Source organism: Jezberella sp. (assembly GCF_964834465.1).
The window spans coordinates 115,344-156,198 of sequence record NZ_CBAZRM010000010.1; the positions used below are offsets into that span (position 1 = coordinate 115,344).

The following is a 40,855-nucleotide window of genomic DNA, read 5'->3' on the forward strand; positions in this document are numbered from 1 at the left end:
TTCAGCTCGGCGTGACAATGCTGTCGTACGCTCCCTTTGCAGCACCGGATGATTAACTAGCGAGCCATCACAAGAGAAGAATATCCATGACTAGTACGCCAAATGCCGTTCAAGCTAAGTTGGTAGCGGGCAAAGCAACGCCAAGAGGCAAATTTCCGCATATTCGGCGTGCGGGTGATTTTCTGTATATATCAGGTACGAGCTCACGCCGCGCAGACAACACGATTGCCGGCGCCGAGCAAGTCGATGCCTTTGGTGCTACTCGTTCGGATATTGCAGAACAAACGCGGGCTGTGATCGAAAACATTCGTGGCATCTTAAAGAGTGTCGATGCCGAACTATCCGATCTGGTCGAGATATGTGCCTACCTCGTCGACATGAACGACTTTGCGGCCTACAACGCCGTCTATGCCGAGTATTTTGATTACGATGGGCCAACTCGCACCACGGTCGCCGTCCATCAATTGCCTCATCCGTTGCTGCGAATTGAAATCAAAGCAATTGCCTACAAGCCGCTAGCGGCAAATCAGCGCGATTAGGGCAAGCCAAGCAATGAACTACGCTTGGGGGCATAGCCAAAGTACCGCTTGAATTCACGACTGAATTGCGAGGGGCTTTCGTACCCCACGCGATAGGCAGCCTGTTGCACCGACGCACCCGCTTGAATCAGGTGCAGTCGCGCCAAGTTCAAGCGAATCTTTTTTAAATATTGAATCGGCGAATCCGATGCATAACGTTTAAAAACCCGGTTCAAGGATGCCGCACTGAGCCCTACCTGTGCCGCTAGTGTTTCGATATCAAGGGGCTTATTGTAATGCGCTTGAATGTATGCGACGGCCTTTTGAAATTGCGAAAACTGACCATCGATCAGATTCCAGTGTTGTAACAGTCTTCCCCCCTCGCCTTGCAACAAGGCATATATCAGGGCACGCACCCGCTCCACTCCAAATAGTCGTGCTTCTAGCGGATCGAATAAGGTCAATAAAAGTTCGCCCACATAGCGCCTAATCAGCGCATCCATGGGGCAACATTCAATGCCAGAAATTTTGGAGTTAACCGGTGTTGCATCGCCTGCGTTAGCACCAAACTCGCCAATGTCATGCAGTAATTGACTGACCATCGATCGATCTAACTCAATCTGGATACCGAGCAGGGGTTCAGTCAGCGTCGCGTCGATCTTGCATTGCAAAGGATAGGTTGAGGTAAGCAATAAATAATGATCAACGTCATAGGTAAAACGCCAGTGACCCAGCTCACCATGTTTCGCCCCTGAAAAAATAAAGACCAAACACGGCGAATACACGCCACATTCTTTGAGCGGCGCTTGTATCTGATGAAAAATGCGCACATTGGGCAGTACTGTGTCGTATTTTCCCTCGCGCAACGGTGTCTGCGATGCCTCGCTGATCATCGGCTCAGGTTGGGCACATCGCCAGAATAGTTGTCGAGCAACTTCATACATGTCTAATTTATTCATTGCAGCATTAGGCAATAAATTGAAGAAAATGTCTAATTTTTTAAAAAAATTTGATTGTTTTAGGCACAAATTTGCTGCTAATTGCCTTGTGACTGACCCACGAGTCACCTAAGATGAATGTCCCTCGATCAAATAAATTGGTATCTCAACATGAAAAATGTTCTGTTCGTTATTACTAGCCACGAAGACCTCGGCGACACCGGTTTAAAAACCGGTTTTTGGACAGAAGAATTAGCGGCGCCTTATTACGCACTGACTGACAAAGGCGTACAAGTCACCCTTTGCTCAGTCAAAGGCGGCCAACCGCCGGTCGACCCCAAAAGCAATCTCCCCGAATTTCAAACCGAGACCACAAAAAGAATGTCCACGGACGAAAGCTTGCTTAAACAGCTCGCCAATACGACAACGCTGAGCGCGGTGAAGGTGGCTGACTACGATGCGGTGTTCTATCCTGGCGGTCATGGTCCGCTTTGGGACCTGGCCAACGACACTGATTCAATTCGATTAATAACCGACTTCTACAACGCGACAAAGCCAGTTGCCTTTGTTTGTCATGCACCAGGTGTTTTGAAAAATGTACGTCTTGCGAATGGTGATTTTTTGGTTAAAGGCAAAACGGTCACTGGCTTCACTAACTCAGAAGAGGAAGCGGTGCAGTTGACCAACATCGTCCCATTTTTGGTAGAAGACATGCTCAAAGCCAACGGTGCCTTTTATCAAAAGGGTGCCGATTGGGCACCTTTCGCGGTCGCCGACGGTTTACTGATCACGGGTCAAAATCCAGCGTCATCCGAAAAAGTCGCGCACTTGTTGTATGACATGCTCACGAAATCAACAGCCTGATCGTTTTACACCGATGTCGGAGCGCTTGATCACCGACTCGCGTTTGCAAAACAACCGTTAAGCAACGATGGCGATCACCACATTGGCCACCGCTAAGGACGTTACCACGGCTAACGCAACGCCAAGTAACGTCCACTGAATCCAGCGTCTGTGCTGTGCGGCATCACTGGGTGCCAATTGAATCGCCATTTCGATTTTGCCCGGGGATGCCATCATCAAAAATGCCGCGGCAACGTTATGAGTCGCCATGAACCAAAGCACACTGATCCCTAGCGAGCGCGCAATGGCCGCCTGCGTGGTCGCAAACATTGAATTAGCCCCAACGTTGGAGCCCGTGATCAGCCCCCCCGTTGCACCAACAAAAGGGGCGACAGCCAAATACGCTTTGCCCATGGTGGAAATGGCCTGCGCAAGATAAGCCGCCATGCCAGATACTGCCATCAACATCCCCATGACAATAAACAGACCCGTCACTGGTGCCACTTGTAACCAAGAGGACCACGCACGTTTCACGGGTGTTAAATCAGGCACACGGCGAGTGAAAAAAAAGCTCGCGACAAAGAGCCATAGGCCAGGCGAAGCAAAGAATCCCAAGGTTGACATCAAGTCGATCGACCTGATCAGCCAGCCACTTGTTAACACACCGAGCAGCAGCACCGCATAGCTCATCAAGCCTTTGCGTGCTTCACGTTTCAATGGGTCGTGACCCGCCTTGCGTCCCTTCAACAGATGCACAACAATGATGGTCAGGCTACCAAGCGCCCCTGCCGGGCTGGTACCAAACACCGTGTTGAAGCCCGTAATAGCGAGGGTTAACGCGATGCCAGACAACAGGCCTTGCGAGACAGCGATCAGGCGTGAGCCTGGCAGTGACACAAGCCATGCGGCGACCATACCCGTGATAGTCAGTGGGATCAGGCTGACAACCCCCGAGGCAACACCAAGATCATGAAAAGAAAGCGCTGAGAGCGAAGCGGCGACCATCGTGCCCGGCCCCATCGAACCCCAAGGGATCGTACAAAGCCCTAACAGGCCAATCACTGTCACCTTTTTCGATGGCAAGCCAAAATGGGCCAAGAGCGGAATGCCGATGGTGATACCAATCGCAAAACCTGTTAATGATTCTGCAAAGGGGGTGATGCCGTGAACCACCAAAAGAACTGCACTGACCCCACCGCCTGCTCGGTTCTTGATCCACGCAGCCAGCTCAGCCTGCGCACCCGCGTGGCGTAGCACTTCAGACAGCAAGAGTCCGCCGCCCACAATGGCCAGCACTTCGATCAGAATGGGCATCCACCGCATGAGCAATGGCCCGCCTTGTTCAAGGGGGACCGGAAAAGCAAACAGCATCACAATCACGGCAGCGCCAACGCCCAGTAGCGCGGCATACAACGACCTCAGTCCAATACCAAGCGCGAGAAGCGTCACCAGAACGGGGGCAGCACTAATGATGAGTTGCATGGCGATGAGACGAATTTGTCAGCAATGACGACGGCTTTTTAACGACAACCTGCGCACGGATCAACCATCTTGCTAAGACGACCAAGATCAGAGATGAGGTCACGATTAACATCCCATATGCAGCGACATGCCCGACCGCACCAGCCTTCCACTCTTGAAACAACACCGTACTCATCACTTCGGCATCAGGCGTTGCAAGCATCAACGGCAGATTTGACTGACGCATAAAAAGTAAAAACAACAATAACCATGCGCTCAAAAGGCTCGGTGAAACCATAGGCAACACAATCCGCCCTACTGTGGGCAGAAATCCGCTGCCCGAGGCCCTTGCCGCCAATTCCCCGTCGTCATGAACCTTCAATACGCTCTCTTGAATATGGTGAATACTGATCGGCACCGCTTTTAAACAAAAGCCCAACAATAGCAACCAGACTGTTCCATAGACAGCGCTTTGGTCAAATGCCACGAATACCCCAAGCGACAACAGCGAGGTGGGCAATACAAACGGGGTAAACGTGAGGTAAGCAATCGCTTGACGAAACGTCTGGTTCGCTTTGATAAAAAAGACTGCACAAGGAAAACCAAGGCAGATCGCCACTAGCGCGCCGCCTAAACCAACCCAAACCGAGTTCATGACGGCCTGCCATGAGGTCACATCTTCAACCACCCACCGATAGTGATACAACCGAGGTGACAAAGACCAAATAGATGAATCGAGCGAGAGATCGAGTGAACTTGCCAGCATAACCAGCAAGGGCATCAGACCGCCCAGCACAATCAACAAATAAAAGCTGGCACTGGCGATCCACCGATATCGTCCAATATCGAAGGGGTGATGTTTGTATTGCTTGCCCCGCTGCACCGTCAAGTGCAGCGCTTGCGCTAAGAACTTTCTGTAAAACCGAACCAACAGCAATGTCAACACGATTAAGCACACGCCGAAGATGGCAGCGCCACCAAGATCTGCGGGTTCAGCCAACCTAGATCGAACAAACATTTCAACGCTGAGCAAATTCAGCTTTGCCGGGTATCCCAGGAACCAGCCGACATCAAAGCTCTCTATGCCCAAGAGAAACAGTATCACCAGTACAGATAGGAAATGCGGCGCCATGCGCGGCATCGTCACTCGCTTGAAGGTCTCCCAAACGCTTGCGCCTGATGCCGCTGCGGCCTCTTCGAGTATGGGATCCGTTGCCGATAAGTTTGCGTAAAACAACATGAACGCAAGGGGTAATCCACTCAAGAACTCGACAAACACCATGCCGGAAAACGAATAAATATTGAACAACCCTTGCGGAAAAATCCGGCCCAACCAAAGGTTCACTAAGCCGCTCGACGGATTCAACAAAAGCACCCAGCTAATGGCACCAAGCGACGGGGGAATAAGTAGCGGGATCATCATGGCGAGGTGCATCCACTGACCACCTGGTACATTCGTTCGGATGGCTAGCCAGGCAAAAACAAATCCGATGGTTGCCGCAAGCAAGGTGGTGGTAGCACTCAACAACAGCGTTCGACCGACGACGAGGTAGTGCTCAGCGGTGGAGAAGAAGTCAGCATAATGTGCCAACGAGACTTGCCTGTGCCCGTCAACATCGATGAAGACAGTCTCAATAACGACCAGTAGCAAAGGCAAAAGTACGATCAAGCATAGCAACGCAAAACCCAACACCAAAGCAGCACGAGCCCACCGGTTCACGTTGTCAGCTGCGCTCATGGCCGCTCTATCACGTTGATTGCTCCGCAATCGCCCAGCACCGATCGTTGCGCAACGCCAACGTGAGGTCTCGTCCTTCTCTTGCATTGAAGGGCGTATGACGGAATCGAAATTGTTGCACCCCGACAAGCACTTCAGTCTCTTGGCGTTCTCCGAAATACATACTCGACAAGATCCGGCCGCGCATTCTTAGTGCGTCACTCGCCAGTGGGATATTGGGATTAGTGCCATCCACGCGGATCAAATTTTCGGGACGCATCATCAAGGTGATTTTTTTATTCAGTGTCGGTAAGGATTCCATTTCGACCGTGACCGAGCCCCATTGCGTCTCTGCTATCCCATGTTGTGAATCGATTTTTTGTCTCAAGGTAGCAGAAACAAAATTACAAAATCCTAATGATTGTGCAACCAGTGCTGTATTGGGCCTGCCGTACACGTCTTGGGGGCTGCCTGTCATTTCAATTCGACCCGCGTTCATGACAGCCACATAGTCTGACATCGATAGCGCTTCTGACTTTTCTTGCGCAACATAGACAGTCGTCGTTTGCGTCTTACGTTGTACAGTCTTGAGCTCATATCGCGCTTGCTCTCGCAAAAAAGGGTCAAGTTGCCCTAACGGTTCGTCAAGCAACAGCAGCTGAGGCTTAGTGATCAACGCCCGTGCCAACGCGACTTTGTAACGCTGCTCGATACTTAACAGCCGCGAAGGTGCTTTCAAGTGCGCGGTCAATCCGACTAAATCGGCCATACGCATGACTTCTTGCGGGATATCAACGCCAGTGTCCTTGCCGCGACTCGTGGTCAAGGGGAAAGCAATATTGTCGTAAATGCTCAGATGAGGCCACAAGGCATACGACTGAAAGACCATCCCGAGGTCCCTTTGGTGGGTGGGGATATGAACACCGCGCTTGGGGGACGACACCAACTGATCACCGAACGACACGTCGCCTGAGTCATAAGACTCAAATCCAGCCAAGATCCTCAACAGCGTAGTTTTGCCCGATCCACTCGGGCCGAGTAACGTAAAAAACGACCCCGTCGGGATCGTCTGGTAAATGTCGCTCAAAATCGGCCAGTCACGATCTGGCGTTTTGAGCGTTTTGCGTAAGGCGCTGATGCGAATCATCAAGTCTCTCGGGTGGTGAGCTCAGCGACAACCATCAATGATTGTCTCTTGGCACTTTACTGCCACTACATCCCACCAGAAAATCAAAATCCACGCCATCATTGGCTTGATTCACGTGATCTACGTAGAGCTTGTAGTAACCACGGTCAAGGGGAGGTTTGGGGGCCTTCCATTTGGCACGGCGTTTCGCCAGGATTTCTTCGCTCACATCGAGATGCAAGCGCCGTTTGGCTACATCCAATTCAATCATGTCGCCATTTTCAACGAGCGCCAATGGCCCACCTGCCGCTGCCTCTGGCGCCACATGCAAGACCACGGTGCCGTAGGCAGTGCCGCTCATCCTCGCATCTGAAATCCGTATCATGTCAGTGATACCTTTCTTCAGAATCTTGGGCGGCAGTGGCATATTGCCCACTTCTGCCATACCCGGATACCCCTTGGGACCGCAATTTTTTAACACCATGATGCAGTGCTCGTCGATGTCGAGTTTGGGACTATCGATGCGCCGATGAAAGTCTTCGATATCTTCAAACACAACGGCACGGCCTTTATGCTTGAGCAATTTCGGCGTCGCTGCCGAAGGTTTGATAATCGCACCATCCGGGCAAAGGTTGCCACGCAGCACCGCAATACCGGTGTTCTCTTTAAAAGGCTTTTGCCATTCCGTGATGACGTCGCGGTTAAAGCACTCGGCTTTCTTATTGTTATCCCAGATCGATTTACCCGTCACCGTCAAGGCCTTCTTGTTTAACTTACCCTCCTCACCCAGGGTTCGCAAAACGACCGGTAAACCGCCGGCATAACAAAAGTCTTCCATCAAATACTTGCCGCTTGGCATCAAATTCAGCAGCGTATGAACGTCGCGACCAAACTTGTCCCAATCGTCGATCGAGAGCTCTACACCGATGCGACGAGCAATCGCGATCAGATGGATCACGGCGTTGGTTGAGCCACCGATCGCCGCATTCGTGCGAATGGCATTCTCGAAAGCCTCTCGGGTCAATACTTTGGATAGCGTAAGATCTTCTTTCACCATTTGCACGATACGCCGACCGGATTCGCGTGCAAGCACATTACGGCGAGCATCCACGGCCGGATAAGCCGCATTACCAGGCAACGCAACCCCCAAGGCTTCGACCATACTGGCCATCGTCGAGGCGGTACCCATGACCATGCAATGTCCGTGAGAGCGATGCATGCAAGACTCGGCCTCATGAAACTCATCGAGCGTCATCTTGCCAGCACGCACATCTTCAGACATCGACCAAGTATTAGTCCCAGAACCAATGTCTGTCCCGCGATACTTGCCGTTGAGCATTGGGCCACCAGAGACCCCAATGGTCGGAATATTGACGCTTGATGCACCCATCAGTAGCGAGGGCGTCGTCTTATCACAACCGAACAACAACACCACCCCATCAAGCGGGTTCGCCCGGATCGTTTCCTCTACGTCCATGCTCGCGAGGTTACGAAGCAACATCGCAGTCGGTCTCACCAACGTTTCACCTAAAGAGGTGACCGGAAACTCAAGCGGAAACCCGCCTGCCTCGAGCACGCCCTGGCGAACTTGCTCAGCCAGCACGCGAAAGTGACTATTACAAGGGGTCAGCTCGGACCAAGTGTTACAGATACCAATCACTGGGCGACCATCGAACTGATCGTGAGGAATGCCACGATTTTTCATCCAACTACGGTAAATAAACCCGTAGATATCATTGCGACTGAACCATTGGCTAGAACGCAAGTTCAATTTCGCTTCAGCTTTGTTGGCCCCAGATTTGCTGGCTTTTTTATCTGCTTTCTTCTTTGACTCGGTCACGAGCAACACCCCTTTTTCACGATCTGATCGAAGTACTTATTTACCCGCTTTTTTGTAGGCAACGACCTGTTGTCTCTGCTCACCAAGACCAGCAATGCCAAGGGTCATGACATCGCCAGCTTTCAGGAAACGAGGTTTGGGTTTGACCCCCATTCCAACACCAGGAGGTGTACCCGTCGTGATAATGTCGCCAGGCATTAAGGTCATGAACTGGCTTGCGTAGCTGATGATCGTTGCACAGTCAAAAATCATCGTTTTGGTGTTGCCAGTCTGAAAACGCTTGCCATTCACATCCAGCCACATATCCAAAACTTGCGGATCTTTGATTTCATCGGTCGTCACTAACCACGGACCAACAGGGCCGAACGTATCGCAGCCCTTGCCTTTATCCCAAGTGCCCCCGCGCTCGATCTGATACTCACGCTCTGAGACATCGTTAACCACGCAGTAACCTGCCACGTGTTTGAGCGCGTCTTCTTTAGAGACATATTGGGCTTTCTTGCCGATGACAATGCCCAGCTCGACTTCCCAGTCTGATTTTTTTGAGTCCTTGGGCAGCATCACTTCATCATTGGGCCCATTCAAACTAGTATCCGCTTTGAAGAACATAATTGGCTCTTTCGGAACCGGCAAGCCAGACTCAGCCGCATGGTCGGAGTAATTCAAACCAATCGCCAGAAACTTGCCCACCCCTTGGAAAGGCACGCCAAATCGCGGCTTACCCTTTACTTTGGGCAACGTCGCTGGATCGATCTTAGCCAATGCCTTCAAGGACTTTGCTGATAATTGCTCTGGGCCAATGTGTTCAACAACACCCGAGAGGTCGCGCAATTGACCATCGTGATCGATGAGGCCTGGCTTCTCTTTGCCTTTCGGACCGTAGCTAACGAGTTTCATGAGATTGCTCCTGTTTGTCTTGGTATTTGAATAGATTCAATGACTCGGCTTCTAGAAGAAACCGCCGCTCACTGCAATATTAAGATGAAAACGTCTTACAACGTCCAACCCCCATCAATGACATTAATGGTTCCGGTCGTGAAGCTAGATTCGTCGGATGCCAGATACACCGCAAGGTAAGCAATCTCTTGATCCGTGCCTAACCGGCCCATCGGTTGTCGAGCGACGAACATACCGCGTGCCTCATCAATGCTTTTACCGGTATCCGTCGACACAGCTTTGATGCGATCACCTAACGAGGGGGACTCGATCGTCCCGGGACAAATCGCATTAAAGCGCACCCCTTTCGCCACATAATCTGCCGCCAGTGCCTTGGTCAATCCAATCACAGCCGCTTTTGATGCCCCATAGATGACACGGTTTGGTGCGCCTTTGATACTGGAAGCGCCAGAGGCCATGTTGATCACGCTGCCGTGGCCTTTGCTTAACATGTCAGGCAAAAACGCGCGGATCGTGCGATACATCGACTTAACGTTTAAGTCCATGCTGAAATCCCAATCCTCGTTGCTCACGTGAAAAATATCACCTTGATGTACAAAGCCAGCACAATTAAAGAGCACATCAATCGCACCGATTTTCTTGGCCAACGCATCAACATCGGCCGTTTTCAACACATCTAGCACCTCGGTACGTATATTAGTGATGCCGGCAAGCTTATCTAACAAGCCTTGATTAATATCCGTTGCCCAAACGGTGGCCCCTTGTTTAGCCATCTCCAGCGCACATGCGCGACCGATGCCCTGCCCTGCGGCGGTGATCAGTATTGTTTTACCTTGCAGTCTCATCCTACTTGCTCCTTAAAATTGGCTTTACCAATTTACCAGTTATCGTGACAAAGTCCAATGAAAAGTCGTACCATGAGTGTTTGAAACGAACCAGATCAACGTCGCCTCATCATGCCGATCAAGTCCATCGAAACCCGACGCGTCTACCAGCAGATTGCCGATCAACTGAGCAAAATGATCAAGAGTGGCGAGTTTGCGGTCGATAGCCGCTTACCCTCAGAACGCGATCTTGCAGAAAAATTCGGCGCCTCTCGCCCCTCGGTACGCGAAGCGCTGATAGCGCTTGAGGTGATTGGCATGGTTCAGATCCGCATGGGATCCGGGGTATATGTCTGCAAACCCGCCCAAAGCAAACAGAAAGGTAGAATGCCTCGCCAGGATTTTGCCCCTTTCGAGGTCATTCAGGCGCGCCTTCTCATCGAATCCGAGATCGCGGCTCAAGCCGCGCTCTCACGTACCGCCGAGCATCTCGAACAACTCGACGCAGCGCTAAGCGACATGATTGAACGCGCTGAAAGCAACCACAATCCGCTTGAGGCAGATCAGGCTTTTCACAAAGCATTGGCTGCCGCGACAGGCAATCATGTGCTGACAAACATGGTCGACCAGCTGTTTAACGCGAGACTTGGCGTGCTGTTCTCGCGACTAGCCAACTACTTCGATAATAAGAAAAGCTGGGATCAAGCCATTAAAGAGCATCGCAGTATTTTGCGGGCCGTCAAAGCGCAGGATGCCGTTGCCGCCCGTCGAGCGATGCAACATCACATGGAAAAAGCATACGCTCGCTTTTCCGCAAGCTGGGGCAAATCTTCTGTTGAAGGAAAACCACCCACCGCGTCCGCACTCAGCAAGCCGTCGGTGGCGGCATCCTGAATTTTTCTGCGTAAATCGCTAGGTTCGGCAAAATAGATGGATGCAATCTGACCCCTTCGGCCAGTTGTGTCTCTCGCAGTGCGAGACCCCCTTGACCGGGCAAGCGCAGCTTTGCGCCGAGCTCACGCGGGGTATTGTTCAAACAGGCGTCAGCAATAAAATCCATCTGTTGCAAAAATGCGGCTTGACCGCCAAAAGCGTCAGGGTCATAGAGGGTGATATGGACAGTTGCACCCCACCCTTCTTTGGGGTTTGCTCGACCAAAACCTGCTAACCCCCCAGTCAAGGCTTCGACCATCAACGTCAGGCCGTATCCCTTATGCCCGTAACTCAAGCCCCCGATCGGCAAAATCGTCCCCGGGGGTTGTTGTTGAAACACGCGTGGATCTCGGCTTGGTTGTCCCTGCCCATCCAACAACCAATTTTCTGCGAACTGCTCGCCCGCGGCCGCCTTACGATTGCACATCCCATTGGTGGTGATCGATGCAGAGATATCGATTAACACATCGCCTCTTGAACAAGGAAAACCCATGGCAATCGGATTTGGCGTAAAGACTGCTTTTGTACCGCCATAAGGCGCCACGCTCGCTGACGAGGGATCAGAGCAAGTCAACACCATCAGCATCCCCTCACGAGCAGCACGCATGAGAAACACGGCCAAGCAAGCGATGTGATGACTGCGTCGAATGACCAGAGACGCAAGACCCATTTCGCGCGCGCGCGGAATCAAGTCATCCATTGCTTGTTCGATCAACCACGGGCCCGGCAAACGCATTCCATCCCAGAGCTGCGCGGCCGGCTTTTGGTTAAGGACTCGATGAGAACCAGCACGAGCCATGCTGCCTTGTTCAATCTCCTTAAGATAGCCCGGCAAAAGCGCTAAACCATGCGTATCGTGACCCAGCAAGTCTCCTTCCACCAGCGCTTTTGCAACCACGCGTGCGAGGCTGCTATCCAATCCTGCCGCAGCTAACAGGAGCCCCGCCCAAGTCTCTAAATCATGAGCGTTATAAGCAATTCGACTGGTTAATGCAGCATTCATGACATCGTGTCCTTGCGTTGCGCTCTTAATAAGTCCCACGGCCACCAGAAATATCGAATACCGCACCTGTCGAGAAGCTGCATTCCTCTGATGATAACCACGCCACCATGTTTGCAATCTCTTGGATTTGACCGAAGCGGTTCATGGGTATTTTCGACAACATGAAATCAATGTGTGCCTGCGTCATCTGAGCAAACATACCCGTCTTGACCGCCGCCGGTGTGATGCAGTTCACCTTGATATCGGTCAAGGCAAGTTCTTTACCCAGTGATTTTGTCAGACCGATGACGGCCGCCTTGGAGGCACTATAAGCAGAGGCGTTGGGGTTACCCTCTTTGCCTGCAATCGAAGCAATATTGACGATACGCCCCTGGCCTTTACCACCATTGGCCTTTTTCATCACCGGTGCAATCGCGCGGCAGGTTAAAAACGTGGCGCGCAAATTGATCGCAAATACCCGATCCCACTCGTCAATGGGGTAATCAATCAAGGGCACGTTGGGCCCGGTGATGCCAGCACTGTTCACCAAAATATCAATATGATCGGCAAAACTCAGTGATGACCCAAGCGCAGCCTCGACTGAATTTGCATCCGACACATCTACCTTGACACCGTGCACATGGCTACCAAACTTCGCCACCGCAGCAAGCAGAGCAGCGTCGTCTCGATCCCAGATACTGACCTTGGCACCGCCCTCCAGCAAACGCGCGGTGCATGCCTCACCAATACCAGCCGCACCGCCCGTGATCACTGCGTGTTTACCCGAAAAATCGTACTTTGCTGCGTTTGTCATTGCGTTTGCCTCGAATGGGTTAAGGGTTTTCCCGCTATTTTAATAATAATTGGTCTGACCAATTGCCGGATTGCCACAACCATAATATTCTTGTGTTCTCAAGTCAATCAGAGCACGGCATGAATGTATTAATTACCGATTTCGATTTTCCAAATGTCCAACTTGAGCTAGACCTCTTTAACAACGCTGGCCTCAACGTCACGTTAGCTCAATGCAAAACAGAAGATGAACTCATTGCAGCGGGTCAAGGTATGGATGCGTTCTTGTTGCAATACGCACCTGCCAACCGCAAAGTTTTCGAAGCGTTGCCACAATTGAAAATTGTGAGTCGCTTTGGTGCGGGCTTTGACACCATCAATACAGCCGACGCACAAGCATGTGGGGTTTGGGTGGGCAATTCTCCAGATTACGGCATGCACGAGGTCGCCACTCACGCGCTTGCGATGGCCTTAAACCTAAGCAGACATCTGTCTTTTTACGATCGAGATATTCGTGCCGGCCAATGGCACTACTTGACCCCTGGTGTTCTCAAACGCCCTTCCAGCATGACCGTTGGCATTTTGGGACTAGGTCGGATTGGCAAACGTTTCGCTCACATCGCCCGCGAAACATTTGGTCGTGTGATCGCTTGCGACCCACACATCATGGCCTACGACTTCCCTCCTTATGTTGAACGCGTGGATATGGAAACCCTTTTTTCAACGGCAGATATCATCTCAGTACATACCCCGTTGAACGACGAAACGCGCTCGATCGTCAACGCCCGTGTGTTGAATCTGATGAAGCCGGGTAGTTACTTGGTTAACACGGCGCGAGGTGGCATCATCAATGTGGATGATGCGCTGGTAGCGCTGAATACAGGCAGGCTCGGCGGATTGGCACTGGATGTGTTGCCGCAAGAGCCTCCAGGTGATCACCCCCTCGTGAGACATCCGAGGACAATTTTGACGCCGCACGCCGCTTTTTTTTCGCAAGAAGCTGAAATAGAACTAAGAAGCAAAGCTGCACAGAACATCGTGACGTTTGCACAGACCGGTAAGCCGGATTACGTTGTTGTCAAAGGGTTCAGATCATGGCAAGTGTGACGCTACGTGGTGTCAAGAAATCATTTCAAGACACCCCCATCCTGCATGGCGTGGATATAGACATCCCAGAAGGCTCATTCACCGTTTTGGTGGGCCCCTCAGGTTGTGGCAAATCGACGCTACTGAGAATGCTGGCGGGGCTTGAAGAGGTCACAGGTGGTGATATTTATATCGGTGACAGAATCGTTAACTCGATGCAGCCAAAAGAACGCGACATTGCGATGGTATTTCAGAACTACGCACTTTATCCGCACATGACCGTACGAGACAATATGTCTTTCTCGCTCAAACTTGCCAAAGCAGACAAAGCGGACAGCGACGCCAAGGTAAAAAGAGCGGCAGAGATTCTGGGCTTGACTGATTTGCTTGAACGCTATCCTCGTCAATTATCGGGCGGTCAGCGCCAGCGTGTCGCGATGGGGCGAGCAATTGTTCGCGATCCGCAGGTGTTCTTATTCGATGAGCCGTTATCTAATCTTGACGCCAAGCTGCGTGTTCAGATGCGCACCGAGATCAAGGCACTGCACCAGCGTTTGAAAACAACGTCGATCTACGTCACCCATGACCAGATCGAAGCGATGACGATGGGCGATCAGATTGTGGTGATGCGCGATGGTCGTATCGAACAAGTTGGTGGTCCGATTGAGCTTTACGAAAACCCGGTCAACACGTTTGTCGCTGGCTTTATCGGCTCGCCTGCCATGAATATGCTACCTGGCAAAATCCGCCATGAAAATGGCACCACTAAGGTAGAGCTTCACGACGGCTCGCATGTCACTGCAAAACTAACCACGGTCGGGCAGGAAGGTCAGCCAGTGCTGTTTGGTACGCGACCTGAGCATCTTTCGCTCGACTCGAGTGGTGAGCTGGCCGTCATTGCTAACGTCATCGAACCAACGGGCGCGGACACTTTTGTGACGTTCGCCTTTGGGGAGACCCAATTGTCTACCGTCTTCCACCATCGCATTGATTTGGTGCCTAATCAAGCCGTCAAACTGAAGCCAGATCCGGCCCATACCCATCTGTTTGACGCCACTACCGGTTTTGTCATGAAGTAGGTTAGTCGTTTTACATCTTAACTTTGCAACAGAACGATAAGCAGTTATCTGCATACTCAGGAGATATCCATGAAACAGTTTTCACGTCGTGATTTTATTGGTACGGGTGCCGCTGTCGCCTCGACGGCCGCTGTGGGCGGGTTCACCCCCATTGCAACGGCGCAAACACCAACGCTTGCTTACAAGCCAGAGGCAGGTGCCAAACTGAGAGTTCTGCGCTGGAAGCGCTTCGTGCAAGGCGATGAAGATCAGTTCATGGTCAACATTGAGAAATTTAGCAAAACCTACGGTATCGAAGTCAAAGTCGATAACGAGGGTTGGGAAGACATCCGCCCTAAAGCTGCGGTATCTGCAAACGTTGGTAGCGGTCCAGATATGATCATGGGCTGGTTTGATGATCCGTTTCAGTACCCCACCAAGATGTTGGATATGACTGAACTATGTACCTATCTAGGCCAGAAATACGGTGGTTGGTACAACGCGGCGAAGCAATACGGCACCCTCAACGATAAATGGCTCTCAGTGCCTTGGGCATTCATTGCTAATGCGATGGTCTATCGAAAAAGCCATGTGCAAGCGGCTGGATTTGAAACCATGCCTAAAGATACTGCCGGGTTTCTGAAGCTTTGCCAGGCGTTGAAAGAAAAAGGCACGCCCGCAGGTTTCGCTCTGGGCAAAGCCGTGGGTGACGGTAACAACTGGACGCACTGGTTGCTCTGGTCGCACGGCGGCAGATTGGTCAACGAAAAAGGCCAAGTCGTCGTTGACTCGCCCGAGACCATTGCAGCACTCGAGTATGCACGTGAGCTCTATAAGACCTTTGTCCCCGGCACGTTGTCTTGGCAAGACCCAAATAACAACAAGGCATTTCTGGACGGCCAAATCAGCCTCACGGCTAACGGTATTTCGGTCTACTACGCAGCAAAAATGTCTGAAGATCCGAAGATGAAAGCGATGGCCAGCGATATCGAACACTCACACTTTCCCGTGGGGCCAGTCGGTCGGCCGATGGAGTTGATGCAAATCACACAGATGATGTGCTTCGCTTACACAAAATATCCAAATGCAACGCGTGAACTGGCTCGCTTCTTGATGGAGGCTGAGCAATACAACCCCTGGATGGAGAAATCAATCGGCTATGGTGCGCAAACGCTGAAGGCCTATGAGGCAAATCCACTGTGGCATGGTGACCCTAAGGTTGCCGTCTATGGCGAATGCCCTGCGATGGCGACCGTACACGGTTACTCAGGCCCACTAGGCCCTGCTTCTGCTGCGTGCTTGGGTGACTACATCGTGCTGGACATGGTGGCTGAAGCATCGAGCGGCACTCGCACGCCGAAAGAGGCAGCACAACGTGCCGCTGAACGCGCAAAACGTTACTACAAGGCCTAACCAGTATGAAAGCCCTATCCCTCTTGGAGCGTTTCCAATCTAACCGGCATTCGCTGGGTTATGCCTTCATGCTGCCAGCTGTGCTCTTGCTGGCAGGATTGTTAGCGTATCCACTGGGGCTAGGGACTTGGCTCGGTTTTACCGATGCCAAGATTGGCCGAGTCGGCGAGTGGGTAGGGCTTGAAAACTTTATCTATCTCGTGACCGACAGCGTCTTTCAGCTCGTCGTTTTTAACACGCTCTTCTATACCATCGTAGCCAGTATTGCCAAGTTCATCCTTGGTCTTTGGTTAGCTTTGCTGTTGAATAAGAACCTGCCTTTTCAATCGTTTTTCAGAGCCGTCGTTTTATTACCTTGGATTGCACCAACTGCGCTGAGTGCTCTCGCATTTTGGTGGATGTACGACGCGCAATTTTCGGTCATCAGTTGGCTATTTACCAAGATGGGGCTCCTCGATCATTACATCGATTTTCTGGGTGACCCCTGGATGGCACGGATGTCGGTGATTATTGCCAACGTCTGGCGCGGCATTCCCTTTGTTGCAATCTCTCTGCTGGCTGGCCTGCAAACCATTTCCCCTTCGTTTTACGAAGCCTCGTCGATTGACGGGGCCACTCCTTGGCAACAGTTTCGCTACATCACCATGCCATTACTCACACCGATTATTGCGGTGGTGATGACCTTCTCGGTGTTGTTCACCTTCACTGATTTTCAATTAATTTATGTCTTGACCCGCGGTGGGCCACTTAATTCAACGCATCTGATGGCGACACTGGCCTTTCAACGAGCCATCCCGAGTGGGGCGCTTGGTGAGGGTGCCGCTATTGCAACCATGATGGTGCCGCTATTGCTTGCTGCCATCATGTTTAGTTACTTCGGTCTGCAACGACGCGCCTGGCAACAGGGCGCCGACAAATAAATCTTCAGGGAATCATCATGTCTAAACAAAATAGTCAGGGAATGGATTTTCTGACCTCCCTGCCGCGCCGATGGGTCACGATTTATATCCCGCTGGGTTTCATGCTTTTCATTTTGCTGTTCCCGTTTTACTGGATGGCAATCACCGCATTCAAACCAGACAATGAATTGTTGTCGCAGACAGGCAACCCCTTCTGGCTCGTGCACCCGACGCTGGCCCACTTCAACAAGTTGCTGTTTCATACGGCTTACCCGCAGTGGCTCTGGAATACGCTCGTGGTATCCATTAGTGCGACGTTCATCTCGCTATTTACCGCCGTTTTAGCGGCGTATGCGATCGAACGGCTGCGCTTCAAAGGCTCGAAAGTGATGGGGATGATGATCTTCTTTGCGTACTTGGTGCCTCCCTCGATTATTTTCATCCCGTTGGCGAGCATCGTGTTCCAGTACGGCTTGTTTGACACCAAGATGGCACTGATACTGACTTATCCGACTTTTTTGGTGCCTTTCTGCACGTGGTTGCTAATGGGCTATTTCAGATCGATCCCCTATGAACTTGAAGAGTGTGCGTTGATTGACGGTGCAACAAGATTACAAATCCTCACCCGGATCATCCTGCCACTGGCTGTCCCGGGTTTGATCTCGGCAGGGATTTTCGCTTTCACCTTATCCTGGAACGAATTCATTTACGCACTCACCTTTGTTTCATCATCAGAGATCAAGACAGTTCCGGTCGGGGTGATTACCGAGCTGGTCGAAGGGGATGTCTACCACTGGGGGGCGCTGATGGCAGGTGCGCTACTGGGATCGCTACCCGTGGCCTTCATTTACTCGTTTTTTGTCGAGTATTACGTCTCTGGCATGACAGGCTCTGTGAAAGAATAGCGTGGTAACGAACCGCCAGAACATCTGCATGCGAAATTAGCCTCAAGGATCAGTCATGGAACCCATTATTCGCCTGCACGCGCAGGATGATGTCGTCATTGCTCGTCAGCAGCTCGTGTCAGGGGCGACCTTTCCCTCTGAGAAATTAACTGTTCGCGGGCTGATACCGCCTGGGCACAAAATAGCGACAAGAAAGATCCTCAAAGGCGATCCTGTGCGTCGCTACAACCAGATCATCGGTTTTGCGACGGCAGATATCGAAGCTGGCTCGCATGTGCACGTGCACAACCTCGGTATGGGGGTCGAAGGCGGCGCGTTCGAGCGCGATTATGCGATTGGTGTGGATGCCAAGCCCACGCAATACGAGACGACACCTCGCACGTTCAAAGGAATCGTTCGCACAGACGGTCGGGTTGCCACGCGAAACTATCTTGGTATTCTGACCAGCGTCAATTGCTCTGCCACTGCTGCCAGAGCGATTGCCGCTCATTTTGATCGCCAGACCAATCCAGCGGCGCTTGCTGATTTTCCCAATGTGGATGGCGTCATTGCGCTGGCGATGGGCACGGGTTGCGGGATGGGCAGCACCGGTGAAGGTATCGATGTACTGCGTCGCACGTTGGCTGGCTATGCGCGGCATGCGAACTTTTGCGGCGTCTTGATGGTCGGTCTGGGTTGCGAAAGTAATCAGATCGTCGATCTGTTGGCAGTTGAAAACCTCTCAGAGAACCCCTTGTTTCAAACCTTCAATATTCAGGACACGGGTGGCACGAGCAAAACAGTCGCCAAGGGGATCTCTCTCATTAAAGGCATGCTGCCGCACGCCAACAACGTTAAACGCGTGGACGTGCCTCTCAGTCATCTCACCATTGGCCTTCAGTGCGGCGGCTCAGACGGATACTCAGGCATCTCTGCCAACCCTGCGCTGGGTGCAGCCGTCGACATGCTCGTCAAACATGGGGGCAGTGCAATTCTGTCAGAGACCCCTGAAATTTATGGTGCCGAGCATCTCCTGACTCGCCGTGCGGCGAATCAGGCAGTCGCCGAGAAGCTCATCTCGCGCATTCATTGGTGGGAAGACTACTGTGCCCGTAACCAGGGCGAAATGAACAACAATCCTTCAGCGGGGAACAAAGCGGGTGGGTTAACCACTATCCTTGAAAAATCCCTGGGTGCCGTGGCTAAAGGCGGCACCATGCGCCTTGAAGCTGTCTATGAATACGCACAACCCGTCACGGCCAAAGGTTTCGTTTATATGGATACGCCTGGCTACGATCCGGTCTCGGCGACGGGTCAAGTGGCGGGCGGTGCCAACATGATTTGCTTTACGACCGGACGAGGGTCAGCCTATGGTTGCGCCCCTTCGCCGTCAATCAAACTTGCCACTAACAATGCGCTCTGGACGCGACAAAGTGAAGATATTGATATCAATTGCGGCGAAATCATCGACGAAGGGGTCTCAATCGCGATGAAGGGTGCAGAAATTTTTGAAATGATCATTCGGGTCGCCTCTGGCGAAAAAACCAAGAGCGAGCATCACGGTTATGGACAGAATGAGTTCGTGCCGTGGCAGATTGGTGCTGTTATGTAATGCTCTCGTGTAACTTATTTGTTCTAATGTAAGAATTAACCTAATTCTGCTTGGAGCAGTCCTTGACCGAAACGCCTGTCCCGATCAAACCCGCCGCGACGATTATTCTTGCTCGTGATGTAGATCAAGGCTTTGAGGTCTTGATGCTCAAACGTACTACTCAAGTTACGTTTGCCAAGGGTATGCACGTATTTCCTGGGGGCGGATTAGACCGACAGGATCAGGAGGCAGAAATTGCTGCCCTGTGCGCAGGGCTTGACGATGCACGCGCGAGTCATTTACTGGGCATTGAGCGCGGCGGTCTTGCCTACTGGATAGCAGCGGTACGTGAATGTTTTGAAGAGGCGGGTTTGGTGCTGGGTTATCAGCCTGATCAGAACCTTTTCAGCTTCGATCAGACAGAAGCCGACCGATTAGCCGCACTCAGAGCAGATTTCACACACAACAAACTCTCTTTTGTTGAAATTCTGAAACAACTGCAACTACGTGTTGCAACGGATCAAATCCACTATTTCAGTCACTGGGTGACAAAGGCTGGCCAACCACGACGTTACGATACTCGTTTCTTTGTCGCCCGCGCACCGGCTCAGCAGATTCCCATGCAGGATAACGCTGAGACCGTCGCTCACTTATGGGTGAGCCCACAAGCTGCGCTTGAGATGGGTAAAGTCGGTGAGCTGAACCTCATGTTTCCCACCATCAAGACGCTTGAAGCCTTGGCTCGATTTCACCGCGTCGAGGAACTGCTCGCACACGCAAAAACACCTCGCCAAATTTTGGCGATGAACCCCAAGGGTGCGCTTGATCGCGACGGGCAAAGCCACTTGCTGATCCCCGGCGATCCTGCCTATGCCGAGGTTGCAAAGATCGATCGCGACAATAGCGGCCATTGCCGCACCTATATCGAGCCGGGTGTGCCAGTAACGCTCGGTGAAAACATCGTCAGATTGACCGCGGCGAATCGTGGCATGATGACTGGCCCAGGTACCAATACCTATTTGTTGGGTAATGCCTCGACCGGTGTTGCGGTGATCGACCCGGGTCCGGCAGATGACGCGCATATTGAGAATATTCTCAAGTATGCTGCTGGCGCTATTCGTTGGATTTTATGTACCCATACGCACAAAGATCACTCACCTGCCGCCAACCTGCTTAAGCAGAAAACCGGTGCGACGCTGATGGGCATGCCGCCCCCTGCGCATGACAATCAAGACCAGACTTTTAAACCTGATGTTGTGCTTGAGGATGGTTCTTACTGCGACGTGGCGGGCATGAGGGTTCAAGCGATCCACACCCCTGGTCACGCGTCGAATCATCTATGTTACTTACTCGAGTCAGAGCGATTGATGTTTACGGGTGATCACATCATGCAAGGATCAACGGTGGTGATTAACCCACCCGACGGCCACTTGGCGACTTACCTCAGTTCGTTGCGCAAAATCCTCACCATAAAAATCGACTACTTGGCGCCTGGGCATGGGTTTTTGATGCACCAACCCGTCGAGGTCGTCGAGAGATTGCTCATTCACCGACAAGATCGGGAAAACAAAGTCGTCAAAGCTTTGCGTGAGTCGCACACGCCCATCCGACTGGATATTTTGGTCAGCAAAGTGTACGACGACGTCCCCAGTACTCGCCATGCCGTTGCGTCTCGTTCTTTACTTGCCCATTTGCATAAGCTGCTCGAACAAGAGCGTGTCACTGCACTTGCAGACTCGCACTGGCAGCTCAGAAGCCCCAGCCCCTAATCGTGGCTTAGATCTTATAGCCACCTTCGCGCATAATTTGTGTGACTTGAGGGATCAGCCCACTGAGCGCGGCTTCAGCGGTCTTTTTACCCGTCAGTGCCTCCCAAATACCAACCCCAAGCGCCTGAACGTTAATCCTATCCCACTCGGGAATAATAGGTCGCCAATCGGGGTTCGCGAACTTCAGCGCCTCTTGGAACACTGAAAATTCAGGATACTGGCGCAACATATCTGCATCCGCCAAGGTCGAACTGCGCAGCGGCGAACCCCCTAACCGAGTGACGGCTTTATCCTGCGCCTTAGATGTCAACCATTGCAACAACAAAAAAGCCGCGTCGGGATTTTTCGAGTTCTGCGCGATTGCCAAGCCGGCCCCGCCCGCTTCAGAAGCTCGACGCGCCCCCATGGGATGTAAGGCGTAGCCCACCTTACCAAACACTTTGGATTTTCTCGTGTCGTTGACCTGGCTTGCGATCGAGATAGAGTCAAGATACAGGGCAGACTGACCTTGCAAAAATGCCGCTGTGCTTTGATTTTGATCAAAATTCGTAATGCCTGCTGGGCCAGTGGCGACCACATCTTGCAGAAATTTCAACGCGTCAATACCATATTGGTCATTGAAAGTAGGTTTCCACTGATCGTCAAAGAGTCGCCCGCCAAGGGGATTGAGGTGCAAGAGCCAGGCATGCACCGCCTGATGCCCCACCTGACCTCGCGACGTCAACGCACCAATGCCTGCTTTGTCTTTAATGGTGCGTAAGAGTTTTGAAAATTCGACGTAATTGTTGGGGACTTGTAATTTGTGCTCTTCGAAGATGTCGCGCCGGTAAGCGAGAATCGAGGTTTCAGCCCCATAGGGCAAACCATATAGCGATGCCCCCGGGCCCTTCAAATACCCCTTCGGGCCACCTACCATGCCGATGTTTTCGAGATAAATCGGGATGATGTCATCTAGATCGTACGTCGGATCTGCCAACGCTGGGTTGGCAAAGAAAGGAGCTAATGGCTGGATCAAACGCTTGGCGACGTATTCACTTTTCCACATCACAACGTAGGCGCTCAGGTCATAATCCCCTTGTGATTTGGCCATTTCTAGCAACTGCTTATCTTTTAACCGACTGACGGCGACCTTTTCTGTCTCGACCTTAATGCCCGTGCTTTTGGTGAACTGAGGCAACAAACTCACCATCGCATCGTACTGAGCATGCGCTGGGATACTCATGGTGACCGTCTGCCCCGCGTACTTCGCGTAGCGATTTTGAGCCATCACCCCGCTGACAGGGAAACCTGCCCCAAAAACGGTGATTGCTGCTGATTTGAGAAAGTTGCGTCGCTGCATGGTTGCCGTCTTTTTTAATTTTGTCTGGATCAAATTGTAAACTAAAATAGGCTAATTAGCCTATAAGCCAGTCTACGCTTCGATTAAATTGTAAACTGATATACGCCATTTGGCTAATATTTCAGTATTTACTTTCTTACCAATACAAACTTACAAACCTACGAACAACACTTCAGTCAATCGCTTGGCGCTAAATGCGTCGCCACCTGGGGCTTCCCACCTGGACAATCATCAGTGCAGCAGCGATATTCATCAACACAGCAATCGCTAAAGGCAGCCGATAACTGCCGCTCAAATCAAAGAGCAAACCAAAAAATCCTGGCCCCAGCGCGGATACTAGCTGCATAAACATGGCGCAAATACCGAACACGACACCAAACGAGAGGGCCCCGAACTCTCGTCGCACAATGATAGGGGGTAATGTCGTGACATTACCAGCCGTCATCCCATACAGCACCACCCCCGTCATCAAAGCCCATGGGGTGGTCGGCAAACAACAAACCAGCAATATGGACAGCGCAGCCTGCACTAATACGCCCGCGGCAATGACTCGGACATTCATATGATCCGAGAAGCGCGCCAATAACATACGGGCCACAAACGCAGAAAACGCCGCGGCCATCACGCACAAACCCGTCACCTGCTGGCCAACGACGGGTAGCAACATAGACACTTGATGGGTCAAAAAGCCGATTTGAACCATCAAGGCCAAACCAAAAGCGAGGATCACCGTTCTGAGTTCTTTTGTTTGCAACGCCGTTTTGCGCGTCCAGGTCGCGGTATCGTTGCCAGAGGCGAATTTTGCTGAGGGTAAGCCGTCGGGGTAAAGGCCCAAATCTTGCGGTCTACGTTTCAGCACAAACAGACTGATAGGCCAGACCACGCCCACCACCAGACCAGCGGCCCCCAACATGGCGGCTTCAAAACCCACCGCATCGATGAGCGTTAGCAGAAAAGGCACACCAACCATGCCGCCCACACTCGCCCCTAGCATGGCCGTAGAGACTGCACGCCCTTGATACTTGTTAAACCAGGGCGCTAACGTGGTCGTGAGGGCTGTTGTTGACAAGCAAGACCACCCGAGGCCCATCAGTGCAAACGCGGGATAAATTTGCCAAACGGCCGTCACCTGCCCCATGCTAGCCAGCCCCATGGCCATGGACAATGCACCGGCCATCATCATTGGTTTAGCGCCGTAACGGGCTATGGCAGGCCCCACAAACAACAGGACGGAGGCATTAACCAAAAAGGAAAGTGTTAGCGCTGACGACACCAAGCCGATCGACCAACCCTGCCTCTGACTGATGCTATGTAGATAGACACTGGGCCCGTAAAGTGCAAAAGACCACGCCACGATAGCGATCGCCATACAGCCGCCCACCATCCACCATCCCCAAAAAAGCTTGCGTGTCACTGTGAAGGGGGTGGCAGGTACTTGCATCAGTTGCTCACAGGTCTCGTGACGTCTGCTCGTATGTCTGCTAAGTTTTGCGCTGCGCTTGGGCTACACATAACTGCGTGTAAGCAGCTTTCAGCAGATCACACGCTATATTTTTATCTAACGCTCGCGAGACCATCCCGCCCAGAATGTGCTCATGCTCAGTCATGTTGCCAGCTCGTAAATCTCGCAGCATTGAGGCGGTAAAGTTTGAGCCCGCCTTGGTCAAATTCTCAAGTGCTTTGGCGTGCGCAACCCCGCTCATCGCAAAACCATGCGCGCTTGCCACGGCGCAGGTTTCTGCAAAACACTTCGTCATTAGCTCTGTGCCCCAAGGGGTGGCGACAATTTCTCCGACAGAACCTCGAAAAAGCGTCGTCATGCCGGCCAAAGAGGCCAGATAGACCCATTTATCCCACAACGACTGTTCGATGTTCTCACTATAAATACTGGCAAACTGAGCCTGCTGGCATCGTGCGAAAAAAGCCTTTGCCATGTCAACATGGGCCTCAGAACGCGGCCCAATGGTCAGTGTTGCCAGGTCATTGAGTTGTTTGACAGACCCACTGGGCGTGATCGTGCCGGCAATTTGCGCAACGCCTCCCATGACCCGATCGCGCCCAAAGCGCTCATCCAGCAAGGGCAAATGATTTAGCCCATTCAAGAAGGGGATCAACACGCCTTTGCTACTCGCCCCGGCAATCGAAGCCAATGCATCTTGAAGATCGTAAGCCTTGGGGGCAAGCATGATGAGATCGTACTCAGGGGTCAATTGGTCTTTGGTGACAGACTTGACTTGCACCGTAAACGTTTCTTTGGGTGTCTCTACCGTTAAGCCCTGACTTTGTATTTTTTGATGACGCGCCTCTCTCAGCAAAAACGTGACATCTGCCCCCGCGTTGGTGAGCCGAGCGCCGAAATAACCACCTACCCCCCCTGCGCCTACGATCAAAATTTTCATGTGTCTTATGTGTCTTATTGTTGTCAGTTGGTTTGAATGGCTATCATCCGAAATTTTTATGCGAATTTCAGTGGTTCTGGGCTTGGATGTTAACCAATTATCGAACCGAATCATATGGGCGAGTTACCATATTAGTCATTTTTGATTTTTTCATTGCGAGTTTCATATGTCACCCCTTCCAGCTCACCAGCTCACCATGACGGTGCTGATGACGCCCGACACGGCCAATTTTGCCGGCAACGTGCATGGCGGCAGCATTCTCAGATTATTGGATCAGGTTGCCTACGCCTGCGCCAGTCGGTATGCAAGCCGCTACGTGGTGACGCTTAGCGTTGATCAGGTCACCTTCAGACAACCGATCCACGTGGGCGAACTGGTGACATTCTTAGCTTCTATTAATCACACCGGCACCTCCTCCATGGAGGTCGGCATCAAGGTGATTGCAGAGAACATCCAGACGCAAGAAGTCAGGCATGTGAATAGCTGTTTCTTCACCATGGTAGCTGTCGATGATCAGCGAAAACCGGCCGCGGTACCGCCTTTAAGACCCTTTAGCGAGCAAGAAAAGCGCCGATTTGCCGCAGCTGAACTGCGCAAACAGATGCGCTTAGAAATGAGCGCACGCGTGCATCAAAAAAATCAGGACCTGAAGTCCTGATTTCTCTGCGACATCCAACGGCTTGAGACCTCAAACGGGCTTGGATAACTGATCCAAAATCGCGGGGTTCTCTAGGGTAGACACGTCCTGGGTGACCGCCTCTCCCTTGGCAACCACACGCAACAGACGTCGCATGATTTTGCCAGATCGTGTTTTGGGCAAGTTATCACCAAAACGAATTTCTTTGGGTTTTGCGATCGGCCCAATCTCTTTGGCGACCCAATCACGCAGTTGTTTGCCAATGGCAACTGCCTCGTCACCCTCGGGACGGGTCCTTTTGAGCACCACGAAAGCCACGACCGCTTCGCCCGTCGTTGCATCTGGCCGGCCAACAACAGCAGCCTCGGCGACCAACTCATGAGAAACCAAGGCGGATTCGACCTCCATCGTGCCAAGGCGGTGACCGGATACATTCAACACGTCATCGATGCGCCCCATGATCCAGAAACAACCGTCAACATCACACTGCGCGCCATCGCCAGCGAGGTAGTAACCGTTGAGCTCTGGCGGAAAATAACTTTTCTCGAAACGATCTGGATCACCCCAGATCGTTCTGATCATCGAGGGCCAAGGCCGTTTGATCACCAGAAAGCCGCCGTGACCTGCATCGACGTCGTGCCCAGTCTCATCGACGATCGCCGCAGTAATGCCGGGCAATCGTGTGGTGCACGATCCGGGCTTTAATGGCGTAGCACCGGGCAAGGGCGTAATCATATGCCCCCCCGTTTCGGTTTGCCACCAGGTATCCACGATCGGGCAACGACCACCGCCCACATTGGTGTGATACCACATCCAAGCCTCTGGATTAATCGGCTCGCCAACCGAGCCAAGTAGCCTCAGACTTGTTAGATCGTATGATTTTGGGTGATGCGCTTGGACTGCCTCTGATGCTTTGATGAGCGAACGTATTGCGGTCGGTGCGGTATAGAAGATAGAGACCTGGTGATCTTGAATCATCTTCCAGAACCGACCAGCATCGGGATAAGTCGGCACGCCTTCAAACACAATCTGCGTCATACCTGCTGCCAAAGGCCCGTACGCAATGTAGGTATGGCCCGTCACCCAGCCCACATCGGCGGTACACCAGAACACATCATTTGCCTTGGCATCGAAGACCCATTGCATCGTCAATTTAGCCCACAGCAAATAACCCGCTGAGCTGTGTTGCACCCCTTTGGGCTTGCCGGTCGACCCCGAGGTATAGAGAATGAACAGGGGATGCTCGGCATTGACAGGTACAGGATCGCAGGTGGCTGCTTGTTTGTCTGCCAGCTCATGCATCCAGATGTCGCGCTTGGCATCCCAGACCACTTTGCCACCGGTCCGCTTGTAAACGATGCAATGACGTACTGCATCGCATCCGCCCATGCTAAACGCTTCATCAACCGCAGGCTTCAACGCAATCGCCTTGCCACCGCGCATCTGCTCGTCCGCGGTGATGACCAGCGTCGCCCCGACGTCCGTGATGCGCTCATGGAGGCTCTTTGCCGAGAACCCACCAAAAACGACCGAGTGCGTCACGCCTAAACGGGCACACGCCTGCATCGCAACAACGGCTTCGATCGACATCGGTAAATAAATGATGGCTCGCTCGCCCGTTTTATATCCAAGCGATTTCAGGCCATTGGCAAATTGGCAGACTCGCTCATAGAGTTGCTGATAGGTCACGCGCGTCACTTCGCCGCCATCCGCTTCAAAAATAATGGCTACTTTGTTCGCGTTGCCATTGGTCAGATTGATATCTAGACAATTAGCAGAGATATTCAAATCACCATCACCAAACCAACGATAGAAAGGGGCACGCGACTCGTCCAACACTTGCGTGAAGGGTTTTGCCCAGTGCAGATTTTCACGAGCCAGACGCCCCCAAAAGGCATCTGGATCACGATCCGCTTCTTCGAGGAGCGCCTGGTAGCCAGCTGCGCCAGACACATTCGCTTGTTTAGCGAATTCAGCTGGCGGCGGGAACACACGGGTTTCAACGAGCGTTGATTCGATAGACGTTGACATGGGAATAATCTCCTTTGAGTCTAGTCGTACTGACTCTATTTTTGATAAAAAATATTACAACGCAGCAATGCCGGCAGCGGCGATCTGAGCGTCCTCGGATGACTTAACGCCAGATACGCCAATGGCACCGATAACTTCACCATCAACCATAATGGGTAAGCCGCCTTCGAGCAGACCTTCAACAAATGGAGCCGTTAAAAAGGCCGTACGACCATTATTGATGATGTCTTCGTAAAGCTTGGTTTCACGTCGACCCATCGCAGAGGTATGCGCCTTTGCCGGAGCAATATGTGCAGACAACGGAGCAGCCCCATCTAAACGTTGCAGACTCAAGAGATGCCCGCCATCATCAACGATGGCAATGGTCACAGCCCAGTTGTTTTGATTGGCGCATGCCTTGGCAGCCGCCATCATTCGTGCAACGTCCGCGTCACCGAGAATTGATTTAGTTTTCAAAGCGAATCCTTTATTTGTTCAAGTGCAGTCGGGTCTTCGATTGTCGTGAGATCACCCGGCTCTCTGCCTTCGCAAACTGCGACAATCGCCCGCCTCAACACTTTACCAGAGCGGGTCTTTGGCAGGGAGGTGACAAATCTGACGCGAGCAGGTCGGGCAACTGCGCCTAATTGTTCGTCGACCAGTTTCATGACCTGGCCTTCAAGCTTGAGATCTGCCCCTTCTCCATCAATTAACTTGGCATCTTTCAAGACAGCAAAAGCGATGGCGACTTGTCCTTTGAGCTGGTCGGCAATCCCGACCACTGCACATTCTGCGACCGCGGGATGGTTATTGATTGACTCTTCGATTTCTCTGGTTCCGAGTCGGTGTCCCGCGACATTAATCACATCATCGGTGCGCCCCAGAATGAAGAAATAACCCTCTTCGTCAAATAAACCCCAGTCAAACGTCGAATAGACCTGACGGTTGGGAATTGCCGTGAAATAGGTTTCGACAAACCGAGTATCGTCGCCCCATATCGTGCTCATGGCGCCCGGTGGTAGCGGAGGAACGATGGCGACTACCCCCTTCTGGTTAGCCCCGAGATCCTCACCACTCTGCTCGTCAATCACTCGAACATCAAAGCCGTACACCGGAAAGGAAGGGCTGCCGAATTTGGTCGCGACCTGCGCGATACCTGGTTGCGCCGCGAGGATGGGCCAGCCTGTTTCCGTTTGCCAGTAATTATCGATAATCGGTTTGGCCAAACCCTCTGATATCCATTGTGCGGTGGGCTCATCCAACGGTTCACCCGCCAGATAGAGTGATCTCAAAGACGAAAGATCGTATTTTTTAAGTAAAGCTGGATCCTGCTTTTTAAGCACACGGATAGCTGTCGGTGCAGAAAACATCGTGTTGACAGAGAAACGTTCAACCAGGCTCCAGAGAATGCCCCCGTCAGGCCGAATCGGGGTACCTTCGTAGAGAATGGTGGTTTGCCCAGCAATGAGTGGCCCGTAGACAATGTAAGAATGCCCAACAACCCAGCCGATGTCGCTGGTGCACAGAAAAGTTTCGCCGGGTTTGCCGTTGAACACCCCGCCCATCGAGGAAGCGAGGGCAACCGCATAGCCCCCTGTATCTCGCTGAACACCCTTGGGTTTGCCTGTGGTACCCGAGGTGTAAAGGATATAGCTTGGCGAAGAGGATTCGAGCCAGACAGGTGCAACCTCTGATTCAAGGTACTGACGGTGCATTGCTGCATAGTCCAAGTCCCGCCCGACAACGGGATCAAAGGAAAAGAGACCTCGGTCAACAATAATGACGTTCGCCGGGGGATGTTTAGCCAGTGAGATTGCCTTATCCAGCAATGGTTTGTAGGGCGTCACTTTGCCTGCACGTGAGCCAGCGTCTGCTGTCACAATCACTTTAGGCTGCGCATCGTCGATACGCTGAGCCAAATTAACCGACGCGAATCCGCCAAAAACGACAGAGTGAATAGCGCCCAACCGGGCACACGCCAACATCGTGAATACCGCCTCGGGAATCATTGGCATGTAAATGAGCACGCGATCGCCCTGTTGCACCCCCTGACTGACCAGCATCGCGGCGACCGTGTTCACTTCGCGGTAGAGGTCACGATAGGTGTAGATGATCTCTTGCTCAACCTCGGTCGATACCCAAATCAATGCCCGTTCGTCGCCACGGGTTTCCACCCAGCGATCAACCGCGTTAAAGCATAAATTCGTCTCACCACCGACAAACCACTTCGCAAACGGCGGTGTCGAGTAGTCCAGCACTTGATCAAACGGCTTGTGCCAGTGGACGGCTTGAGCTTCGCGAGCCCAAAAAACGTCTCTTTCCTCCAGGGATTGACGGTGAAAGTGATGAACGGCATTCATGGTCAGGCTTCCTGTTTTATGATAATTTCTGTTGTTGTCGGTCAGAGTTTGTTACTATTTTGCCCTATCTTGCTTAGCTTAGCTGGATCTGGCCATTGCGCAACCGCTGCGTAAGTCTTAGCTTCATCAGATATTCATTGCGTTTGACGCAAGTTGCCTTTAGTCTTACGCCCAAGCTTTTTAGTCTTTCCAATAGATCGAGAATGTCTATACCTTTCTTCGCGATAAACCCCGCTAATGCCCTGCTCTCGGTCAGCAGGTTCAATCGTCGCTGGGTGGTGGGGATTTGTTTGGTTTTGGCAGGTTGCGCGACTGACCCCAATGGGGTTCACACGGCTTTTAACGGTTCGAACGCATCGGATGAGATTGGCTACACGTGGCAGACGCGACCTGATCCGATCGGCGAATTTATCGCTCGCAAGCGAACTGAAAACATAAAAATCAATCCCGAAGACGTGAACAACGTGCTGGCTCGTCAAGCATTAACCCAGCTCGGCATTCGCTATCGGTTTGGCGGCAAGTCACCAGAGACTGGTTTCGATTGCAGTGGCTTGGTTTTCTATTCGGCCCAAGAATCACTCGGTCTGAAACTGCCTCCTCGCTCTGACGACATGGCCAAACTTGGTTCTAATATCGAGCGCAATCAGCTACAGGTGGGCGATTTAGTCTTCTTCAACACCATGGGTCGCCGTTTTTCGCATGTGGGCGTATATCTTGGCGATAGCAAGTTCGTTCATTCTCCCGCAACTGGTGGGGTGGTGCGCATTGAGGATTTGAATGAACGCTATTGGGATAAACGATTCACCGGGGCACGTCGGCTAGAAGGGGCTGAATTTGCCTCGGCCGTCCCAAATACAAGCTTGAACGATGCGGCGCCCATCACGATCTCAACTCAAGGTACCTATGGTTCGATCAGTGCTCACAAGCCGACCAGTGCGCATCTGAACTCGAGTCAGCCTCGTCAAACGACACTGATTAAAGACAAAAAGCCCGCTGCAAGGGCCAACGCGAGTAAATTGGACGACAAATCTAGTTCAAAGGTGACAGCCAAGTCTGGCAGTCAGTCAGAAACAAAATCCGCTTCTAAATCAAGTGCGAAATCTGGAAATAAAACTGACGCCAAACCTGAACCCCAGTCTATCGCTTCAAAATCTAGCACTAGCACCAGCCAGCAGACGAGAGATCCAAAGCTAGCGACTTCAACAAAACCAGCTCAAACCACCACCAATCGCTAGGTCATCACGGCTTGAGTGTGCTCGGGCTCTCACGCAGCGCAATCTCTGCCGATCGCGGGTACCCCCAATTGGGCAAGGGCATGTCGTACGGCACAAACCGAGCGTCGGCAAGCAACAATTCTCACCCCTTGGCGTTGAGCAGCCTGCCTGAAAGTCTTCATCACGTTGTGACCCAGAAAATCGGTTAGCAAGATAACCAATCCAGTGCCCGTCGGCAGTTGCAAGGTTTTTTTCTGATGCGAGGGATCACGACCACTGATATGGTGGGTAATACGAATATTGTGCCCACGCAAAAGTTCAGGGATATTGCCCAGTCGATCTGCCCCCACAACCACTGCACTCAATAAATTGACCATGACTCACCTCTTTCTTGATTAAGAAACAAGTTAAATGATAATGATTCTCATTTAGTGAGTCAAGGCAAATAAGAATAATTCTTATCTTTGCTCGGCCATTTGAAGTTCGAGAAGCTGTTTTGCACGCACTTCGGTTAGCTCAGGAGACAACATGCTAATGAGTGTGTAGACGTAATCGCGCAAAAACACCCCAGATTTAATGGCGATTCTTGTCGTTTGCTCACCAAACAGATGTGCTGCAGACAATTTGACGAGGTGATTATCGCGCGCAGGCTCAAAGGCGACGCCAGCAATGATGCCGATCCCCATACCCACATCCACATACGTTTTAATCACGTCTGCATCGATTGCCTCAAGCACGATATCAGGCGTGATGCCATTTCTTTCGAAGGCCTCGTCCACCGAACGTCTGCCAGAGAAGGCCCGGTCATACGTGACGATCGGGTAATCTTTCAAGTGATCGAGTGTCACCAGAAACTTGCTGTCGCGAGCTAGCGTTGCTAAGGGATGATCTGGCCGCACTACCACCGCATGGCCCCAACTGTAGCAGGGCAACGTTGACAGCCCTGGCGTTAGCGCAAGTGACTCTGTCGCAATTGCCAGATCGGCATGGCCACTGAGCACCATGTCGGCCAACTGAGACGGGCTTCCCTCAGCGAGCGACAGATGAACTTTCGGGAACAAGGCTCTGAAAGCGGGGATCACTTTGGGCAAGACGTAGCGTGCCTGAGTATGAGTGCAGGCGATGACCATCGCGCCCTCGTCTTTGCGAGCGAAGTCATCACTGACTTTTTTTAAGTTATCGATCTCTTGCATGATGCGCTCGATCACCTGCGCGACAGCAATACCCGGTTTGGTCAACCCTTTGATGCGTTTGCCATAACGTTCAAAAATCTTGACACCCAATTCATCCTCAAATTCGAGAATGGCTTTTGAAACGCCGGGCTGAGAGGTGAATAGACTGTTCGCCGCCTCAGTCAAATTAAAGTTGCGCCGAATCGTTTCACGAACAAATCTAAACTGTTGCAAATTCATAGAAACCCCTGAAGATGCACCATTTTAAGTTATATAGAACATAACTTTACAAACTGTTAGTTATGTACTTATAAGGAAACGAGCTAGCTCACGTGACCGCTTGAACCGGTGCTTTAGGTGCCTTGACACGTAAACGTTGCATTAACAGCGCAGCCGTGAGGCCACCAAACAGCAGATGTACGACCCATACGCCAATGCCGAAGGGGATGGTTCCCGTGTTGATCCAGCCTTGAGAGATATTGATCAAATTCATGTAAAGCATCGCCACCAAACCGGCAATGAGTAACTCGGATCGGCCGACTCTGGGATTGACCGCCCCCAGTGGAATCGCCAGCAATGCCAAATTGAGCGCCGCAATCGGGATAGAGATTCGCCAAAACAGCTGACCTTTTGCCTCGGGTTCGGGATCAACGATTAGCATGGATGTCGGCCTTGCCTTGCGACTTTTTAACAGTTCGAGTCGGCGTTGTTCCGCCGATTGCGCACTGTCTTTGCTTTCGAGACGCATGCCAAATCGCTCAAAGTCGGAGACACGAAATTCGGAAGTACCCGGCTTTAAGTCGTAGCGTTGCCCTTTATCCAGCACCAGAAAACGATCACCATTGGCCTCAACTTCCGTTACTGCCGTTTTAGCCGTCACGATTGAATGCCAATTGGGATCCAAGGCACGTAAAAACAGATTACCCAGCGTCGATTGATCTTCACTCGCGTCCTCAGCAAAAAAGACTCGCTGACCCTCTTCTACTTCCATGAACTGACCCGCGGTAATTTTGGATAGATCAGAACGCATCTCATACTTGGCGCGGTAGTCTTCCATTTGCCGCTGCGCCCACGGGGTAGCGAACATCGTCAAACCCGTGATGATGATCGTGGTCGGGATCGCAAGCGTCAAAATCGGGGAAATCCAGCTCAGCAAGGACAAGCCGCTTGAGAACCACACCACCATCTCAGATTCCCGGTAATTGCGAGTGACCGTTGTCAGCACGCCAATAAAAATCGAGACAGCCAGAATGGTCGGAAGCGCTGCGATGGTCGTGAAGGTTGCCAAACCAATCACAATGTCGGGGCCGATTTTGCCAGCGGCAGCCTCACCCAGCAAGCGCACCAACACGATGCTGAGCCACACCACAATCAGCGTCGAGAAAACAACGCCGGCGTGATTGGCAACTTCTGAAATAACCGATCGTTTAAATAGGGACATGAATCAAAAATGCGGGATAATCGAGGGGGAATTCTCGATGCCAGCGGGCGAACTGAATACGCACAACATAGCAGAGAAGAAATTACAGCAAGCGGGTAACACTCTAGGAGTCAATCAATGGAATTTAGCACACACACCACGGCCTCGCCGCATCAGATCAAAACAGCGGCTTTGGCGATTGGTGTTTTTAGTGATGGCATTTTAAGCCCCGCTGCCGATATTATCGATCGCGCCAGCAACGGTGCCGTTCGCGCGGCAATCAAGACAGAATTTACCGGCCGCGCCGCGAGCACCTTGGTGCTTCGCCAACTGACGGGCGTTTCTGCGCTGCGCGTTGTCTTGATCGGCCTAGGCAAACAGGCTGAGTACAGCGCCAAAACCCACGCTAGAGCTGAACACGCCTTTGCCGCCTATTGTGTCCAAGCGCAATTGACCGAGGCTTGCTCAACCCTGACCGCCATTGCAAGCCCAACCGCAGCGCGCCTTCGCGCTCGCACGACCGCTCAAGCCGTGGGTGATGCCACTTACCACTACAACATGACGATCAGCAAACCTGATGCGAGTCGTCAACCTAAGCTCAAAAAATACGGTCTTTGGATCGACAAGGGCGACCAATCGAGCGTACAACTGGGGTTGGCTGAAGGCTCAGCCTTGGTTGCTGGCATGGATCTCGCCAAAACACTCGGCAACCTACCCGCTAATATCTGCACCCCGAGTTACCTGGGCGAGACGGCAAAAACGCTCGCGCGCGAGTTCAAGTCCTTGAAGGTGAGTGTCCTTGAAACCAAACAGATCGAAGCATTGCGGATGGGTTCTTTTCTGTCTGTCTCCAGGGGCTCTGATCAACCCCCTCGCTTCATCGTCATCCACTACAAGAAAACCAGTGCAGTGTCGACTACAGCGAAGAAGAGCTCTGCCAAATCGACTGACACGGGTCCTATCGTGCTCGTTGGCAAAGGCGTAACCTTTGATTCAGGCGGGATATCCATTAAACCTGCTGCCACCATGGATGAAATGAAATATGACATGTGTGGTGCGGCCAGTGTGATCGGCACACTCAGAGCCGTCGCCGAACTCGACCTACCCATCGAAGTCATCGGGTTAATCCCTGCTTGCGAGAATATGCTCAATGGCAGCGCTAACAAGCCGGGCGACGTTGTTACCAGCATGTCGGGCCAAACCATTGAAATTCTGAATACTGATGCCGAAGGACGCCTCATCCTTTGCGATGCCCTCACCTATGCTGAGCGCTTCAAACCAAAGGCCGTCATTGATATCGCCACGCTGACGGGCGCGTGTGTCGTGGCACTCGGTAAAGTGAACTCAGGATTATTCTCGACAGACGACGCGCTGGCCGATGCCTTACTCACCGCGGGCAAACAAGCCCAAGATCCCGCCTGGCGTATGCCGCTCGATGAGGCTTATCAAGAGCAACTGAAATCAAACTTTGCTGATATGGCCAACATTGGTGGCCCACCCGCTGGGGCAGTGACAGCGGCCTGCTTTTTATCGCGCTTTACGAAGGCGTATCGGTGGGCACATCTGGATATCGCCGGCACCGCTTGGCGGTCTGGGGTGGACAAGGGATCGACAGCACGCCCGATGCCTTTGTTGCTCAATTATTTGATTACCAGCGCTTACCAGTAAAGCACTCTCATGGTCAGAATCGACTTTGCATTCGGTGCCAGTGAGCGAGTGGCGCAAGCGTGTCAGACGATCTGGCGGCAATATTTGGCGGGTCAGCGACTCGTCATCTATTGCCCGGATGAGCAGCGACTTGATCAGGTGGATAAGCTGCTGTGGGCATTAGAAGATACGGCCTTTGTGCCGCATGTCCGAAGCCATGACCCACTGGCATCAGTGACCCCGGTCGTCCTCGTGCAGCGCGAACTTGAAGCATCGTTAGGTCGACTCACGACTCACACCTGGTTACTTAATTTGGCGCAGGATTGTCCACCCAGTTTGGGCGCAGTCTCTAGAGTGCTTGAAATCGTCTCAGAGGACGAACAGGATAAGCTAGCGGCACGCGCTCGTTGGTCGATCTATAAAAATCAGGGTCATGACGTCAGAGCGCACCGCTTAGGTGCATAATCGTGCAGCAAAATGACGGCATGAACTAAATTTTGTCATTCAGGGAACTGTAAGGTATGATTTCCGTCCTAGACTAGGTAACCTGACAAGATTCGAACAGGTCAGTCACAACATGAGGGGTTCAATATGAACGACTATCGCACAATTTCACAAGACAGCTATGGCGCTTCGTCAGCCGTTGCACGTAATCGCGTGCTGCGCAATACCTACTGGCTACTCGCCATTTCAATGATCCCGACGGTCATTGGTGCGGCCATCGGTGTTTATACCGGCATGGCACAAGCCATGGCCGCGAGCCCCGGCATGACGCTGATTGTCTTCATGGTAGGGGCGTTTGGTCTCATGTTTGCGGTCGAAAAAAATAAAGACAATTCGATGGGCGTTGCTCTCTTATTACTCTTTACTTTCTTTATGGGCTTGATGCTGTCACGTTTGATTGGTTTTGTCCTCGGTTTTGGCAATGGGGCGCAACTCATTATGGCAGCCTTTGGTGGCACCGCAGTGGTGTTCGGCGCCATGGCAACCTTGGCGACGACCATCAAACGCGACTTGTCGAGCATGGGCAAGTTCCTGTTCATGGGCGCTGTCATTTTAATGATCGCTGCGATTGGCAATATGTTCTTGCACTTGCCTGCCCTGACATTGACCATCATGGTCTTGGCCATCGTGATCTTCTCAGCCTTCATGCTGTTTGATCTGCAACGCGTGGTCAATGGTGGTGAGACCAATTACATCTCGGCCACACTCGCGATTTATTTAGATGTCTATAACGTCTTCTCGAACTTGCTGGCTTTGTTAGGTATCTTCGGCGGCAGCAGTCGCGATTAAGTTCGCACCCCAGGCCGACACTGACCGACACTGACCGGCACTGGTCGTTGGTGACGTCTAGGCCGCCCATTTTGGGCGGCCTTTTCAATTCGGATATTTAGCCAAAATGTTCGCTACGACAGCTTGAGTACGCTCATCCAGTTTCGTTGAAGCCACGCCAATAATGGCCGTGCTGGCTGAACCGCTCCATACCGTCAGTCCAGACTTGGCGTCAATCACTGATATCTTGATGTCGCTCAAAGCAAATCCATCGTCAACATCCGACAAATACTCGGGCCCCCAGGTTCTGCCCGCAGCAATCGGTGAGACCCCATTTCGATTGGGTCTGGGCTGGGTGGTCAATTGATACGTCACCAGAACGTCGGGCCGCTGTTCGTTCAGCGCGAAGCCCAACCTTGGCAACTGCATCAGGAGGGCGAATCTCAATCGCTCGGTGACAGACTCGTGATAACCAGCGGGATTTGGGCCTTGGGGCAAGCCCAACGCAAAGGAGTGGTACGCAGCAAAATCCGCAGAGGGATCAGTTGTCGTGCGCACAGCGGGAGAAGAGGTGCAACTTGCGATGAGCAACACCAGCACAACCACCAAGATTTGACGCCAAATAGCCATGCCCTCTTCTCCTTTTATAGCGTATGGCACTTGCTTCGGTGATGTCTTAATTTACAGGTGGCAAGCGCTTTTCCATTCATATCGTATTCGGTCAGTAGCCAACTGGATCCAAGTTCGTCACGCCGATCCAACGTCATAAAGCCAAAACCAGGAATCCCTGTGAAGCTTTTGACACGATGTTCTTTCAGCACAGTTTTTGTGACTTGCTGAGAGGCAAACGATTGTTCAAGTGCACTGCCACCGTTCCCGGTAATAATCACTGGCTGGCGATCATCGGTAAAAGCAATGGCTTCGAAGGCGTGAAAATGACCGTGTACTGAAAAATTCAATCGTCGACGTAAAGAAAAATCAGTCTCGCGTGAAGCCACAAGCTGACCTAGACCACTCTGATTGACGACGAGACGCCCAGTGTCGCGATCTTTAGTCAGCACGTCCAACGGGTGATGACTGAGAAAAATACTATTGTGTTTGGCTTTGGTTGCATCATCGACTCTATCAAACTGTTTACTGAGCGTCTCGAATGTGGCCTTTGTGAAGTTACTCAGTTTCTTTTTATCCGCAGATGAGTCAAAAACGATGAGCTGGGCATCCGAACCGAGTGAAACCGCAAATGGCTGGGTATGGTTACTGGCCTCGAAATCCCCCTCCGTGTTGCACGCTTGAGCGGCATTAAAGGGGTGACTGTCTAAGAAGCGAAACCAACCTTGCCCGCCTCGTTCGCACATTTCGTGATTACCACGGACAAAAACCCAAGGGGCTTTTGCCAATAAAGGCGCTGCGGGTGTAAAGAAATCCGCATCCCAAACGTCGTAACCGTGACCCCATACTGAGCCCGAGCAACCTGCTATTGCGTCTGGACATGGACTTTCTCGATAAGTAATATCCCCCACATGAATCACGAGATCAGGCTGTTTATCAGCAGCCTGCTTTGCGATTCTTGCGAGCGGCCATTGCACGTCGTTCAAACAATCTTGAAAAGCGTCATCTGCCGCGTTCAATCGACAGCCCGTATCACCCAACACCACGATTCTTCGCGGCACTGCTTTAGGGGTCGCCAGGATTTGATTGCCCACTTTCGCCTGTTTCACACCGGCGACCCACCGCGCCTCGCAACTTAAGACCGGGAAGCTCGCTGCTTTACCGTCACCGTTAAAACGCGAAGCAATCTCTTCCGGCTCAACTCTGACGGCCATCTGAACTGGCGTTTGGCCATCCCACGAAATGGCGGGACACGTCGCCGCTGGGGTGAGCGCCCGAACAGTATATTGACCATCGCCAGCAACCACAAAGGCATAGGGCACGGAAGGCTCATTGGCAGCATAAGCTTGAACAAGCGGCGACACCGTACACAACAAAAAGGCGAACCGCAATAATGTGCGGTGTAAACAAGCAATCATCAACGATCCTAAGAAAATCAGACGGTTTCTTTCAGCTGGCGCAATTCAAAACAACCAAAACGCTCATCGTTTTTAACTGGCCGGCAAACTCTTTGGGGGGCGCGGGATAGTGTGCACTCTGCACGGCAGACAAGGCAGCGCTGTCTAGCATCGGCCGTTTGCTAGTGACCGCCACCACTGCATTGCTTTGAACGCCATCCTTCAAGTCAAAGTGTACTTTAGTCTGGCCTGACATCCCCATGTTCTGCGCTGCCAAAGGGCAGTTGACCGCGGCTTGAATGGCTGCATTGACCCGGCCTCGATAGGCATCCAGCAAATCCGAGCTTTGCCTGCTTTGCGCTTGCGCCGCCGCAGCGGCGGCTGCAGTCGCTTGCTCAGCCTCAGCGAATGTAGCGTCGGTAGTGCTGGCAGAGGGGCTCACCTGCTGTGCTGCCGGAGCCGTTTTAACTTTCTCTGCCACCGGTTTCGGCTTGGGCTTGGCCGCTGGTACCGGAGGGGGTGGCAGGGCCACAGGCTCAGGGGGTTTCTGAGGCTCGGGAGGCTTCTCTGGCTCAGGTGGTTTGGGTGTCGGAACAGGTTCAGGCTGAGATTCGACAACGGGTGACGGAACATCAAGCTCATTGAGCGACAGTTGCAGCACAACCGGTGACTTTTCCTTTTTTATTATCGTCGCAGACAGAAGCAAGGCTGCCAGGCTAGCCAGAAGCACCAGCTCAATGGTGAGCGCCAAGCAAAGAGTTTTGACCCCTTGAAACGAAAGAAAGGGACGACCGAACGCCATAAGTGTGTCGCTTTATTTTGTTTCGGACTGATGTTTCGCGGCAAGCGAAAGCTGACTCGCACCCGATCGCTTAATTGCATCAATGACGTGCATGAGGTTTTGCAACGAGACTGTGTCAGCCCCCACAATCGTGACCGCTGTTTTCTCAGCATCACCTGCTTTCAAAAGCGTTGTTATAGTTTGGTGACGTGTCCACTGGTTGGGATCATCTTCAGCGCAATCATGACGAAGAACACCAATAAGAACAACATGATGTCGATCATCGGAATGATCTCTATCCTCGCCTTTTTTGCTTCCAGATAACGCATCTTCACTAAGCCATCGCTTTAAAAAGGTGATGGCGGTTCAATATCATCATTTTCATGGTTTCCATCTGATGAACCAGATGACGCACCTTGTGATTGATGTTATTGAAAAAGTACAAACCGATCATCGCAACGATCAAGCCCATCGCCGTCGATACCAAGGCTTCTGCAATCCCCCCTGATATTTGCATAGCGGCATTCTGCATATCCCCCATCACACTCATCGCGTTGAACATACCGAGGATCGTGCCAAACAGGCCCAATAACGGTGCCAGCGTAATAATGGTATCCAGCAACCAAACGCTTTTGTCGAGTCGCGGGACTTGATGCATGATGGCCTCTTCAAGGTTGCCATCCAAATCCTCTCGAGAGAGGTGAGCACGCTCGCCATCAATCGCGACCTCGAGCAGCTTGACGACAGGTGAATCTGCATTGGCGGCCTGGAATGCCTTGAGTTCGACGGGATTCAGCGCTTTTGAGTGCTGACACATCGAGATCACGGCATCCCCGACCTTACGCATATTGGCTAAGTACTGCAGGCGCTCGATAATCACAAACAGCGCCACCAGCAACAAAAGACCTAACAAGTAAACAATACCACCTGAACTATTAGCAACGTCTAATAACGCTTTTAAATTCATGAGCCACTCAAATTAAATAATCGATCACAACAATCCGCTATCGATCATTCATTTAGAAGG

General features: G+C 52.0%; 38 protein-coding genes. 15 read left to right on the forward strand and 23 right to left on the reverse strand.

Going from position 1 to position 40,855, the window contains the following annotated elements; translation table 11 throughout:
* Positions 1-86 precede the first annotated feature (86 nt).
* Positions 87-539 (forward strand): RidA family protein, encoded by a 453-nt coding sequence (locus AC1W8Y_RS09550; protein WP_482014242.1) that lies wholly within the window; start codon positions 87-89, stop codon positions 537-539.
* Here the strand turns inward: AC1W8Y_RS09550 and AC1W8Y_RS09555 are convergent.
* Positions 536-1,477, reverse strand: coding sequence for an AraC family transcriptional regulator (locus AC1W8Y_RS09555; protein ID WP_482014243.1), 942 nt, complete (start codon positions 1,475-1,477; stop codon positions 536-538). The genes AC1W8Y_RS09550 and AC1W8Y_RS09555 overlap by 4 nt on opposite strands.
* Before the next feature lie 150 nt (positions 1,478-1,627).
* Here AC1W8Y_RS09555 and AC1W8Y_RS09560 point away from each other — a divergent pair, with 150 nt between their 5' ends.
* Positions 1,628-2,320 carry a type 1 glutamine amidotransferase domain-containing protein gene (locus AC1W8Y_RS09560; protein WP_482014244.1) on the forward strand — a complete coding sequence of 231 codons (693 nt, stop codon included), beginning with the start codon at positions 1,628-1,630 and terminating at the stop codon, positions 2,318-2,320.
* Positions 2,321-2,377: 57 nt separating this feature from the next.
* Here AC1W8Y_RS09560 and AC1W8Y_RS09565 read toward each other — a convergent pair whose 3' ends face one another.
* From AC1W8Y_RS09565 to AC1W8Y_RS09590, 6 genes are all read right to left on the reverse strand, one after another.
* Positions 2,378-3,781 carry an L-lactate permease gene (locus tag AC1W8Y_RS09565; protein ID WP_482014245.1) on the reverse strand — a complete coding sequence of 468 codons (1,404 nt, stop codon included), beginning with the start codon at positions 3,779-3,781 and terminating at the stop codon, positions 2,378-2,380.
* Positions 3,765-5,498 (reverse strand): ABC transporter permease, encoded by a 1,734-nt coding sequence (locus AC1W8Y_RS09570; protein ID WP_482014246.1) that lies wholly within the window; start codon positions 5,496-5,498, stop codon positions 3,765-3,767. The genes AC1W8Y_RS09565 and AC1W8Y_RS09570 overlap by 17 nt, the downstream gene beginning before the upstream one ends.
* A 10-nt stretch (positions 5,499-5,508) precedes the next feature.
* On the reverse strand, positions 5,509-6,624 hold the full coding sequence (locus tag AC1W8Y_RS09575; RefSeq protein WP_482014247.1) for an ABC transporter ATP-binding protein: 1,116 nt from the start codon (positions 6,622-6,624) through the stop codon (positions 5,509-5,511).
* A 34-nt stretch (positions 6,625-6,658) separates the two neighbouring features.
* Complete coding sequence (locus AC1W8Y_RS09580) at positions 6,659-8,374, reverse strand: IlvD/Edd family dehydratase (protein ID WP_482014284.1); 1,716 nt, start codon at positions 8,372-8,374, stop codon at positions 6,659-6,661.
* A gap of 105 nt (positions 8,375-8,479) precedes the next feature.
* Complete coding sequence (locus tag AC1W8Y_RS09585; protein WP_482014248.1) at positions 8,480-9,340, reverse strand: fumarylacetoacetate hydrolase family protein; 861 nt, start codon at positions 9,338-9,340, stop codon at positions 8,480-8,482.
* 95 nt (positions 9,341-9,435) lie between these two features.
* Complete coding sequence (locus AC1W8Y_RS09590; RefSeq protein ID WP_482014249.1) at positions 9,436-10,185, reverse strand: SDR family oxidoreductase; 750 nt, start codon at positions 10,183-10,185, stop codon at positions 9,436-9,438.
* Between the two features lie 111 nt (positions 10,186-10,296).
* On the opposite strand from AC1W8Y_RS09590, the gene AC1W8Y_RS09595 reads away from it, so the two are divergent.
* Positions 10,297-11,058 carry a FadR/GntR family transcriptional regulator gene (locus AC1W8Y_RS09595; RefSeq protein ID WP_482014250.1) on the forward strand — a complete coding sequence of 254 codons (762 nt, stop codon included), beginning with the start codon at positions 10,297-10,299 and terminating at the stop codon, positions 11,056-11,058.
* Here AC1W8Y_RS09595 and AC1W8Y_RS09600 read toward each other — a convergent pair.
* A complete protein-coding gene (locus AC1W8Y_RS09600; protein WP_482014251.1) occupies positions 11,030-12,100 on the reverse strand; it encodes an Ldh family oxidoreductase in 1,071 nt (356 codons plus the stop codon). The genes AC1W8Y_RS09595 and AC1W8Y_RS09600 overlap by 29 nt on opposite strands.
* A 25-nt stretch (positions 12,101-12,125) precedes the next feature.
* Positions 12,126-12,893 carry an SDR family NAD(P)-dependent oxidoreductase gene (locus AC1W8Y_RS09605; RefSeq protein ID WP_482014252.1) on the reverse strand — a complete coding sequence of 256 codons (768 nt, stop codon included), beginning with the start codon at positions 12,891-12,893 and terminating at the stop codon, positions 12,126-12,128.
* A gap of 119 nt (positions 12,894-13,012) precedes the next feature.
* Here AC1W8Y_RS09605 and AC1W8Y_RS09610 point away from each other — a divergent pair, with 119 nt between their 5' ends.
* The 7 genes from AC1W8Y_RS09610 to AC1W8Y_RS09640 all read left to right on the forward strand — a co-directional run bounded on the left by AC1W8Y_RS09610 (position 13,013) and on the right by AC1W8Y_RS09640 (position 21,571).
* On the forward strand, positions 13,013-13,978 hold the full coding sequence (locus AC1W8Y_RS09610) for a C-terminal binding protein (protein ID WP_482014253.1): 966 nt from the start codon (positions 13,013-13,015) through the stop codon (positions 13,976-13,978).
* Positions 13,966-15,036: an ABC transporter ATP-binding protein gene (locus tag AC1W8Y_RS09615; protein WP_482014254.1), complete on the forward strand. Its 1,071-nt coding sequence runs from the start codon at positions 13,966-13,968 to the stop codon at positions 15,034-15,036. Before AC1W8Y_RS09610 ends, AC1W8Y_RS09615 begins: the two co-directional genes overlap by 13 nt.
* 69 nt (positions 15,037-15,105) lie before the next feature.
* Positions 15,106-16,428, forward strand: a complete 1,323-nt coding sequence (locus AC1W8Y_RS09620) for an ABC transporter substrate-binding protein (protein ID WP_482014255.1) — start codon at positions 15,106-15,108, stop codon at positions 16,426-16,428.
* A gap of 5 nt (positions 16,429-16,433) precedes the next feature.
* Positions 16,434-17,348, forward strand: a complete 915-nt coding sequence (locus tag AC1W8Y_RS09625) for a carbohydrate ABC transporter permease (RefSeq protein WP_482014256.1) — start codon at positions 16,434-16,436, stop codon at positions 17,346-17,348.
* A 17-nt stretch (positions 17,349-17,365) separates the two neighbouring features.
* On the forward strand, positions 17,366-18,232 hold the full coding sequence (locus AC1W8Y_RS09630) for a carbohydrate ABC transporter permease (protein WP_482014257.1): 867 nt from the start codon (positions 17,366-17,368) through the stop codon (positions 18,230-18,232).
* A 55-nt stretch (positions 18,233-18,287) separates the two neighbouring features.
* Positions 18,288-19,823: a UxaA family hydrolase gene (locus AC1W8Y_RS09635; RefSeq protein ID WP_482014258.1), complete on the forward strand. Its 1,536-nt coding sequence runs from the start codon at positions 18,288-18,290 to the stop codon at positions 19,821-19,823.
* 62 nt (positions 19,824-19,885) lie between these two features.
* Positions 19,886-21,571 (forward strand): MBL fold metallo-hydrolase, encoded by a 1,686-nt coding sequence (locus AC1W8Y_RS09640; RefSeq protein ID WP_482014259.1) that lies wholly within the window; start codon positions 19,886-19,888, stop codon positions 21,569-21,571.
* A 7-nt stretch (positions 21,572-21,578) separates the two neighbouring features.
* On the opposite strand, the gene AC1W8Y_RS09645 is transcribed toward AC1W8Y_RS09640, so the two are convergent.
* From AC1W8Y_RS09645 to AC1W8Y_RS09655, 3 genes are all read right to left on the reverse strand, one after another.
* Positions 21,579-22,910 (reverse strand): ABC transporter substrate-binding protein, encoded by a 1,332-nt coding sequence (locus AC1W8Y_RS09645; RefSeq protein WP_482014260.1) that lies wholly within the window; start codon positions 22,908-22,910, stop codon positions 21,579-21,581.
* 190 nt (positions 22,911-23,100) lie between these two features.
* Positions 23,101-24,351, reverse strand: a complete 1,251-nt coding sequence (locus AC1W8Y_RS09650) for an MFS transporter (protein ID WP_482014261.1) — start codon at positions 24,349-24,351, stop codon at positions 23,101-23,103.
* A gap of 40 nt (positions 24,352-24,391) precedes the next feature.
* Positions 24,392-25,309 (reverse strand): ketopantoate reductase family protein, encoded by a 918-nt coding sequence (locus tag AC1W8Y_RS09655; protein ID WP_482014262.1) that lies wholly within the window; start codon positions 25,307-25,309, stop codon positions 24,392-24,394.
* Between the two features lie 196 nt (positions 25,310-25,505).
* Between AC1W8Y_RS09655 and AC1W8Y_RS09660 the strand changes: the two genes are divergently transcribed.
* Positions 25,506-25,967: an acyl-CoA thioesterase gene (locus tag AC1W8Y_RS09660; protein WP_482014263.1), complete on the forward strand. Its 462-nt coding sequence runs from the start codon at positions 25,506-25,508 to the stop codon at positions 25,965-25,967.
* 30 nt (positions 25,968-25,997) lie between these two features.
* Here the strand turns inward: AC1W8Y_RS09660 and acs are convergent, their stop codons facing one another.
* Genes acs through AC1W8Y_RS09675 form a run of 3 tightly spaced genes read right to left on the reverse strand, consistent with a single transcriptional unit; the run spans position 25,998 to position 30,361 of the window.
* Positions 25,998-27,977, reverse strand: coding sequence for an acetate--CoA ligase (acs, locus tag AC1W8Y_RS09665; protein ID WP_482014264.1), 1,980 nt, complete (start codon positions 27,975-27,977; stop codon positions 25,998-26,000).
* A gap of 54 nt (positions 27,978-28,031) precedes the next feature.
* On the reverse strand, positions 28,032-28,433 hold the full coding sequence (locus AC1W8Y_RS09670; RefSeq protein WP_482014265.1) for a heme-binding protein: 402 nt from the start codon (positions 28,431-28,433) through the stop codon (positions 28,032-28,034).
* Positions 28,430-30,361 (reverse strand): propionate--CoA ligase, encoded by a 1,932-nt coding sequence (locus tag AC1W8Y_RS09675; RefSeq protein WP_482014285.1) that lies wholly within the window; start codon positions 30,359-30,361, stop codon positions 28,430-28,432. The genes AC1W8Y_RS09670 and AC1W8Y_RS09675 overlap by 4 nt, the downstream gene beginning before the upstream one ends.
* A 158-nt stretch (positions 30,362-30,519) precedes the next feature.
* On the opposite strand from AC1W8Y_RS09675, the gene AC1W8Y_RS09680 reads away from it, so the two are divergent.
* A complete protein-coding gene (locus AC1W8Y_RS09680; RefSeq protein WP_482014266.1) occupies positions 30,520-31,551 on the forward strand; it encodes a C40 family peptidase in 1,032 nt (343 codons plus the stop codon).
* Positions 31,552-31,580: 29 nt separating this feature from the next.
* Here AC1W8Y_RS09680 and AC1W8Y_RS09685 read toward each other — a convergent pair whose 3' ends face one another.
* From AC1W8Y_RS09685 to lptF, 3 genes are all read right to left on the reverse strand, one after another.
* On the reverse strand, positions 31,581-31,907 hold the full coding sequence (locus AC1W8Y_RS09685; protein WP_482014267.1) for a DUF2325 domain-containing protein: 327 nt from the start codon (positions 31,905-31,907) through the stop codon (positions 31,581-31,583).
* Positions 31,908-31,988: 81 nt separating this feature from the next.
* Positions 31,989-32,942: a CysB family HTH-type transcriptional regulator gene (locus AC1W8Y_RS09690; protein WP_482014268.1), complete on the reverse strand. Its 954-nt coding sequence runs from the start codon at positions 32,940-32,942 to the stop codon at positions 31,989-31,991.
* A gap of 88 nt (positions 32,943-33,030) precedes the next feature.
* Entirely contained in the window at positions 33,031-34,143 is a 1,113-nt protein-coding gene (lptF, locus tag AC1W8Y_RS09695; protein ID WP_482014269.1) for an LPS export ABC transporter permease LptF, read from the reverse strand.
* A 117-nt stretch (positions 34,144-34,260) separates the two neighbouring features.
* On the opposite strand from lptF, the gene AC1W8Y_RS09700 reads away from it, so the two are divergent.
* The 3 genes from AC1W8Y_RS09700 (at position 34,261) to AC1W8Y_RS09710 (ending at position 37,062) form a co-directional block, all read left to right on the forward strand.
* Entirely contained in the window at positions 34,261-35,790 is a 1,530-nt protein-coding gene (locus tag AC1W8Y_RS09700; RefSeq protein WP_482014270.1) for a leucyl aminopeptidase, read from the forward strand.
* Positions 35,791-35,799: 9 nt separating this feature from the next.
* Positions 35,800-36,234 (forward strand): DNA polymerase III subunit chi, encoded by a 435-nt coding sequence (locus tag AC1W8Y_RS09705; RefSeq protein ID WP_482014271.1) that lies wholly within the window; start codon positions 35,800-35,802, stop codon positions 36,232-36,234.
* 126 nt (positions 36,235-36,360) lie between these two features.
* A complete protein-coding gene (locus AC1W8Y_RS09710; protein WP_482014272.1) occupies positions 36,361-37,062 on the forward strand; it encodes a Bax inhibitor-1/YccA family protein in 702 nt (233 codons plus the stop codon).
* 84 nt (positions 37,063-37,146) lie between these two features.
* On the opposite strand, the gene AC1W8Y_RS09715 is transcribed toward AC1W8Y_RS09710, so the two are convergent.
* The 5 genes from AC1W8Y_RS09715 to AC1W8Y_RS09735 all read right to left on the reverse strand — a co-directional run bounded on the left by AC1W8Y_RS09715 (position 37,147) and on the right by AC1W8Y_RS09735 (position 40,795).
* On the reverse strand, positions 37,147-37,671 hold the full coding sequence (locus AC1W8Y_RS09715) for a DUF4136 domain-containing protein (protein ID WP_482014273.1): 525 nt from the start codon (positions 37,669-37,671) through the stop codon (positions 37,147-37,149).
* A 14-nt stretch (positions 37,672-37,685) separates the two neighbouring features.
* Complete coding sequence (locus tag AC1W8Y_RS09720; RefSeq protein ID WP_482014274.1) at positions 37,686-39,068, reverse strand: metallophosphoesterase family protein; 1,383 nt, start codon at positions 39,066-39,068, stop codon at positions 37,686-37,688.
* A 31-nt stretch (positions 39,069-39,099) separates the two neighbouring features.
* The gene (locus AC1W8Y_RS09725; protein WP_482014275.1) at positions 39,100-39,849 is read right to left on the reverse strand and encodes a TonB family protein; all 750 of its coding nucleotides are present in this window, start codon (positions 39,847-39,849) and stop codon (positions 39,100-39,102) included.
* A gap of 173 nt (positions 39,850-40,022) precedes the next feature.
* On the reverse strand, positions 40,023-40,157 hold the full coding sequence (locus tag AC1W8Y_RS09730) for an ExbD/TolR family protein (RefSeq protein ID WP_482014276.1): 135 nt from the start codon (positions 40,155-40,157) through the stop codon (positions 40,023-40,025).
* Between the two features lie 5 nt (positions 40,158-40,162).
* Positions 40,163-40,795 carry a MotA/TolQ/ExbB proton channel family protein gene (locus tag AC1W8Y_RS09735; protein ID WP_482014277.1) on the reverse strand — a complete coding sequence of 211 codons (633 nt, stop codon included), beginning with the start codon at positions 40,793-40,795 and terminating at the stop codon, positions 40,163-40,165.
* Positions 40,796-40,855: the final 60 nt, after the last annotated feature.

What these genes read in the sequence shown, in the direction of transcription:
- AC1W8Y_RS09550 (WP_482014242.1), top strand. Translation starts at nt 87, where the DNA reads ATGACTAGTACGCCAAATGCCGTTCAAGCTAAGTTGGTAGCGGGCAAA.
- AC1W8Y_RS09555 (WP_482014243.1), bottom strand. Translation starts at nt 1,477, where the DNA reads ATGAATAAATTAGACATGTATGAAGTTGCTCGACAACTATTCTGGCGA.
- AC1W8Y_RS09560 (WP_482014244.1), top strand. Translation starts at nt 1,628, where the DNA reads ATGAAAAATGTTCTGTTCGTTATTACTAGCCACGAAGACCTCGGCGAC.
- AC1W8Y_RS09565 (WP_482014245.1), bottom strand. Translation starts at nt 3,781, where the DNA reads ATGCAACTCATCATTAGTGCTGCCCCCGTTCTGGTGACGCTTCTCGCG.
- AC1W8Y_RS09570 (WP_482014246.1), bottom strand. Translation starts at nt 5,498, where the DNA reads ATGAGCGCAGCTGACAACGTGAACCGGTGGGCTCGTGCTGCTTTGGTG.
- AC1W8Y_RS09575 (WP_482014247.1), bottom strand. Translation starts at nt 6,624, where the DNA reads ATGATTCGCATCAGCGCCTTACGCAAAACGCTCAAAACGCCAGATCGT.
- AC1W8Y_RS09585 (WP_482014248.1), bottom strand. Translation starts at nt 9,340, where the DNA reads ATGAAACTCGTTAGCTACGGTCCGAAAGGCAAAGAGAAGCCAGGCCTC.
- AC1W8Y_RS09590 (WP_482014249.1), bottom strand. Translation starts at nt 10,185, where the DNA reads ATGAGACTGCAAGGTAAAACAATACTGATCACCGCCGCAGGGCAGGGC.
- AC1W8Y_RS09595 (WP_482014250.1), top strand. Translation starts at nt 10,297, where the DNA reads ATGCCGATCAAGTCCATCGAAACCCGACGCGTCTACCAGCAGATTGCC.
- AC1W8Y_RS09600 (WP_482014251.1), bottom strand. Translation starts at nt 12,100, where the DNA reads ATGAATGCTGCATTAACCAGTCGAATTGCTTATAACGCTCATGATTTA.
- AC1W8Y_RS09605 (WP_482014252.1), bottom strand. Translation starts at nt 12,893, where the DNA reads ATGACAAACGCAGCAAAGTACGATTTTTCGGGTAAACACGCAGTGATC.
- AC1W8Y_RS09610 (WP_482014253.1), top strand. Translation starts at nt 13,013, where the DNA reads ATGAATGTATTAATTACCGATTTCGATTTTCCAAATGTCCAACTTGAG.
- AC1W8Y_RS09615 (WP_482014254.1), top strand. Translation starts at nt 13,966, where the DNA reads ATGGCAAGTGTGACGCTACGTGGTGTCAAGAAATCATTTCAAGACACC.
- AC1W8Y_RS09620 (WP_482014255.1), top strand. Translation starts at nt 15,106, where the DNA reads ATGAAACAGTTTTCACGTCGTGATTTTATTGGTACGGGTGCCGCTGTC.
- AC1W8Y_RS09625 (WP_482014256.1), top strand. Translation starts at nt 16,434, where the DNA reads ATGAAAGCCCTATCCCTCTTGGAGCGTTTCCAATCTAACCGGCATTCG.
- AC1W8Y_RS09630 (WP_482014257.1), top strand. Translation starts at nt 17,366, where the DNA reads ATGTCTAAACAAAATAGTCAGGGAATGGATTTTCTGACCTCCCTGCCG.
- AC1W8Y_RS09635 (WP_482014258.1), top strand. Translation starts at nt 18,288, where the DNA reads ATGGAACCCATTATTCGCCTGCACGCGCAGGATGATGTCGTCATTGCT.
- AC1W8Y_RS09645 (WP_482014260.1), bottom strand. Translation starts at nt 22,910, where the DNA reads ATGCAGCGACGCAACTTTCTCAAATCAGCAGCAATCACCGTTTTTGGG.
- AC1W8Y_RS09650 (WP_482014261.1), bottom strand. Translation starts at nt 24,351, where the DNA reads ATGCAAGTACCTGCCACCCCCTTCACAGTGACACGCAAGCTTTTTTGG.
- AC1W8Y_RS09655 (WP_482014262.1), bottom strand. Translation starts at nt 25,309, where the DNA reads ATGAAAATTTTGATCGTAGGCGCAGGGGGGGTAGGTGGTTATTTCGGC.
- AC1W8Y_RS09660 (WP_482014263.1), top strand. Translation starts at nt 25,506, where the DNA reads ATGACGGTGCTGATGACGCCCGACACGGCCAATTTTGCCGGCAACGTG.
- acs (WP_482014264.1), bottom strand. Translation starts at nt 27,977, where the DNA reads ATGTCAACGTCTATCGAATCAACGCTCGTTGAAACCCGTGTGTTCCCG.
- AC1W8Y_RS09680 (WP_482014266.1), top strand. Translation starts at nt 30,520, where the DNA reads ATGTCTATACCTTTCTTCGCGATAAACCCCGCTAATGCCCTGCTCTCG.
- AC1W8Y_RS09685 (WP_482014267.1), bottom strand. Translation starts at nt 31,907, where the DNA reads ATGGTCAATTTATTGAGTGCAGTGGTTGTGGGGGCAGATCGACTGGGC.
- AC1W8Y_RS09690 (WP_482014268.1), bottom strand. Translation starts at nt 32,942, where the DNA reads ATGAATTTGCAACAGTTTAGATTTGTTCGTGAAACGATTCGGCGCAAC.
- lptF (WP_482014269.1), bottom strand. Translation starts at nt 34,143, where the DNA reads ATGTCCCTATTTAAACGATCGGTTATTTCAGAAGTTGCCAATCACGCC.
- AC1W8Y_RS09700 (WP_482014270.1), top strand. Translation starts at nt 34,261, where the DNA reads ATGGAATTTAGCACACACACCACGGCCTCGCCGCATCAGATCAAAACA.
- AC1W8Y_RS09705 (WP_482014271.1), top strand. Translation starts at nt 35,800, where the DNA reads ATGGTCAGAATCGACTTTGCATTCGGTGCCAGTGAGCGAGTGGCGCAA.
- AC1W8Y_RS09710 (WP_482014272.1), top strand. Translation starts at nt 36,361, where the DNA reads ATGAACGACTATCGCACAATTTCACAAGACAGCTATGGCGCTTCGTCA.
- AC1W8Y_RS09715 (WP_482014273.1), bottom strand. Translation starts at nt 37,671, where the DNA reads ATGGCTATTTGGCGTCAAATCTTGGTGGTTGTGCTGGTGTTGCTCATC.
- AC1W8Y_RS09720 (WP_482014274.1), bottom strand. Translation starts at nt 39,068, where the DNA reads ATGATTGCTTGTTTACACCGCACATTATTGCGGTTCGCCTTTTTGTTG.
- AC1W8Y_RS09725 (WP_482014275.1), bottom strand. Translation starts at nt 39,849, where the DNA reads ATGGCGTTCGGTCGTCCCTTTCTTTCGTTTCAAGGGGTCAAAACTCTT.
- AC1W8Y_RS09730 (WP_482014276.1), bottom strand. Translation starts at nt 40,157, where the DNA reads ATGCGTTATCTGGAAGCAAAAAAGGCGAGGATAGAGATCATTCCGATG.
- AC1W8Y_RS09735 (WP_482014277.1), bottom strand. Translation starts at nt 40,795, where the DNA reads ATGAATTTAAAAGCGTTATTAGACGTTGCTAATAGTTCAGGTGGTATT.